Origin of the sequence: Hyphomicrobium sp. DMF-1 (assembly GCF_027886585.1) — a bacterium.
Classification (GTDB): Bacteria; Pseudomonadota; Alphaproteobacteria; order Rhizobiales; family Hyphomicrobiaceae; genus Hyphomicrobium_C; species Hyphomicrobium_C zavarzinii.
The window spans coordinates 3,648,440-3,705,235 of the sequence record NZ_CP115706.1; the positions used below are offsets into that span (position 1 = coordinate 3,648,440).

A 56,796-nucleotide genomic window follows, 5' to 3' on the forward strand; every position below is an offset into this window, starting at 1 on the left:
TGGGCGCGACCTCGTTCTCGCACTCGACCACGGTCCGCTCGGCTATCTTTCCATCGCGGCGCATGGGCACGCGGACGCGCTTTCGCTTCTCGTTGCCCTCGATGGCCGTCCGCTGCTCGTCGATCCCGGCACGTACCTCTATCACTCGGGTGGCGCGTGGCGCGACTGGTTTCGCGGCACCGCGGCCCACAACACCCTTTCCATCGAAGGGGCGGATCAAAGCGAGATTTCAGGCCCTTTCAATTGGGGGCGAAAGGCGGATGCGCGCCTCGATGCGTTCCAAGACGGCGCCACCTGGCAGCTTCGCGCCTCGCACGATGGCTACGTTCCGAAGTTCGGCGTGCGGCACGAGCGCACCGTGGAAGCGGCGAGTGACGGCTTCACGATTCGGGACCGGCTGCTCGGCGCCGAGACGCCGCTTCCGGTCGAGATCGTGTTTCAGCTTGCGGCGGATTGCGCAGCCTCCCGCGACGGGCAGGTGGTGACCGTGACGCCCGCTATCGGCGCGCCCGTTCGCATCGCATTCGAGACGCCGGGCGACATCGTGCTTGCGCGCGGGGCGCCGGAGCGTTCAGGCGGGTGGGTTTCGCCGGCCTTCGGCCTCAAGCATCCGGCTTGGCGCCTCGCGTGGCGAGGACGCATCGGCAGCTCCGGAGCCGTCGTTCGGTTCGTGCTCGCGTAAGGAGCACGCTCAGGGTGCCGCCGCCTCGGTGATTTTAACGTTCCGATAGCGGATCGCGATCGGCTCGGGGCTTTTGGCGCGGTAGATGCCGAACTTGAAGTAAGGCCCGACGTCGTCCGCGTATCCGATCGGAATGTCCTCTGCGAATACCCGCCTTCCATCGACGCGGACCGCGAGGGTTCCATGGCTTGGATCGAAGCGCACGTCGTAAGAAACGGAGATCCATCGCCCGCGCTGAATGTCCGGCACGCGCGCGCGCTCGATACCTTTCGGATTCTTGGTATGGCGGCGCGCGATTTCGGACTGCGTGTAAACAACGAGATCGCGGCCGGTCAACTCAAACGCCAGCGGCGGCGACGACGGTGCGTCTCCCTCGTCCTCCGTCGCGTGCCACTGCCCCGCGACGAGCCAAGCGGATGTGCTTTGCGGTCCGGGCTCGATCAGCATCTCGTAGGAAACACGATAGAGCGCACCGAAGCTCACGGGGCGTTTGTCGAGACTGAGCTCGGCACGCTCGCGATCGGCGCCCAAGATGCGGTCGACGCTCCATCTGTCGCCAGCACGCACTTCGAAACGAAACTCTCCGGCGTGCGGCGCCGTGACGGCGTACGGGCGCTCCTCAGCGGCGTGCCGGCTGGCTGGCCGGCCATCGACATTCATCTCAGCGGCCACGGCCACTTGCATGTGCGCCTGCAGGGCGAGAACGGCGACAAACAAGGCGGCGCGGCGCCGGACTGGCCAATGCTCCGTGTGCCCCGCCGTGCCTCTAGACTGCCAACACGCTTTGTGAACGAATTTCATGTATGCGTGTCTCTCATGACAGTTCTCGTGACAGGCGGCGCCGGCTACATCGGCAGCCATATGGTGCTGGCGCTTCTGGACGCCGGTGAAAAAGTTGTCGTGGTCGATAATCTGTCGACCGGCTTTCGACACGCGGTACGCCCTCCGGCGGTGCTGGTGGAAGGCAACGTGGGAGACCAGGAGCTGGTGTCCCGCGTCGTCCGGGAGCATGGCGTCCGGATCATCATCCATTTCGCCGGCTCCATCGTTGTGCCGGATTCAGTGGCCGATCCGCTCGGCTACTATCTCAACAACACGTCGAACTCGCGCTCGCTTATCGAAGTCGCGGTTAAGACCGGCGTCAAGTCGTTCATCTTCTCTTCCACGGCCGCCGTCTACGGCAACCCCAAGGAGATCCCCGTCAAGGAAGACGCCGAGCTTCGGCCGGTCTCGCCTTACGGCACCTCCAAGCTGATGACGGAATTGATGCTGGCGGACACCGCGTTCGCGCATGACTTCCGCTACGTGGCGCTGCGCTATTTCAACGTCGCGGGCGCCGATCCAGAAGGACGAGCCGGACAATCCACGCCGCGCGCGACGCATCTCATCAAGGTCGCGTGCGAGACCGCGCTCGGCAAGCGTGCTTCGATGGACGTGTTCGGAACGGACTACCCGACGGCCGACGGCACCTGCATCCGCGACTATATCCACGTGACGGATCTCGCAGCCGCGCACATGGCGGCGCTGAGATATCTCGACGCCGGCGGCAAGTCGGACGTGTTCAACTGCGGATACTCATCGGGTTACTCGGTGCTCGAGGTGATCGAAGCGGTGAAGCGCGCCTCCGGCGGCCCGTTCCCGGTGAAGCTCGCCCCGCGCCGCCCCGGTGACGCGGAAGCGATCGTGGCGGATTCCTCGAAGATCCGTAGCAAGCTCGGCTGGCAGCCGAAGCTTGCCAATCTCGATCAGATCGTCGCCCATGCGTTCGCGTGGGAACGCTCGCTCAAGGCCTGAGCTTCACGGCTTCTGCCTCGCCACAACCATCTCTCGCGCGAGCGCTACGGCTTTCCTGCGCTCGCGCGGATAAAGGGCCGCGATCAGGCTTGCGAAGACCAGCGCACCCAGGGCCACGATGAGCGTCAGGGATGCTATGTCCGGTCGCGCAGGGACAAGCGCGATCACGGCCATCATGGCGGCCGTTGCGAGCGCGATCTTCACGACATCGGCGAGCGGCAGCGCAAACCGGTAAAGCGCCCAGCCCCAGGCCATGGTCACGATCAGGCTCAACACTGCACCGATCGCGGCCCCCGCGACCAGCCCCGGCAGGCCCGCCCACAACAGCCCGATGCCTCCCAGAACCAGGGCCGCGACGGCATCGATGGCATCGTTGATCAGTGGAACAACCGGGCGCTCGTGCAGCAGGAACACCTGCTCGCCGCAGTGGACGCGGAAGCTGCGGGCGGCTCCCGCCAGAATTGACGCCGGCAGAATGGCCGCTGTCACCGCCCGATAGGGCTCGCCCACGAACATCGGTACGATCAGGTCCGAGATCATCCAGAGACCCGCGGAGGCCGGTGCGAGCGTCGCCAGCAGCAAGAGCCCGTTGCGGGCGAGCTGGGCCTGTCCCGCCTCATGTCCGCCGTCGCGCGCGCGGGCAAGCGCCAAGGGAAAGCCGGCCGCCGTCACCATCATCGCCGCAACGCTCGCGATACGGAGACCGATTGACCATCCGACCGTGACGAGGCCGACGGCGGCGGCGCCATCGCGCCATTCCACCACGAAGCGCACGCCGTTGTTCGCGAGCCAGACGAGCACGCCTCCGATGACGAGCGGCAGAGCGTAGGCCATGGCTTTCGCGATCACCTCCCGCGCGAAGCGGAGGGGTTCGAGGCCGATCTCGATCCTCAGTAGGACGAGGGCCAGCGAGATGGCCTGCGCCGCAGCGTATCCGGCGAGGACCGAGGCCGCGCTCGGCTCATAGAGCATCACGAGTGCGAGCGCGGCGAAGAAACCGCCGACCGGCCAGCCTATCTGGAGGATGGAATACGACAGGGGATCGCCACAGGCTCGCGCGCGGTCGGAGAGCTGCGCGACGGCGAGCCGTCCGACACTTTGCAGGATTGCGGCCGCGACGAGGCCCCAGGTCCAGACCCCGTCGATGAACGACGGCATAGCCACCACGATAAGAACCGTGATCACCCCGGAGATCGTAAGCACGAACGTCTCCGTATCGAGAAACGCCTTGCCGGGGCTCGGGGCGCCGCCCGCATAGCGCACGGTGTAGTGCGTGAACCAGTTGAGCGTGGTGGCGAGGGATAGCTCCTGGACAGCCGTGATCAAAGCCACGAGACCAAGGTCGGTCGGGCTCAGAAAATGGGTCCATGTCAGGATCGACACGAACTGGAAGACCGGCCCGAGAAACTGGGCCGGCAGATAGAGAAGCGTCTGGCGTAGGAGCATCGTGTCCCATCTGATGCGGGCCTCGTCGCGATGCCACGCGTGCGGCGCCGGGCGAAGCTCGGTCATCCCTACCTTTTAGCGCAGGCTTTGTGGCATTCGGCGCTTCGTCGCTCCGCTCCCTTAACCGCAACCGCTTTTTGGGGGTGGCATCGGCGGTGGCTTCATCGGAGGGTCGCGGCGGATCGTTCAAATACGGGGCGCCATGCGCACGCTCGTTGTTCTCGATGCAAAGCGGCTCGCGCGCTGGCACGGATGGTTAATTTCGCGCCTCGCGGCGGATGCCCGCGTGGAGTTGCATGTCTCGCTCGTGGAGGGGCCGGCGGGAGCGCGGCCGGGCGCGGCGCTGGAGATGCTGCTCTCCGGCGAGCGCCTGCTCGACCGGCGGCGGCTTTCTGCATCCGATCCGATCACCGCCGCCGAGCTTGGCCATCGCGCGACGGCCGGCCCCTTCCCGGCAGGCGACTTCGACGTGGTGCTCGATCTCACCTGGGACGTTGCAAGTATCCCCGCGGCGGGCCGTGTCATCCGGCCGACGTTCGATGGCGATCCTTCGGAAGCGGCGCTGTGGTCGGCTCTGCTCGAACGAAGATCGCCGCTACTCGGCCTCGATCTCGGCGAGGCCAAGCCGCGTCCCGCTGCCCTCCCCGCGGTCGAGCATCCGACGCGTCTTCGTCGCTCGGCGGATCAGGTCCTCTCGCGCCTCATCCAGGTGCTCGCGATTGCCGCTCTCGAAGGCCCGAACGCGCTGCCTCAGGTGCCAGTGCCGTGCGCCGTCAAAGATCACACCGACGCCGGAGCCTTCGCGGCTGCGGACTTCGCGTGGCGCAAAGTCGCCCGCAAGACCGAGCGTGCTCTTTCCAGGCTTCTTGGTACGCGCGAGCGCTGGCGCGTCGGATGGCGCCTCGCGCCTGAGGGGCGCAGCCATCTCGCGGGGCTGGCGCCGGCCGAGGCGTATCGCACGCTTCCGGACGACGGACAGCGTTACTTCGCAGATCCTTTCCCGATGCTGCGCGACGGCCTGCACCATGTCTTCGCCGAGGAGGTGCCGTTTCAAACCGGACGCGGGCTCATTTCGCATTTCACAGTGGATGCGAGCGGCAGGGCAACCGCGCCGCGTCCCGTGCTCGAAACAGGGCATCACCTCTCCTACCCGCAAGTGTTCGCGCATGAGGGGCAGATCTACATGATGCCCGAATGCTCAGCCTCCGGCGCGCTCGACGTCTATCGTGCGGACCCGTTTCCACATCGCTGGGTTCCCGCGTTCCGCTTGCTGGACGAGGAGGTTCACGACGCCACGCTCGCCGTCCACGCGGGGGCTTTCTATCTCTTCGCGTCCACGCGCGACCTTCAAAGCTCGTCCTGGGATGCGCTCAACGTCTACCGCTCTGAAAAACTCGAAGGGCCATGGCAGCCAGTGTCCGTGAACCCAGCGCTGATCGATGCGCGCGAGAGCAGGCCCGCGGGAGCGCTCTACCATCGGGACGGCGCCCTCTGGCGCCCCGCACAGAACTGCAGCGCCAGCTACGGCGGCAGCCTCAGCCTCGCCCGCGTGACCCGTCTCGACGCGGACGGCTTCGCTCAGGAGCTCGCTGCCGACCTTCGCATGGGCGGCCAGCCTGCCGGACATGGTCCGCACACGATCAATTGGGCCGACGGGCTCGAGGTCATCGATTTTCTGGCCTGAGGCGCGCCCGCATTCGTCGCCGGAGGCGGTTTACTCTCCCAAGCGAAGGCCGTTTGACACCGCCATTCGAGAGCACTAACTCTATTTGTCTTCTCAACATCTTCAGTGTGGCAGTTGATCCAATGAGCGAAGCCATCTTCACCGATTGGAGCGCGGATACGGCGCGCCGGTGGGCCAGCGAGCCCTTGCGGCTGAAGCACCGCCTGCACACAGATCCTCTGTTCTCGATGGATACGCTGGCCGAGCTGATCGACAGCTATCCCCGGCAGCATTATTCGCTCGTGCAGGTGGGGACGCCCGGGCAGCGCCGTCTCTGGCGCGAAGGCGAGATCGGCAAGCTTTCCGGTGCGCGCGTGATCGAGAGCATCGGCAACGGACGCATGTGGCTCAACCTGCGCAACGTGAGCGCCGTGGACAAACGCTTCCGCGCGCTGCTCGACCAGCTCTTCGGCGAGATCGCCGAGCGCGTGCCCGGCTTCAGTGCCTTCTCGAGCACGATGGGCATTCTCATCTCATCGCCCAAGGCCGAGGTCTACTATCACATGGATCTGCCGGGCCAATCGCTCTGGCAGATCCACGGCAAGAAGCGCGTCTATGTTTATCCTGCCGAGCCGCCGTTCCGGCGCGACGAGGATCTCGAGAGGATCGCGCTCTACCAGCTCGAAATCGACATTCCGTTCGAACCTTCCTACGATCGCTATGCGCAGGTCTTCGAGATCGAAGGCGGCGAGATGCTGCACTGGCCGCTGAATGCTCCTCACCGCGTCGAGAACCTCGACTGCCTCAACGTGTCGATGACGACCGAGTACTGGACGGAGCCGATCCGCCGTTCGCAGATGATCAACCTCGCAAACGGCATTCTGCGCCACAAGCTGGGCGTCACGCCTCGCAGCCGTTCGATCGAGGGGCCTGGCTTCTGGGCCAAGGCTGCTCTCCAGGCGGGCGTGAAGCGCGCAGGTCTCCTCAAGAAGGCGCGCAAGACGCTGCGGCCCATCGAGTTCGAGCTCGATACCGAGCGCATCGGAGAAATCCGCGATATCGCGCCTGTCGCCCGCTGATTTGGGTCAGGAACGCCTGATGTATTGTGCCGAGATCTGCCCGCCGACAGATCTTCTGACCTTGGCCGGTGCCCTCGGAGCCGAGAGAGCGCAGAGCGCATTTACGTCGCCCTACTGGCTCGGTCCGCTTATCGACACACTCGCGCCCGAGGCTGGGGCCGAAGCATTCGGCGTGGTGGTCCGGCGGCGCGCCGACGATGCCGTCGCCGCCGTTCTGCCGCTCGCCGCGACGCGGGAAAAAGGCTTCAAGACGGTTCGGTTCGCGGATTTCGGCGTGACCGACTATGCCGCGCCCCTCATCGGGGCCGCCTTTCCGAAAGCCGCCACCGATGGCCCGGCTTTCAACGCAGCCATCAAAGCCGCCCTCTCGCGTTACGATCTCGTCCGCTTCGAGCGCCTGTTACCGCAGGTCGCCACGGAAGCCAACCCGCTCGCAACCGACCCGGCCGCCGTTCCCTCCCGCATGAGAGGTCACGTGATCTCGCTCGGGGGCAGCGTGCGCGACCATGTGGCGGCGCTCGGCCGCAAGGTGCGCAAGGAGGTGGAGCGCTGCGAGCGCCACATCGCCTCCGCTGGCGCGCTCAGGCTCAACCGTGCGGCAGGAGGAGCTGAGGTCGCCGCCGCCTTCGAGCGGCTCGAAACCCTTCAGTCCGCGCGTTGGAGCGGCACGGAACGGCGCTATCGCCTCGATCAGCCCGCCTATGGCCGCTTCTACCGGTCCGTGATCGAACGCGGAACCGGCCCCGGCTTCGCGGACGTGTTCACGCTGTTCTCCGGGGACGTTCCGGTGGGAGCCGTGTTCGGAGTTCGGGGGCCGGATCGCTTCATCGTGCTGAGGATCGCGAGTGACGATACGCAGTGGGGGCGTTTCTCGCCTGGCCGGATGACGCTGCTCGCCGTGCTGGAGCATCTTGTCGCGGATGGGCTAAGCACCTTCGACCTCGGCATCGGCGATTATGACTTCAAGCGTCGGCTCGGCGCCGTACCCGCCCCGCTGGCCGACCTGACGGCGCCGCTCTCCTGGACCGGCCTGCCCCTGGCCGCCGGGCTCAGGACAAAAGCGTTTCTGGGCCGGCAGCCCGCCCTCAAGCGCCTGGCGGACCGGGTGCGCGGACGCGTCTGAGGCCGTGGCACGAAGACCCTTTTTCCGAGCCCGGGAGTTCGATAAAAGAAGCCACTGCTTCGTGTCGGCTTGGCCATGCGCGCCTTGCCCGTACCCGTTGCACAAGCCTGCCGGCTTAGCTCAGTGGTAGAGCAGCGGTTTTGTAAACCGTTGGTCGGGAGTTCAAATCTCTCAGCCGGCACCAATTTCGCCTCCTTCCTGACGACTTGACGTTGCTCAAACACCGGGACCCCAGTCCGGGTGCATACTGCGGCCAACCCTGGTGCGTTTGCCGATCTCACGGGATGAGAACGGGCGTTCGAGGGCATTTCGGCGTTCTGCTCGTGGCGGCCCTGCGGCCATTCATCGGGTGGATGCCTGGAGCCGTCAGGAGCAGCAGACGACCCCATGACCATTCCCGCCCGATGCAGCACCTGTCCTGTCCGGTCTGCCGCGCTTTGCGGCAAGATCAGCGACGACGCCGCCAATGCGCTTTCGCGCGTCATGCATCGCGTTCGCATTCCGGCCGGCCGCGTCATCTATGGCGCCGTCGAGCAGCCGAACTCGTTCGCGATCCTCGTCTCCGGAGTCGTGAAGCTCGTCATCACCAAGCCTGACGGCCGTCAGCAGATCGTCGGCCTGCAATTCCCATCGGATTTCGTGGGCCGGCCGTTCGCGGACGGCTCGACGCTTTCAGCGGAGGCCGCGACTACGCTCGAGCTCTGCTGCTGCTCCGGCCGCGCGTTCGAGAACGTGCTGCGCGACTACCCCGAGCTCGAACGGGCGCTTCTCAAGCGCCTTGTTTCGGACCTCGACGGCGCGCGGAACTGGGCGTTCCTGCTCGGGCGGACGACCGCGCAGGAAAAAGTGGCGAGCCTGCTTTACGTCATCGCAGACCGGATGGCCCGCTCCGTCGTGCGCGGCTGCCAGGAGCGCCCGTGCGCGCTCGGTCTGTCTCTGCCGCTCTCCCGGATGGAGATGGCGGAATGCCTGGGCCTGCGCCTCGAAACGGTCTGCCGCCAAATCACGCAACTCAAATCGCGCGGTGTCATCTCGACGATGGGGCGTCGCGCCTTCGACGTGCTCGACATGCATGAGCTCAAGCAGTGCGCCGCCAACGCCACCGCCGTTCTGGACGAAGCGGTGTGAGGGCGCACACAATCCTATGACACCGCTGCGCGGGGCGGACGCGCGGGAGTTCTCTTGGGGGACATACGATCATGCCTATGACGCTGGCGGGCTCCTGTGTTCAAGAGGGGCGGCCGACGCTACGCCCAGCGCTGCTCGCGGAACGGGCCGGAACTCTCTTCGCTGCCGGAATGCTCGGCATCTTGGCGGTCTCAAGCATCCTCTCCGAGGCAGCGGCGCCAAACGAAACGCCAGATGAGCGGGCGGGCGTCTCCTCTCCCACACCCGAGCACGCTGGCTCAGCTACGCGCGAGACGTTCGTCGCGGGCTACGTGGCGCAACCGCTCTATGCGCGCAGCGACGTGCACATGACGCGGCCGGACGGCACGGATCTCACGCTCAAGGCGCTCGGGTGGGATGGCGACGCTCTCCGCTTTCCGATCGATGGCGGCGTGCGTGCGGTCTCCGGCGCCGCGCCGCTCAGCTTCATGGTGGATTTCCTCCATAACAAGGCGGTGGCGCGCCTCGGCAAGGGTGCGCACGGGCGCAAGCTCAAGAACCCGGTGATCGAGGACGTGGACACCGAAGGCACTCTCAAGGGCGGGCCGGCGCCGGGGCGCGTGAAGCTCACGGAGGTGTTCGACCGGCTGGAGTTCACGCACGGGCACAATGTGCTTCTGTTCACGCCCCTGTTGCGCCTCGCCAACATCACGCCGCGTATCCGACCCTACCTCGGCGTCGGAGCGGGCTTTGCGCTTCCCCATGTCGAGGTGTGGTTTCCCCGCGAAGCGCGAGACCGGCGCACCAGCGAGTACCAGTTCGCGGGGCCCGCCGCGCAGGTGGTGGCCGGGTTCGAGATCCGCACCGGGCGCATGGCCTACTTCATCGAGTACAAGTTCAGCTATGCCTGGATTTCGGCGGCGTTGAGCGGCGACGAGTCCTGGCTCAACTTCGACATGCCGGGCGATCTCTTGCGGCAGCTCCAACGGTGGTGGCGGGGTGAGGAGCCTGCCTTCGGCCGCCTCGGCACTACGCTCGCGGCTCACCAGATCGCAGTCGGCGCCGGGTACTGGCTGCAAGGCACCCGCGCCACGCCCTGAGAGACAATGAAAAAAGGCGGCACGCAGATGCGGCCGCCTTCTCCTACTTTCAGACTTTCCGATCCTGCGCGCGTCAGTTCGGCGCGGAGCCGAGCCCGATGGTGATGCGGAGGCCTGTCCTCAACTCCCAGAGGTCGTCGTCCTGAACGTGGGATTCCAAACCGACGATCTTGTTGCTGGTCAGGTGCGCGGTCGGGACGTTGGAGAAGTAATCGGCCTCGGCGAAACCTTCGAGGTTGGCCGTCTGCGAGAGCTTCACCTTCAGACCGATGCCGAGCAGGCCACGGAAGCCCACGCCGGAGTCATTATCGGAAATGGTGGCGGCGAAAATGTCGGGCGTGCCGTTGGAGCTCGACCGGAACTTGCCGTCTGCGTCATAGCCATAGATGCCGGCCCCGACGCGCCCCACCAGGGCGACGTTGGATGTGAGCCAGGTCTCCGGCTCAGCCGAGACGGCCATACCGTAGAGCAGCGCATCCACGCTCGCGCCGCGGCGGAATTCGCAGCAGAGCGTCGTCGTGACGAGCGTGCTGGTGTCTTCCTCGAAGCTGCGGATGAAGGGCGCAAAGGCCCACGTCACGGTCGTCGTGGCGTTGACGACGTCATCATCCTCGAGGCGGAAGCCGACTTCCCAGGTCTCGCGCTCGACCTTGGTGCGCCCTGTCAGGCCACCGCCAGCGCCGAGAAGGGTTCCGTCCACGTTCTTCAGGATGATGTCCGCGAGGGGCGGCGCGATGTTGCGCGCGCTGTCGTCGGCGTTGCCGTAGAGCAGGTAGACTTCGAAGCGATTGAAATCGAAGAGGTACGGCGTGCCGTTCTCGTAGCCGATCTGGCCGCCGACGAAATAGCCGTCATTGGGCGAAACGAAGGTGTCCTGCTCCGGGCCGCCCGACGTCACAACGATACCGTGGCCCGTCACATCCGGTCCGTCCTGATGAAGATAGCCGCCGTCGAAGGACAGCGTATAGCCATTCGGGCCGACCGGGGCCTTGCCCATATCTGCATGAGATGGCTGCGAAATCGCAGACAACCCAGCGGCTGCGACGATCGCTACGGCTACGCGACCTCTCGTCATGCTATCCCCCTCGCTGCGCCGTCGCCGGCCCCCGCTCATGCAAATTCTATAGACGCCCCCAAGTCGGGCGGAGCGTAACGAAAACGACTAATCCCCAGCAATGAGCGATTCTCGACTGATTCGCGACCTCTTCGGGCTTGATTCGCAACACACAAGAGATTTCTTTGCTGCGCTCAACAAAAAAGGCGGAGCCGCGAACGGCCCCGCCGAAGATGCAGTCCAAATATCTGCCGGGCCAAATATCTGCCGGGTTAGATCACGTAGAAATCGGTGTGATCCACGGCGGCCGCACCGCCGGAGATGCCAGATAGGGTCAGCGTAGCAAACTGAACCTTGGCACCAGCGCCGTTGCCGTCGGCGTCGTAGTAGAGCGCCCCCGTGTTGGTGTCGAAGATGATGCGTTGGCTGGACGCGCTCGCCTCGCCCGTGGTGTTGGCAACGAAGGCGGCCGACGACAGCGTGCCTCCGGGCAGTGCGGAGAAGATCCCTGCCCCGTTGTCGAGAAGAATATAGTCCTGGCTGCCGTCCGAAGGGTTTGCGTCGAAGTCGAGAATTGTATCGACATTCGTCGTGCTGTTGAGCGTCGTGTTGAAGATGAAATAGTCGCTTCCCGAGCCACCGACCAAGAGATCGTTGCCGAGCCCGCCGTTCAACTCATCGTTGCCTGAGTTGCCGATCAGAACGTCGTTTCCACCGAAGCCATTGATTTCATCACCGTTGGTTCCGCTGATGAGAATGTTGGCGTTGTTGTCGCCATTGAGCGGGTCCGTATTGGAATTGACGCGATCGATGGTGACCGTCGCGGTGTCCGTCAACGATCCGGCGGTCGCCGTGTAGCTGAACGAGCCGCCGCGCGGGTTGGGGTCCGAGAACGTGACGCTTCCCGATCCATCCGTCACGGTGCCGCCGGAGGCGCTGAACACGTTGGTGAGCGTGATGGATTGGCCTTCCGCGTCGGTATCGTTGTAGAGCAACGCATAGTCCGGGATCACGATCGAGGCGGGGTTACCCGCGATGTTCGTGATGATGGCGTCGTCGCGTGCCACCGGAGCATCATCCACCGGCGTGATGTTGATGAGCACCGACTTGGTATCGGTCAGCGCGCCACCCGCACCCGTGTCTCCCGTGTCGTTCACGTGCAGGCTAAGCGTCGCATTGGCAGGCGGCGTATCCAGGTTGGCCACGTAGTGGATGGACCCTGCCGATCCCGGCCCGGTGTCGATGCCGCCGAGCAGGTTGTTGATCTGCTGCTGGCTGCCGGTGATGGTCACGGTCGAGCTGCCGCTGCCGCTCACCGATGCACCGCTGTTGCCTGCCGTCACGTTGAGAATACCCGCGGTGACAGAGAGCTGGGCGACAATCGACGCGCTACCCGCATCCACATCGAAAACCGACAGGCCCGTGCCATGAAGCGCGAGGCTGGTGTCCTCGATCGCCGCGTAGCTTGCCGCCGTGATGGTCGCGACCGGGGCGTCGTTCACCGGAGTGAGATCGAGGAGAACGGTGTCGCTATCGATCTTGGCTCCGCCCAGGCCGGACGCGCCGCCGTCGTTCGAGGTGACGGTAAGCGTGACGTCGGCCGTGGAGTTCGCAAGCGGCGTGAACGTGACGCCCTGCGCCGGGTTCAGCAAGAAGGCGTTGATGGCCGCCAACGTTCCCGTGAGCGTGAGCGCGCTCGCGCTTCCTCCGACGGTTACGCCGGAAGCCGACGATGCCGTTAGAGCACCGCTCGCGCCCGGGATCGAAAGCGTTACGGTGAGGTTCGATGTTCCGATGTCGGCGTCCGCGAAAGAGATGCCGGAGAGCTTGGTCGGCGTGTCCTCCTGGACCCCGATGGAAGCCGGAACGGTATTGACGGGCGCTTCGTTGGCGTTCTGCACCGTAATCTGCAGCGAGGCCGTGCTGCTGTCTCCATCACGATCGACGATCGTGTAGTTGAAGGTGCCGATGCGGTCGGCCGCGATTCCGGTCGGGGCGGTGAAGTGCCAGGCGCCCGTCGCGAAGTTGAACGTGAGCCTGCCGCCGATCTCGGTCGTGATGTTGCTCAGGAGATTTCCGGCGACCGGCGCGCCTCCTGCGCTCGAGGTGATCTGGGTGCCGTTATAGGAATAGGTGACGCCGTTGATCGCGATCGAGGCGATGCGGCCTGCGCCGTCGGCACCGAAGCCGTCGTTGGTCAGCACGTTGCCCGAGATGTCACCGCCCAGCACGACGCTGAGCAGCGTATCGATCAACTCGTCGAAGTTGCCGACGCTGATCGGCGCGCCCGAACCATCGACATCCACATCCTGCAGACGCGCAGTGTTGATGCCGTCGCCGATACCGATCGTGGTGACGTTGATCGGGTTCGCGCCGTTGACGAACGCGTTCCAGGCGATCGTGGTCGGATCGTTCAGCGAGCCGCCGGTGGATCCGGTCTGCTCGTTCGGATTGCCGTCGCTCAGGAAGAAGACCTGATTGCTCCAGCCTGCGAGCGGCGTGTAGACCGCCATCGTCTGCTGGATGGCCGCGGTGAAGTCCGTGGTGAAGCCAATAGAGCCCGGGGCCGTGCCGCCCGCCAGCGGATTGATGGCGTTCAACTGGGCCTGAAGCGCGGCAAAGGTCGTGAAAGGACCGTACGACGTGGCATCGCCCGCGAACGGGAACAGGTGCACGCGCACATCGCCGCTGGTGCCATCGAAGAGCTGCTGGGCGGCCGTCGCAACGGCCTGCAACATCTGGTTCAACTCGACATTGTCGATGCTGCCGCTGAAATCGAGCACGAAGGCGCAGTTGAAATCCTTGCCCTCACCCTCGACGACGGAGGCCGTGTCGCCGACTGCGACCGGCACGTCGTCGATCACGGTGATCGACGCATTGAGCGGCACGTTGGTATCGCCCACCGGCCCGCCCGCGTCGGAGACGACGACACGTCCGTTGAGATTGATGGCGAGGGTGTTCTCTCCGCCGCCCGCCGGATGATCGACAGGAGCGAGGAGCGTGAAGGTGTAGGCACCGGTTGCGGTGTCGGTGAGCGCGAGCTCGAACACCTTGGTATCGCCGGCACCATACGGACCGCTGCCGCCGTCTCCGTTGGTATAGCCGATCAGGTTGCCGCCGCTGGTCGCGAAGTACACCGGACGGCCGGCGGAGGTGAGGGCGCCATTGGCGACCGTCTGCACGGCGGGATTGCCGCTCAACCCGGCGAACGCGAAGCTCAAAGCTCCGTCGATCCCACCGGTGACCACGGAACCGAAGCTGCCCTGGTGCACGTTGCTCGTCAGGCCGAAGTTTCCGGCCGTGTCGGCATCGAGGTCCGGCGGACCCGAGACTTGATCTTCGATGCCGCCGGGAAGGCCGTGCTCCTCCTCGACGAGGCCGCTCGCAGCACCGCTGATCACCAGCGGCGTGTTCACGTTCACGACGCGGATGATGTGGGTGTCGGAGGCAGTGTCGAGATCGCCATCCGTCATGCTGATCGTGATGTTCACGTTGGCGGTTGCCGAGATGGAGGACGGCGTGAAGGTCCACGTTCCCGTTCCGGCCGGCGTCGGAGCGCCGACCACCAGTGTTCCCGCGGACGTGACGATCGTCTCGCCGTCGAGCAGGGCGTTCACATCGACCACCTGAACGTTGGTGCCGTCGACGTTGACCATGAGCTGGCCCAGGAGCAGGCCGTCGGCACCGGCGGTGAACTGATAGGTTCCGTTTACCGGCGCGCCGTTCTCGTTCACGGTGCTGGCGCCGCCGATATCGACGCTCACGATGTCGTCGACAATGCGGACGTCGATGGAACCCGTGGCCTGCGAGCCGTCCGTATCGGTGACCTCAACCGTAAAGCTCTCGGTGATGCTGTTCTCGCCGAGCCCGGCCGGATGCGCCTCATTGTCGAGCAGCGTATAGGCGTAGCTGACAACGCCGGTCGCCGCATTGAAGCCGGTGATCGAGAGCGTGTTGCCGAGCGGCGTCGTGATGTTGAGCGGGAACGGCCCTGTAAGCGGCACGGACGTGTTGTGCACGCTGATGGCAGCGACACCATCGGGCGCTGTGATCGTGAAGGTACCCGTTTGCGTGAGAGCCGCAGCGTTCGGCGACGAGCCGGCCGACTCGCCCGCGCCACGGCTGGCCGCGAGATCATCCTCGTCCACGACCAGCTCTCCGCCCGCAACGTCGAGGCCGGAGATGGTCACCGGATCGTCGGCGCCGTTGACTGTGATGGTGAGGGTGGCGATCGCGGGGTCACCGTCCGCATCGCGGATGGTATAGGTGAACGTCTCTGTGAGGGACTGGTTGCTGTTTAGCGCGAGCACCGTCGGGTGGTTGCTGTTGACGGTGTAAGAATAATTGCCAGCAGCATCAACCGTGAGATTGCCGTAGCCGCCCGCAACCGTGCTCCCCACGGCGCCGGCCCAGGAGATGGAGCCGAAGCCGTCGGCGCCGAGGGTATCGGCCACGCCATCCGTGCCGTTGCTATCGGTCCCGAGACCGCCGTCGAGCCCGGAAACCACGTTGCCCGTCGCGACGGGACTCGACACGGCGGTCACGGCGTCTGCGTCGTTACGGGCAGCCGGTGCGTCGTCGTGGAACACGAGGGAAGAGCCGATATCAATGCTCGCCCTGGCAAAGTCGCCATCCCTGTCGGTGATGGTTGCGCTGACCGAGATGAAATTGGCGCCGAGGGAAACCGACTGGTTCGGGCCTGTATCCGGCGTATGCGCGATGGCGCGCTGCTGGTCGAGCGTAACATTGCCGGCACTGTCGATGGTGACGGTGAAGGAGATTGCGCCCGCCGAGTTGCCGGCGCGGCCGACGATTGCGCCACCCTCGCTGAAGAGCAGTATGCTGTCGCCGCTGGCCGTATCGACGAGACCCGTGTCGACACCCGGGGTGATGTTGATGAGCGCGTAGGTGATTGCGCCCGCGCCATCGGCGCCGTAGGTGGTGCCGAAATTGGCGGCGACGTTTGTGCTCGCGTCGCTTCCGAGGGCGGTCTCATCGACGGCGAGCAAGGGAATGCTCGCGTTCCTGACCCCGATGGCCGGGGCATCATCCTTGAAAATCAGCGAGCCGCCGATGTCGAGCGTTGCCGTTGCAGCATCGCCATCGCGATCGGTGATCCGTCCGGTCAGCGAAACGAGATTGGCGGCGATCGAGACAGATTCGTCAGGATTCGTGCTGTCCGTGTGCACGATCGCGCGCTGCTGGTCGAGCGTCACGTTCCCAGAGGCGTCCACGGTGACACGGAAGGAGACGTCGCCGGCTGAGCTTCCGACGCGTCCGACGATCGCACCGCTTTCGTTGAACAAGAAGATCGCGTTTCCGGTGGCGGTGTCGATCAAGCCAGAGTTCACGCCCTGGGCGCTCACACCCAGCGCATAGACGAGCGAGCCCGCTCCATCTGCACCAAAAGAACCGATAAAGCTGCCCGCGAAGCTGGCGGTTGCGTTGACCGCAAGATTGCTCTCGTCGACGACGAGGGCGGGCGCACCGGCGTTTCCGACCGAGATGGACGGGGCGTCGTCCTTGAAGATCAGCGAGGCGCCGATGTTGACGGACGCGCTAGCGGAATCCCCGTCGCGATCGGTAATCCGGCTCGTCAGCGTGACCAGGTTGGCGGCGATCGAGACAGCCTCGTCCGGCCCAGCGTTCGCCGTGTGGGCGATGGCGCGCTGCTGGTCGAGCGTGACGTTGCCCGCGCTGTCCACGGTAGCGCGGAAGGAGACGGCGCCCCCCGAGCTGCCGACGCGGCCGACGATCGCGCCGCTTTCGTTGAAGAGCAGGATGGCGTTTCCGGTGGCGGTGTCGATCAAGCCGGAGTTCACGCCCTGGGCGCTCACACCCAGCGCGTAGACAAGCGAGCCTGCGCCATCGGCGCCATACGCGCTCGCGAAGCTGCCGGCAAAGCTCGCCGTGGCGTTGGATGCAAGATTGGTCTCATCGACGATGAGCTTGCCGGTTACACCGACTGCGCGGATCGAGGGTACGTCGTCGATAATGCGGACTGCGAGCGAAGAGTTGGCGGAGCTGCCGTCGCGGTCGGTGAGGACGACGGTAAAGCTCTCGAACAGAGCGTTTTCGCCCGCGCCAGCCGTATGCTGCTCGGCGCCGTTCAGCGTGTAGGAATAGGTAACGACGCCGGTTGCGGAGTTGAAAGACGTGAACCGCAGCGTATTGCCCAGGGGCGAAGAGAACGAGGTGGCAGTGAATACGCCGTTGGTGATGATGGCGCGGCCGCCGACGATCAGATCGTCCAGCCCGTCCGGCGTGGTGATCTTGAAGGTGCCGACCGACGTCAGCGACTCCTTCGTGGTGTCAGAGCCCGTCGGGAGGTCGTCCTCGTCGACGGTGACATCGCCGCCGCTGGCGGCGGGCGTGAGATCGCTGATGGTGACGCCGTCGTTGGCGCCGCGAATGGTGATGGTGACGATCTGCGAGGCCGTTCCGCCGTGACCGTCGTCGACGGTGACGCGGTACTGCTGAACGCGCACATCGTTCGGGCCGAGCGAATCCAGAACGCTGTCGGCGACCCTAAAGGTCCAGCCGATGGAATCGGTGTTCTGGTTGACCGAGCCGATGGTCAGGGCGCCGAGATAGCCGTTGCCGAGCGGCGCGACCTTGGCTGTGTGCGTGTCGAGCTTGTCCACGTCGTTGAAGGTGACGGTGCCGGTGCGGGCGTGCGTCGTCGCGTTCTCACCCGCCGCGCCGTCCGCGATCTCGGTGACAGTGGCCGCCTGGACAGCAGACGTGATCACCGGTGCATCGTTGGTGCCCACGATCTTGATGGTGACCGAGGTGGTTGCCGTGCGGCCCGTGATGTCGGTGAGTGTGACCTTGTAGGTCTGGACCAGGGTCTGGCCAGCCTGCAGATAGTCGATGGCGCCGTCCTGGAGCTTGAAGGTCCAGCCCACCGTGTCGGCAACCTGGTTGACAGGGCCGAGCGTGAAGGTGCCGAGGTAGCCGCTTCCGGCGGGCGTGAAGGAGACCTTGTGGGTGTCGGCAGCCGTGTCCGAGAATTTCAGCGTCGCCTGCTGCGTGTGAACGTAGGTACGCTCCTGAGGATGATTATCCCGCAGCTCTATGACGGTCGCGCATTGCGGCGAGGTGGTAAAGACCGGGATGACCTTTCCGCACAACTCCTCGAACGAAAGAACTTTTGCGACCTTGACTTTCTTCGCCACGGATCACTCCACTACGTCAATCGCGACCTTGGGTTTCTGAGCGGAGTGCGGGCCCAAAGGCGTGAATACTGGGAAAACTCCAATAACAACACTCCGGAATGGCACGCTTTTATAACTCCCGTTAAGCGAATTAAATTGAAACGCTCATTTACCGTTAACTCGGATTATTTCATTTCAAATTTTATTTAAATAATTTTGTTATTCGTCATAAATTTTGGAAAATTTCGCGCGGAAAACTCAAAGCAGAATCAAACAGGGCTGCGGCCTAAGGGCGGTAGACACGCGGGGCGGGTTGCGGTTGGATCGCGCTCTCCTTCACCGTTCGGATGATCATGACCATCTCACCACCTCCCGACGCCAGCCCACCCCCCATCATTTCAAGCGCTGCCGACCTGCTTCTGCGCTACGACGTGCTTTATTGCGATGTATGGGGTGTCGTTCACGACGGCGTTCGCGCCTATGCCGGGGCCACGGAAGCGCTCATGCGCTTCCGGGCGCACGGGGGAACCGTGGTTCTCGTGACCAACGCGCCGGTGCCCACGCATCGTGTGGAGGCGATGCTGGAGGCGCGGCATGTGCCGCCAGACACTTACGACGCGATCGTTTCATCGGGAGAGATCGCGCTCGCGCATATCCGCGAGAAGGGCTACAGGCGCGTCCATTTCATCGGACCACGCGCGCGCGACGCGGCTTTCTTCGAGAAGGCCTCGGTGCCCGATGTGGGACTCGGCGAGGCGGAGGCCGTGGTCTGCACAGGGCTCACTGACGATGTCAACGAAACGGTGGAAAGCTACCGCGATCTGCTCACGGATGCCCGCGCGCACGATCTGCCCTTCGTGTGCGCCAATCCGGATCTGGTGGTGGATGTGGGAGGCCGCCTGTTCCTTTGCGCGGGCGCGCTTGCGGATGCCTACGCGCATATGGGCGGGCGCGTCTATTGGGCGGGTAAGCCCCACGCGACGGCCTACGCAGCAGCCAAGGCCGAGGCGAGCCGGATACGAGGGGCGGAGGTACTTTCAGAGCGCGTGCTGGTCATCGGCGATGCGGTGCGCACCGATCTTGCAGGCGCGCACGGGGCTGGCCTCGACGCCCTGTTCATCGCGGGCGGCATTCACCGGCACGACACCATGGTGGGCGCCGACATCGATCCAGACAAGCTCGCGCGGTTGTTCCCGGCGGGAACGCCGGGCGCCCTCGCAGCGATGGCGGCTCTGGCCTGGTGAGAGCAGCGTGAACGCGCCACCCCATCCAGGTTGCAGATCCTAGATCTTGTGGGACATGCGGCGGCGTTTGGTTTCGAGGTAATGCTCGTTGTGCGCACCCGGCCTCACGATGACGGGAATGCGATCCACGACCTCGATACCGGCATCCTCGAGCGCTTGCACCTTGGTTGGATTGTTGGTCATCAAGCAGATCTTCGAAAATCCGAGATCGAGCAGGATCTCGGCCGCGAGCTCATATTCGCGCGCATCGATCGGCGCGCCGATCTCGATATTCGCGTCCACCGTGTCGAGCCCCTGATCCTGCAGGGCATAGGCCTTGATCTTGTTGAAGAGGCCGATGCCGCGCCCCTCCTGATAAGGCAGGTAGATGAGGATGCCGTTGGGCGTCACTGTGATGCGTCTCAGCGCGGATTCGAGCTGAGCGCGGCAATCGCAGCGAAGCGAGTGGAAGATATCGCCAGTGACACAGCCGGAATGGACGCGAACCAGCGGGATCTCGCCAGCTTCGTCGCCCACGCCCCGGTTGATGAGGGCCATGGCCTGCGAATGCTCGTCCTTGCCCTGATAGGCACGGGCTTCGAGCACGAGTTCGACACCATCGAGCTCGATCGGCAGTTGTGTGCGTGCCGAACGGTCGACGTCGAGTTTCTTGGCTTGGACGCCGCTGGACGGCACCTGGCTCTCCTAAATGCTTTACCTGCTGTTCGCGGGGCTGGCCGCGGCAGGCTTGCCCTGCGGCCGGTGGACATGTTGTAGCACATCGCTCAATTCACAAGATGCGAATTGGACGCGGGGCTGCCAGCCCGTATACCATGGGTTCCTCCCAAACGGACAGAGCGGCTTTTCGATGAGATTTAGCTTTTTTCTCTTAACCGTCATTGCCTGCCTCGCCCCCTTCGCCGCTCACTCCACTCCCTCGCCCCGCCCCTCGCCCAACGACGCCATCGCGGCGGAGATCGAAGCCAAGGTCTCGGCGCTCCTCGGCCGCATGACGCTCGAGGAAAAGATCGGGCAGCTCAATTTCCCTTCTTACGCCTTCCCGCGGGAGCCGCAGCTCACATCGGTCAAGAGCGGACGCATTGGCGGCATGCTCAATGTCGCCCATCCCGATCACGTCCGCGTGTTCGAGGAGGCCGTACAGGCATCGCGCCTCAAAATTCCGCTGCTGTTTGCCATCGACGCGATTCACGCCTTCCATATCGCCTTTCCGACGCCGATCGCCTGGGCGGCGACCTGGCGGCCGGAACTGGCCGAGCGGGCGGCCGAGGCGATCGGCAACGAGACGGCGCAGATCGGCGTCAACATCACATTTGCGCCGATGGTCGACATCTCGCGCGACCCGAGATGGGGGCGCGTGATCGAGGGGGCCGGTGAGGACGCGTTTCTGGCCGCCGCCTTCTCGGCTGCGCGGGTGCGCGGCTACCACAAGGGCGGGCTCGCCACCTCCGCCAAGCATTTCGTCGGCTATGGCGCTCCGGAAGGCGGGCGCGACTACAACGGGGCGCAGATTTCGCTCTCCGAGCTCTTCGACCGTTACATCCCGCCTTTCAAGGCTGCGATCGATGCCGGAACGGAAACAGTGATGGCGTCCTTCAACACCGTGAACGGGGTTCCGGTGACGGCAAACCGTCGCCTCATCACCGGCGTGCTCAAGGAGCGGCTCGGCTTCGACGGGCTCGTGATGTCCGATTTCGCGGCGATCAGCGAGCTGGTCAATCACGGCGTGGCCGGCGATCTCGGCGAGGCGGCCCGCAAGGCGCTGCATGCGGGCATAGACTTCGACATGGAGGGCAAAGCCTACGACAAGCACCTCGCGGAAGGCGTCAAGGCGGGGCTGGTGCCCGTGAGCGAGATCGACGCCGCGGTGCGCCGCGTGCTGCGCGTGAAGTACCGCATGGGGCTGTTCCCGGATTCGCCGGGCGGCGTGCGCAAGGTGCCGCCCGCCATCGGCGAAGCGGGTGTCCGCAAGGCGGCCCGCGACGTGGCGCGGGAGAGCTTCGTTCTGCTCAAGAACGGCGGGGCCACTCTGCCCATCACGCCGCAATCGGGCACCGTGGCGCTGATCGGAGCCGCGGCGACGTCCACGAACGATCATTCCTGGTACGGGCCGGCCGGACTTGAAAAGCCCAAGACGGAGACGCTGCTCGAGGCGCTCGAGGCTCGCGTAGGCAAGACGCAGAAGCTGCTCTTCGCTCCGGCCTTCGCGGATGCATGCGGGCAATCGTTCGCGGACAAGGACAAGGCCCTCGAAACCGCGCGCGCGGCCGATCTCGTCGTTCTGGTGCTGGCGGAAGATTGCGCGATTTCGGGCGAAGGCGTGTCGCGCGTCGATCTGGGGCTCACGGGCGTGCAGGAAGAGATGCTCGACGCGCTCGTCGGTGTGGGCAAGCCGATCGCGCTCGTCGTGGAGACGGGCCGGCCCCTCACGCTCACCGCCGAATCCGAGAAAGTCGCGTCGCTCCTGATCGCGTGGCATCCCGGCACAGAAGGCCGCACGGCGCTCGCGGAAGTTCTTGCCGGAGAGTTCGCGCCGTCGGGCAAGCTGCCGATGACCTTCCCGCGCTCGGTGGGGCAGATCCCGCTCTCGTACAACGAGCTGCCGACCAGCCGCCCCTTCACCGGCGATCGCTTCACGACAGGGTATGTGGATGAGAAGCCGACGCCTCTCTATCCGTTCGGCCACGGGCTCAGCTACACCACCTTCAGCTATTCGGATCTCAGGATCGGCACGCCCGAGATGCGGCGCACCGGCAAGATCGAGGTGAAGGTGGATGTGACGAACACCGGCCTGCGCGCGGGCCAGGAGGTTGTACAGCTCTATACGCGCCAGCTCGTCGCCTCGCGGTCACGTCCGCTGCGCGAGCTCAAGGGCTTCGAGAAAATCGAGCTTGCGCCGGGGCAGCGCAAAACGGTGCGCTTTACGCTCAATGCGTCCGACCTTGCCTATCACGATGACGACGGCAAGCCGGTGATCGAGCCCGGCCCGTTCAACGTGTTCGTGGGCGGCAGCTCCGCAGCCGACCTCAAGGGCGAGTTCCGTATCGTCGCCGACAACTGACGGAGCCGTGCCCGGCTAAGCGACGAGGCGTGCGTGCTCGATCTTGGGGCAGCGGTCCATGACCACGGCGAAGCCGGCCGCAGCCGCCTCGTTCGCCGCCTGCTCGTTGATGACTCCGATCTGCATCCAGACCGCCTTGATGGCGAGGCGATCCTTCTCGCGGATGGCGGCACGCACGATGTCGAGCGCGGCGTCCGAATTGCGGAAAACATCGACGACATCAATTGGGGTTGAGATGGACGCCAGATCCGCCACGACGGGCTGGCCATGGATCTCTTGTCCGGCCAATCCCGGATTGACGGGAACGACGCGATAGCCGTTCGCCAAAAGGTATCTCATCACGCCATAGCTTGGTCGCGCTGGCTTATTGGATGCGCCGACGACGGCAAACGTCTTCGCGGCTTTCAGGATGTCAGCAATCGCGGGATCGCTGGGCGGCGCGTAGGTCATCATTACTTGTAGGGCAGAACGACGTGTCCTGCATCATCGAAGGGGAAGAACGGATTGAAAGCCACTTCCCACAGATGTCCGTCAGGATCGCGGAAATAACCGGAGTGGCCGCCCCAGAACGCCGTCTCGGCCGGTTTTACGATGACGGCTCCGGCCGCTTCGGCTTCAGCGAGGACTTGGACGACCTCATTCTCTGCGCGGACGTTATGCGCCAGCGCTATGCCGGAAAAGCCGGGTGTGGAATCTGGCACCTTCGCGTCTGCGGCGAGGGCCGCGCGACCGAATAGGGCGAGCACCACACCTCCCGCATCGAAGAACGTGACGTTCTCGTTCGAATCCGAAGAGGCCTTGAAGCCCAGCTTTTCGTAGAAGGCGCGCGCACGGGCGATGTCGGCCACGCCGAGCGTCACGAAGGACAAGCGCGGCTCCACCTCAGCACCCTTTCCAGACCGGGGGACGCTTCTCGAGGAAGGCTCCGATGCCCTCCGCAGCGTCCTCAGCCATCATGTTCTCGACCATGACAGACGCCGCATAGGCGTAGGCCTCGGCGAGCGGCTCCTCGATCTGCCGATAGAAGGCCTCCTTGCCGACGGCGACAGTCAGCTTCGACTTGGCCGCGATGATGCGCGCCATCGCGAGCGCCTCGTCCATAACCCGGTCGGCCGGGACCACGCGATTGACGAGGCCGTAGCTCATGGCGTCCTCGGCCGCGAGCATTTCGCCCAAGAGCAGCATCTCCATCGCCCGCTTGCGGGAGATGTTGCGCGAGAGCGCCACCATGGGCGTAGAGCAGAACAAGCCGATGTTGACGCCGGGTGTCGCGAAGGTTGCGCTTGCCGCGGCGACTGCGAGATCGCAGGTGGCGACGAGTTGGCACCCAGCCGCCGTAGCAACGCCCTGTACGGCCGCAATCACGGGCTGCCGATTGCGCACGATCGCCTGCATGAGCGCCGCGCAGGCCAGCATCGTCTCCTGGTAGAAGGCGCGGCCGCCGTCCGCATCCGTGCGATGAGCGGACAGCTCCTTGAGATCATGACCGGCGGAGAAAACCGGACCAGCCGCCGCCAGAACGACGGCGGCTACGTCCCGGTCGCCCGACAGGCGTGCGAGCGCTTCGTCGAGAGCGGCGATCATCTGCCGCGAGAGACTGTTGCGGGAGCGCGGCGCATTGAGCGTGAGCAGCGCAATGCCGGGCTCCGGCCGCGACACGAGCAGCACATCCTCGTCCTCCTTTCGGGGGGCGCCAAGATCTGCCGGCTTCGTGTGCGTGGTCACGGTGTCAACGTCGCTCGATCAGGTCTTGATTATGGCGCAGGGGCTTCGTCGGCGGGACCGCTCTCTCCAGCTTCCTCAGGAATAAGCTCCTCGATGGCCGCAATGTGCTTCTTCACGACCTCGATGTTGGCCGCGTACTTGAGCGGCTGCGCCTGCTTGATCTCCTGCGTGAGATCGTCGACGGCGAGCTTCTTGTCCTCCGGCGGGATCGAAGCGTCAGCTTTGATCTCCTCGAGCTCCTTCTTCATCTTCTCGACCGGATCCGTGTAGGTGCCGGTCGAGCGATCGAGACCATCGAGAATGATAGTGATGTTGGCGCCGACGTCCTCGAAATCCGCAAAGCTCGCAAAGCCGTGCTTCTTCGCAATGTCCTCAAGCTCCTTGGTCAGCGCCGCGTCCGGCGTCTCGCCGCCTTCCGCAAGCTTGCTGGCCAGAGGCGCGAAATCCTTCTGAGCCGCGATGAACGACGTGACCATCTGGTCGGTGAGCTCGAGCTGCTTGAATTCCTGGGCAGCGACGCCCAGGGCTCCGGCTCCCAACACTCCCGCGCTCAAGCCGAGGACGAATGCCAGCGACCTAAGGCGTGAAATGAACATGCTCATGAAGCGTAATCTCCCATTCCCTAACCACATCGCGATCGTTTGCTTCCCCAGCGCGTCGCTCGGGAGCGGACCAAAGCTCACAACTGAGACGGATCTAAGAACACTCCGGCTCTCAGAACCGCCGTCGGGGCTCGATGTTCCGCTTGCGCATTGGGGCCTGGCGGCTTCCATGCACTCGAGGCGCGTCGCGACCCCTGGGCTACACCCGCCATTCTATGGCGGCAAGGAGGGTTAACGGCGCCGCCCCGCCCAATCCGGCGCCTCAAATGCGGTACTTCATTACCTCTAATGTGGTTTTATATTACCTTATTACTTATATTATTGATTTTGCTATATTTTATTATTTCCAAGGATAATTGACGCGATTCGATCTCTCGCGTACATAGCGCGCTTCGCAACGGCGAGACTTTCCATCACGCCGATAACCCCCTATTGGGCAGGAGCGCTTCCCGCCATGAAGACATACGTCGCCAAGCCGGATGAGGTCGACAAGAAGTGGGTCGTCATCGACGCCGACGGTCTCGTCGTCGGCCGTCTGGCCACCCTCATCGCCGTTCGCCTCAAAGGCAAGCATAAGGCCATCTACACGCCGCACGTCGACTGCGGCGACAACGTCATCGTCGTCAACGCGGAGAAGGCCGTCTTTACCGGCAAGAAGCGTGAAGACAAGGTCTACTACCGCCACACCGGCTATCCGGGCGGCATCAAGACCACGACGCCGAAGCGCATCCTCGAAGGCCGCTTCCCCGAGCGCGTGATCGAGCTCGCCGTCGAGCGCATGCTTCGCCGCGGCCCGCTGCAGCGCAAGCTCATGAGAAACCTGAAGATCTACAAGGGCGCGGAGCATCCGCACGCGGCGCAGACGCCGACCACGCTCGACATCGCGAAGCTCAATCGCAAGAACTCGAGGGCCTAATAGCCATGGTACAGGAAACCAAGTCCCTGGACGATCTCGGCGCCCTCAAGGGTGCTGTCGCTGCCGAAGCGCCCGTCCACGTCCAGAAGCTCGATGCGTTCGGCCGCGCCTATGCCACCGGCAAGCGCAAGGACGCCGTCGCCCGCGTCTGGATCAAGCCGGGCCGTGGTCAGATCACGGTCAACAAGAAGGACTTCAAGCAGTATTTCGCACGCCCCGTGCTGCAAATGCTGCTGCAGCAGCCGCTCGCGGCTGCCAACCGCGCCACGCAGTTCGACATCATCGTGACCGTTGCCGGTGGCGGGCTTTCGGGCCAGGCCGGCGCCGTCCGCCACGGCATCTCCAAGGCGCTCACCTATTACGAGCCGGAGCTGCGCGGCGTGCTCAAGAAGGGTGGCTTCCTCACCCGCGACAGCCGCACCGTGGAGCGCAAGAAGTACGGCCGCGTCAAAGCTCGCCGCAGCTTCCAGTTCTCGAAGCGCTAATTCGCCTCACCTACTTACGTATTATAATGACAGCCCGCCTTCCAAAGGCGGGCTGTTTTACTTTCAGGCCACCTTGACTAAAGGCAGACGTCTCACCTAATGCCACTCTGTTCAGGAGAGACTTGGCCGGGGAGCACACGGTGATCGAGTGGTTTCAAGAACACGCGCTCGCGTTGTTCAATATCATCATGATCGACTTAACGCTGGCGGGCGACAACGCCATCGTCGTCGGCATGGCAGCGTCGCGCGTGGCTCCAAATCTCAGAGCCAAAGTCATCTTCTGGGGCATTGCAGGCGCGGTGATCCTGCGCGTGCTGTTCTCTGGCGTTGCTGTCCAGCTTCTTCAAATCATCGGCCTCACGCTCGCGGGCGGCCTGCTGCTGCTCTTCGTGGCCTGGAAGATGTACCGCCAGCTCGTCGATGGAAGCATGCACTCGATCGACGACGTGGAAGCCAAGGTTGCCTCCACCGGAACGCCTCCGAACGAAGTGGGCTTCTGGAGCGCGCTCTGGACTATCATTCTCGCCGACGTCTCGATGTCGCTCGACAACGTGCTCGCGGTCGCGGGCGTGGCGCAGGGCGCGGAAGAGCCGCTGATCCTGCTCGTGATCGGCCTCGGTCTCGCGATCATTCTGATGGCGGTCGCTTCGACGTACATCGCCAAGCTGCTCGCCTCCTATCCGTGGATCGCGTGGATTGGCCTCCTCATCATCGTGTGGGTTGCGCTCGACATGATCTACACCGACAGCCATAAGATCACGTGCGCGGCCTACAACATCGGCTGCTCCGAGACCCTGTGGCAGGCGGTGCTTCACAGGCTCGGCCTGGGACCGGGTGCCGGCGGATGAGCCACTCCAAACCTCGGATTTTCATCGACGGCGAGGCCGGCACCACCGGCCTCGAGATCCGCGAGCGGCTGGCAGCGCTGCCAGCCGTCGAGGTCATCAGCATTGCCGACGACAAGCGCAAGGACGCGGACGCGCGCAAGGCGATGATGGCCGATGCCGATCTCGTGGTGTTGTGCCTGCCCGACGCCGCGGCGATCGAGGCGGTCGCGCTGGCGGACTCGCTCGGCGACAAGGCACCCCGCATCGTGGACGCGTCCACGGCGCATCGCGTGGCCGAGGGATGGGTCTACGGATTTCCCGAGCTCGACCGCGCGCAGTCGGATGCCATTCGCAAAGCGCGCCATGTGGCCAACCCGGGGTGCTATCCCACGGGCGCCATCGCGCTGCTTCGCCCGCTCGTCGATGCCGACATCCTCCCTTCCGATCACCCTGTGACGGTGAACGCCGTCTCGGGCTATTCGGGCGGCGGCAAATCGATGATCGAATCCTACGAGGTCGCCAAGACCGCGCCGGCCTTCGAGCTTTACGCCCTCGGACTCGAGCACAAGCATCTGCCGGAGCTGACACGCTATTCCCGGCTGACCCGGCTTCCGGTGTTCGTGCCCTCGGTCGGGAACTTCCGCCAGGGCATGCTGGTGAGCGTGCCTCTCCACCTCGACACGCTGCCGGGCAAGCCCTCGGCACGCGATCTCGAAAAGGTCCTCGCCGCGCACTATCGGGGGTCGGAGCTGGTGCGGGTAGTGCCTCACGAGGAGATCGCGAAGCTCGGCGGGCGTCTTCACGCGCTCGGTCTCAACAGCACCGACAAGCTGGAGCTCTACGTGTTCGCGCACGAGCGGCACGGGCATGCGCTGCTGGTGGCGCGGCTGGACAACCTCGGCAAGGGTGCGGCCGGCGCGGCCGTGCAGAACATCCGGCTGATGCTCGGAGTTTGAGCACGCCTGCTGTCACCTGCGTAACAGCGCACTCTCGGCGAACGACGTAGCGTCCGGCATCTCCCGCAGGAGGTCTGGCCATGATCTTGCTATTTCTCATCGTGCTCGTCGGCGGCGCATTCGCAATCGCGGTGCTCGCGTCGGATGCCCATTTCGGCAAAACCAACCCGAAGGATGGGTACGACGAAAAGACCCGCAAACGGTTGCCTTGACCGGTCCTCGTCGCTGAGCGCGCCTCGCGTCAGGCTCCCCGCGAGACGACGTGCAGGTGCCGCACAGCAATGACGAGCAAGATGGCCGCACAGGTCTGATGGGCGATGCCGAGGCCCAGCGGCACCGCTTCCAGAAGCGTCCAGATTCCGAGCGCCGCCTGACCGAGCACGCCTGCCGTCAGCAGAGCGGCGGAGACGCGCACCTCCCCGGCTGCGCGAGACGCAAAGCGGCGCCAAGCCTCGAACGCCACGAGCAGCACCACGGCATAGGCCACGAGGCGATGGTTGAACTGGGCCGTCACCGGGTTCTCGAACGGATTGTGATACCAGGGCTCTAGCGTCATCAGGTCGTAGGGGATGAACGCGCCGTTCATGGTGGGCCACGTGTTGTAGACGAGGCCGCCCTTGAGGCTGGCCACGAAGGCGCCGAGCACGACTTGCAGGAAAATGAAGCCCACGATCACCGCCGGCAGCGATGTGGCCGTGACGCGCGAGGAGGCGCGCGCTTCATGCGGCACGGCGTGCTCGAGGGCGAGCCAGACGACGAGCGCGAGAATGAGGAAGGCCACCGTGAGGTGCAGGGCCAGGCGATACTGGCTCACGTCCACGCGATCGACGAGGCCGGACTTCACCATGTACCAGCCAATGACGCCTTGCAGCCCGCCGAGGGCGAGGACGCCTGCGAACTTCGGCAGGTAGCCGGGGCGCAGCGCGCCGAGATACCAGAAGACCGCAAGGGGAAGCGCGAATGCGAGGCCGATGATGCGGCCCAGGAAGCGATGGCTCCACTCCCACCAGTAGATCGCCTTGAAGGCATCGAGCGACATGCCCTTGTTGACAAGGTGGTACTCGGGGATCTCCTTGTACTTGGTGAAGGCTTCCTGCCAGTGAGCATCGGTCAGCGGCGGGATGGCGCCGAGGATGGGCTGCCACTCGGTGATGGAAAGACCGGAATCCGTGAGGCGCGTCGCGCCGCCCACGGTAATCATCGCCAGCACGAGGCCGGCGACGGCGTAAAGCCAATAGCGCACCGCGCGATCCCAGGGGGCCGCGTGTGCTGCCCGCAAAGACTTCCCGTTCGCCGTACCGGTCGCAGCCATGCTCTGTATTTCCTAGAGTTTCGCCGCATGTGTGATAGGGCGAACCCGCCTGCCGATCAATGCGATGATCGGGCGCTCTATGCCGCGCCAGGTCTTTACGTTATGGGACCCGTAGAGATCGAAGAAAAACAGGGGCTTCATGACCCTACGTACGCGAAAGCTGGTCGGCGCCATCGCGCTCGTCGTCTTCCTGGCCTTCTATGCGCTCATGGCGATGATGGCAGCGATCATCCTGCAGGTGAGCGCCAGCAAGGTGGTGGAGCTGATCTACTATCCGGTGGCCGGGCTGCTCTGGCTGCCGCCCGCCATGTGGCTGGTCAAATGGATGCAGCGCCCGGACGCGTAGCGGCGGGGGCAAGATCGGCGGCTCCGCGCGCTCCACGCGCGGCTTTGATGCGCCGGAGAACGGCCCTCGCCCCATCGAACAGCAGGAACGGAACGCCCGTGATCATCGCGCGCACGTAGCGCGCCTCCTGAAAGTCGCCGTTGAGCGACACCCGGGGCAGCCCCGTCATCACCGCCGAATGGCGGGTGCGCAGCACATCCTTATGGGTCGTCACCGCGGTTTCGAGACCGAGGGAACGAACGATCTCGAAATCGCGCGCTCCTGCACTGCCGGCATCGCCGTAGGGAAAGCTGAAATGGCGGCAGGGACGGCCCAGCTCGCGCTCGATGCGCGCTACGCTCTCGGCGATCTCGGCGCGTGCCTCGTCCTCCGGCAGCTTGGCAATGGCGAAGTGGCGCCGGGTGTGCGCGCCGATCGTTACCAGCGGATCGGCACAGAGCGCCCGCAGCTCGTCCCAATCCATGATGAGATCGCGGCAGAGCGTGGCCGGGTCGTAGCCCGCGGCCTCGGCGATCTTGCGCACCGTGGCGCGCAGTTCGCTTTCAGGGCGATTTCTAAGCGGCCAGTAGATCTCGTAGAACGTGCGATCCTTCGCTTCCGGCGTGCCGGCATCGAAGACGCGCAGGGCGCCATCGAGAACGACCTCGATCCGGTCGGTGTTGCGGATAGCCGTCTCCAGCACGAACCACCACAGGTCACCCTCGCCGTCTGCATAGGCGGTCGGCACGTAGATGGCGAAGGGAAGATTGCGCGCCTTGAAGATCGGATAGGCGAAATCGCGATTGTCGCGGTAGCCGTCGTCGAACGTGAAACAGGCGAAAGGCCGCTCGGGCTCGTCCGACTTCATGCGCCGGGCCGCCTCGTCGAGCGAGACGATGTCATAGCCCGCCTTCTCCACCGTCTCGATCGCGGTTTCGAGGAAAGCGGGCGTGACCTTCAGAATGCGGTTCGGCTCGAAGGCTTCCGGCGGCTCGGGGCGAACGTTGTGCAGCGTGAAGATCACGCCCTTGCCACGCGTCATCGGAGCCAGGAGCGCGCCCAGGCCCGAATAATGAAGCGCCGAAAGCGCAGTCTGCATAAGAGCAGTGGTTTTACGGCTCATCGTCGGCTCGCGTCGCGGTTTCCGAAACATCGAGCTAAAGCGAAGTTCGTTCAGATCGTGTTAAATCTGAAACCCGCTGTTACAGCGTAGCGTTAACGAACAGTTGCCGCAGGTCCCGCTTCAGCCCGTGCGTGCGAACCTCTGCTTCTTGCGTGGCAGCTCCTTGGCCTTCTCCATCGTGAAGAGCGCAATGCCCTCCACGTCGAAGCCCAGGAACGTGCCCTCCTCCGCGCTGACGCGCGCCCTCTGCTTCTCGTCTTCGACCAGCGTCACGCCGCAATCGAAGCGGCCCTGGATGGCCTCGAAGAGAGGACGTGCGGCTTCAGTGCGGCTCACGACGACGATGTGCTCGTAGACGTCATCCAGCGCGTCGAGAAGAAAATTGATGGTGTTGCCGTCGAGCGGGTCTCTCTCGGCATCGGGCAAGCCGCGTCCCGAGGGGATCAAGTGCACGTCCGTCTCATGCAGCGAGCGGACGATATCCTCGAAGCGGGCCTTGCCGTCCATCAGCTCGCTGAACCCCGGCCAGGCGGGCTGGCCCAGCGGCTCGGCGATGCCGGTGCCGTCAAAGCTCCAGTCGACCATGACCACGGTCAGTCCTTTGTCGGCCAAACGGCGGCAGAGGCTCGCCGCCTCGCTTGCGAGCGAGAAGACGTCGGATGAACCGACGAGGAGTGTGCGCACGCCAGAGAGCCCGCCTTTGCGCATGGCCTCCAGCGTATCTGCCAAGGTTTCAGACGTGATCATCTCGGGGGCTGCGGTGACCGATGCTGCGGGCGCGGAAGCCTGCGCCATCGCCGGCGCGGGCGTGGGTGCAGGCGCGAGCGGCCTCGTGCGGATGTCGGACTGCGGCGCGGGCGGCACCCGGCGCGGAGGCTGAGGCGGCGTCGGCGGCGAGGACGGGGGCGGCCCTTGATGCGGCGGGTCCGGCAACCTCGGCAGCGGGCGCTCTCTGCGATCGCGCGCGCTCGCCGCGCGACGCTGCGGGACGCGAGCGCCACTCAGAAGACCGCGGGTGATGACGAGCGCGAGGCCGATCAACAGCGTCGCCACGCCGACCAGAAGCGCCGTCGATCCCTTCTTCGGGAACACCGGAATGCTGGACGGGCGGGCGCTCGATACGATCTGCGCTTCCACCGGTACGGCGCGGCTGTCGTCCGCGCGCACGCGGTTGGCCTCGTACTGGGCGCGCAGGCGGTCCAGCTCGGCGCGTTTGGACTTGGCGTCGGCTTCCAGGCTTCTGAGCTTGGCTTCCTCGGGACCGGCGGTGACGATGCGCGTCTTGATCTCGCTGACGTTGCGCTGGATCGCCTCCTCGCGCAAAGCGGCGACCTTGGCTTCCTTACCCATGCCATCGACGATTTTCGCTACCTCGGCGGCGATCTGAGTCTTCAGGCCCTTGAGATCGGCCTGGAGCTGACGCATGCGCGGATGGCCCGGCAGCAGCGTTGCCGAAAGCTCGGAGATCTGGCGCTCGACACGCACGCGGCTCTGTACGAGGTTCTGGATCAGCGGTGACTTCTGCACGTCGGCCAGCGTTTCCGCGCTGCCGAGCTCCTGCATCTCGCGCGCCTGCTTCGCGCGGGCCTCGGCCTCGCTGCGCGCGGCCTTCACCTTCGAAAGCTCGGCGTTAAGCTCCGCGAGCTGCTGCTCGTTCAAGCCGGTGGCCTGCTGACCGCCCTTGAAGATGTTGGCTTCGCCGCGGAACTTCTCGACCGCGGCCTCGGCGACGGCTGCCTCCTCGGCAAGCTTGGCGATCTTGGGCTCAAGCGCCTTCTGGACGTCGTCCGTCTCGCTGATGCTCTGGCGCGCCAGGTTCTCGCGATAGGTCTCGGCGATGCGATTGGCGACGGCGGCGGCCAGCTCCGGATTGTTCGACCAGAAGCGCACGCCTATGAAGCGGCTTTCCTTCGGCGAGTAGACCTCGAGGCGGTTGAAATAGGCGGTAAGCGCGCGATCCTGATCGCTCTCGGAGGCACGCGGGGCACCGATGCCGACAAGGCGCAGCAAAGCGGACAGCATATCGGGCGAGCCGCGCGCGCTGTTGAACTCCGGAAGATCCGCAAGCTTCATGTCGCGCACGATGGTCTCGCCGAGGTCCGTCGACATCAACGCGCGGACGTGCGTGTTGATCGCCTCCTTGTCCATGCGGACGCTGACGCTGTCGTTGGCGCCGGAGCGGGTCGGGTCGGCGAAGGGGTTGTTGGTGCTCTTGGACTCGATCGCGAGTTGCGTCTCCGACACGTAACGCGGAGCAATGAGCGTGAGCACGCCATAAGTTGCAGCGGCCGTGACAACGGCGAGCAAGGCAAGCCGGGGCACGCTCCGAATGGCGGTCTGCCACAGCGAGCGGAGATCTATGTCGTCGGGACGATGGGGGGTATTCGAGGCCATTTCGCTTTCGTCCGCATCTTGCGTTGCTCCGAGGGATACAGGGACGCGCGTTAGAATTTCCTTAAGTTTCCCAAAAAAGGTCAGCTCCTCAGATTTTCTTAACCACGGGTCCTTAACACTGGCCGCCAACAGAGTTTCGTAAAGCGGTTGATCATGGGCGCTGGCGTTACAGCTTGGATCCGATTTCTCTCGTGCGCCGCCGCGCTCGCGCTGGCGGGCTGTGCGCATGATCCCGAGACCGTCATCTCGGCGGCGTTGACGAACATGGAGCGGCAGGGGAGCGCCGTGGTGTTCGGCGACGGGCCGCCGCCGGCCGAAGCCGCGGATCAGGTGACCTGGGGGCCGCCCGCCGTGCATCCGGCCGGATATGGCGCGCCGATGGCGGCGCCCGGCGAGGGTCCCTACCTGCTCGATACCGGCGACCGGCTGCGCGTGTTCGTTTACGGACAGCCCAACCTTTCGCGTGCCTACACCGTGGATCAGGAAGGCCAGATCACCGTGCCGCTCATCGGAGAGGTGCGTGCGCGGGGAAGGACCGCCCGCAATCTCGAAGACGCCATCCGCCAGCGGCTCGCCGTCGAATACGTGCGCGATCCGCAGGTCACCGTCGACATCCTACAGAACCGCCCGTTCTTCATCTACGGCGAGGTGAAGACCGGCGGGCAGTATCCCTACATCTCGGGCATGACGGTCGAGACGGCGATTGCGGTCGCGGGCGGCTACTCCGAACGCGCCAGCACGCGCAGCTTCCGCATCACGCGGCGTATCAACGGGTTCGTCGAGCAGATCGATGCGCCGAACGATTTTCCGGTGCTGCCGGGCGACGTCGTCTACGTGAACGAGCGGTTCTTCTGAGGCTTCCGTGACCGACGCGCCGGCTGAGGCTCCCCTTCGTATTCTGCACGTCATGCGCGCGCCCGTGGGCGGGCTGTTCCGGCATGTGCTCGACCTTGCGGGTGAGCAGGCGCGGCGCGGCCACTACGTCGGCATCGTGGCGGACGGAACGTCGGCGGACAGCCTCACCGTCAAACGCCTCTCGGCCATCGAGCCCAAGTTGCGGCTCGGGCTGTCGCTCATTTCCATGAAACGGCAGCCCGGGATCGGCGATATCTCGGCCGTTCGCTCGGTCGCCAAGATCGCGCGCGCGATGGATCTCGATGTGCTGCATGGACACGGCGCAAAGGGCGGAGCCTACGCGCGTCTCGCAAAGACGTCGCTTTCCGTTCGCGGCCATCGCGTGAAGGCATTCTATACGCCACATGGCGGCAGCCTCCACTACAAGCCCGGCACGGCGGCGGGCAACGTGTTCCGTATTCTGGAACGCATCATGGGAATGATGACCGACGGTCTCATTTTCGAATCCGATTTCGCGCGTGAGGCCTATGCGCGTCTCGCGGGTCAGGGCGGGCCGCCGCGCCGCGTGATCCCGAACGGGCTCAGGCCCGAGGATTTCGACGCGCGTCCGACAAACCCGGATGCCGCGAACTTCCTCTTCATCGGCGAGCTTCGCGCGCTCAAAGGCGTGGACGTGCTGCTCCAGGCGCTGGCCAAGATCATCCCGGCCAACCCCGTGCGGGCCGTGATCGTCGGCGGCGGTCCCGATGCCGTCGAGTTCAAGGCGCTCGCGCATCGGCTGGGGCTCGACGCCCACGTGATCTTCCCTGGCGCCATGCCTGCGCCCGACGCATTTCCGCTCGGCCATTGCCTCGTCGTGCCCTCGCGCGCCGAAAGCTTCCCTTATGTCGTGCTGGAAGCGGGTGCAGTGGGCAAGCCGCTGATTGCGACGCGCGTCGGCGGCATTCCGGAGATCGTCGCGGGCACTGGGATCGAGTTGATCGAGGCGGGCTCCGTCGACGCGCTGGCGCGGGCGCTCACGCAAACGCTCGCGGACCCGAACGGCGCCCTCGCGCGCGGACAGGAATTGCGCGAGATCGTGAAGCGCAAGTTCACTGTTGAAGCGATGACCGATGCGGTGCTCGACTTCTATCGTCAGAGAACGCACTGAATTCAGACAGCCCTGTCGAATCCCTTGCTTTAACGATTTGTTAAGGCTCGGCGCCGCGCAGCGCTGACGCGCGCCAGACCCGTGCGCGGTGGCATGTCCGCTGCACCTCTTGCGTCATCTGCCGGTCCTCGGCCGGCGTCTGTCGCATTGTGAGCCAGTTCCATGCTTTCGCATGTCCCATACACGCCGCCTCTGACCTCCGCCGCGCTTCCTTCGTCTCTTTCCGGGCTCGGGTTGCCGCCGCTACCGCGCAGCAAGAGCACGCTTCTGTCGCCGGTCGTCCTCTCGGGCCTGGTCCGGGTTGCGGACTTCTCGATCGCCGCTCTCAGCGGTCTCGTGATGGCCGTGCTCTATCACGGCGAAGCCGACGTCACGACCGATCTGCTCTACGGCACCATGATCGCGGTGGCCGCGATCGGCACCATCCTGATGCTGGACATCCTCGGCCTCTATTCTCCCCGCTCGCTGGCGACGTTCCATCGCAACATGCCTCGCCTGCTGCTCGGCTGGATCGCGGCGTTCGCGGCCGTGGGCCTCACCGCCTTCTTCCTCAAGGCGGGTGCCGAGCTGTCACGCGGCTGGATGGCGCTGTGGTTCCTCGCAGGCGGCACCGCGCTGACGGTCGAGCGCGCCTCAGCCGGTCTTCTCTTCCGCGCGATGGCGCGTAGCGGACGCCTCCAGCGCCGCGCGGTCGTCTACGGCACGGGCGCACTCACCGACGACATGATCCGTCTGCTCCAACAGGACCACGGCGCGGATATCCGCATCGTCGGCGTGTTCGACGACCGGGCGGACGGCCGGGCGGAGGCGCCTGCCGTCGGCTACAGCCGCATCGGAACACTCGACGATCTCCTCGAGGTCGCCCGCGCGATGAACGTCGATCTCGTGATCGTCGCGCTTCCCGTGGCGGGCGAAAAGCGGCTTCACGACGTGACGAGCCGGCTCTCGGTGCTGCCGGCGGATATCCGGCTCCCCGCGCAGGCTACGCAGATCCGTCTTTCGCCGCGCCTCTATTCCCATGTCGGCCCCGTCGCCATGATCGACCTCTACGACCGGCCGATCGCGGACTGGGGCTTCATCGCCAAATCGCTCTTCGACAAGACCATCGGCCTTCTCTGCCTCGTTGCACTGTCACCCGTGATGGCGGCGGTTGCGCTGGCGGTGAAGCTCGACTCGCGCGGGCCGGTACTGTTCCGGCAGAAGCGCTACGGCTTCAACAACGAGCTGATCGAGGTTCTGAAGTTCCGCTCGATGTACGTGGACAAATGCGACGCGACCGCCTCGCGCCTCGTCACGAAGGGCGATCCGCGCGTGACGCGCGTCGGGCGCTTCATCCGCAAGACGAGCCTCGACGAGCTGCCGCAGCTCTTCAACGTCATCAAGGGCGAGCTTTCGCTTGTCGGGCCGCGCCCGCATGCCGTGTCGGCAAAGGCCGAGGAGCGGCTCTACGACGAGATCGTGGCCAGCTATTTCGCGCGCCACAAGGTGAAGCCCGGCATTACCGGCTGGGCCCAGATCTGCGGCTGGCGCGGCGAGACGGATACGCGCGAGAAAATCGAGAAGCGCGTGGAGCACGATCTCTACTACATCGAGAATTGGTCGGTTCTGTTCGACCTTTACATTCTCGCCATGACGCCGCTCGCGCTGCTCAAATCGGAGAACGCCTACTGAGCGGAGAGCGTGTCGGCCAGCCAGGAGGGCTTGCCCGTGCTCGCGAGCGAGGCGATCTCGTCGCGCGTCCAGCGGTAGGCGCTCTCGAACAGCTCGCCGTGGCGATGCCAATCCAAGAAGCTGATGCCGGGCGAGACCGGCGGGACGAGCGAGACGTCGTCGGCGTTGAGCTCGCGAAGGAAATCGCGCCGGTTGGCCATCAGCGCTCGCATGAGCACGGTCACCAGCCCTGGCGCATCGGGAAGACGATCGCGGCGCAACGGGTTGAGAACCAGCCGCAGGAGCTCGGTGCGCGAGGGCAGGGCTTCGTAGTCGACCTCGAAACGGTCGAGCTCCGGCGGCTTGAAGCTCACGACGACGTTGGGCCCCTCCTTGAGATCGCGCATGATCTTCACCGGCACGTTGTCGAGGAGGCAGCCGTCGACCAGCATGTCACCCTCGGCCGTGTAGACGGGCGGCAGGAGCACGGGGATCGATGCCGAGGCGCGGATCGCACGCCACAGCGGACCTGAGCGGTGGCAGGCGATGCCGAAGCGCGACAGGTTGGTGGATACGGCGAAGAACGGAAGCCACAGATCCTCGATCTCGATGTTGCCGAACAGGCGCTTCAGCTCGGCATCGAAGACGGTGTGATCGAGCAGCGCGTATCGCGGCAGCGTGTAGCGGCGCATGGCGCGGTTGGTGACGAACATCTCGCCCAGCGCCCTGTCGATCTCGTCGGGCTGGCTTTCGATCATGAACGCGGCGGCGAGCGCCGCGCCGGCCGATGTGCCGCCCATGATGTCGAACTTGATGCCGGCTTCGCTCAGACCTTTGAAGACACCCGTATGCGCGGCCGCGAGCGCGCCTCCTCCGGCGGCCACAAAGCCGATCGCGCGCCCCTCGATGAAGCGCACGAGCCGCTCGACGTCCTCGCGGCTGTCGCGCGCGACGTGATGGTGCATGGCGACCGAGCGCGGCGCGAGCCAGCGGGAGGTGCCTGTGATTTTACCGCGTGCCGGGTGCAGCAGGACGAGGCGCGTCGCGTCGGGGGTGACGAAGCGTGCGGCCAGCCGCTCAATGGCGTTCAGCTCCGGATCCGCATCCTTGCAGGCGACGGCGAGAACGAGATCCGCATGGCGGATCGCTTTTTCCGTCCATGGAGTGATTGTGTCGTCGGAGACCATAAGAACGTATTCGTGGCGCGCCTCGAGCGCGTTCAGCCGCGATATCGCCTCCGGCGCTTCGAGCGGTCCCTCGCAGCCCAGAACGGCGCGGGCATTCTCTCCATCCAGCGTCGCGCAGCGCGCTTTGCGCCCGAGGGTCTCGCCGAGCAGGGCGCGGAATGCCGCTTCGATGGGCGCTCCGCCGGCAGGAATGATGCAGATCGTGCGGGGGCGTGGCGGCGCGTGCGTGATGTGGACGGCACTCGACGTGGTCGCTGCGAGCCTCCTGGCGAGCATGGCTGTGAGCGTGCCCCAGATGCCGGGATGAGCACCCACCAGGCTCTCGAACTCACCGCGCGAGAGCGAAAGCACGAGCGTATCGCGCATGGCTGTGACGCTGGCGGTTCTCGTGCCGCCAGTAAGGAAGGCAATCTCTCCGGCAGGCTGGCCTGGACCGATCTCGCTTACGGGCTCGCGAAGCCCTTCGACCGTCACAGCGAGACGCCCTGAGAGAACCACGTAGAGCGCGTCAGCCTGATCGCCCTGGCGCATCAGCACATCGCCGCGGCGCAACGTGCGCAAGGCGCAGCGCGCGCCGAGGGCTTGCCGTTCCGTCTCGGAAAGCCCCGAGAACAGATCGACTTCCGGGATCTCGTGCAAAAAGCCGTCGGCCGGTTTCATGGAGCAGGTCCGCTTCCTGCCCTCCAATATAAGGCGGCAGACGCGGATCCGAACCGGCCTTATCGGCCGGGGCGGTTAACGAGGCATCAGAAAAATCAGTCCGAAGCCCCCGACATCTTGGCGAGGGCGACAAGCAAAAGTCCGAGCGCGGGCAAGAAGACCGCGAGATAGGACAGGACGAGGGCGATTGTGGCTACCATGCCCTCTTATATGGGCAGGTCTTTCGCTCGGATCACCGTGTCAGGGTGTCCGAACGTAAAAATTACGCTGCGGCGGGTTGTCCCTGGAGGCCTTCCGTGGCGGCGGCCAGGGCCTCGCTCATGGCGCGGGCCATCTTGTGCGGGTTGAAACCCCACTTGGCGTTGAGACGCATATTGGCGGCTGCTTCGAGTGCGGTGACGAGAGCAGCTTGGCCATGAACGGCGATGAGATCGCTCACATGGCGCGTGCGGCACGCCGCGAGGAAGCTACGGAAGCGCAGAAGAACGGCCACCTTACGCACCCGGGCGCGAGGGGAGATCTGCCAGAAATCCTGCTCGACTCGGCGCAGGTCGTCGTCCGAAAGCGTCACGGCGGGCAAAAGTAATCCATTGCCGGACGAGAGAATTTTGAGGGCGAGCGCAAGCTCGCGGGCACCGACGCGGGGTACGTCGCTGGTGTCTACGGCACCGTGCTGGTCATGTGTGTTGGTCATGGCATTCAGCTCCGCTTCACGGATTGGCCGGTGCGGCCAAAAACTGTCCAAGGCGACCCATGCAGAAGGATGATGTCTCTTGGACTATGCGATTCGACGAGGAAATCCACTTCGAGACCGAGCAGGCGGCCATTCGGGTTGCGGATATCCGATTTCGAGAACCGGAATTTGCGACCATCATCCGTGCTGATGACGCCAAAGCCGATGCTCTCTTGGAACTTGGTGATCTGACCTTGCATGATACGCTCCATTTCGCCGGTTCGCGGCCGCTCGTGCGGCGCCTTGCAGAACCATGACGGAAATGGACAGCGCTTGCTGTTCCAGGAGGTACATTCCCAATCTTTTCAAGACTGTCAACCAACCGGCTGGCATTTACCAATAGAAAAGGGCCGCCTTTTCGGGCGGCCCACAATTGGTCGCAGGTCATTCAGGGCGTTCGGTGGACTTATGCCCAAGAGGTGCAATTCCCTCCTCGGCTCAAGGGCCACTTCCAGGCTCGGTTTCGAGCTCCAGCCCGGCAAGCGCAATGGGCCGGCGGGGCTGGGGAGGCGTGGCTGCCTCAGTCCTTACGAAAAAAGGCGTCTACCCGCATGCCCGGCTTCAACGCCGTGGCAGTCCCCTGCATCTCGATGGTCACTTCCATGACTTCCACGTCCGTCGGGCGGAGGGGGCCGCGAGGGCCGATCTTGGCCTGACCGAGGCTCGGCGCGATACGCGTCACCTTACCTTCGAACTTCTGGTCCGGAACGGCGATGCTCTTCACGTAGGCGGTCTGGTTGAGCTTGATCTTGCCCACGTCGCCTTCGTCGACCTCGGCCTTCACGCGCACGACGCTCATATCGCCCATGACGACCAGCGGCAGATCCGGAGACGGGGCGACCACCTCACCCTGCTTGGGGTTCACCTGTAGGATGGTGCCGGCGGAAGGAGCACGGATGCGTGTCTTGTCGAGGAGGGCTTCGGCCATTCTCACCTCGGCGCGCGCGGCGCTGACGGCGGATTCGGCGCGGCTCGGCGCGGGCAGGTTCGGCTTCGACTGCGCCTTCACATAAGCGATGCGCTCGCGCTCGAGGCGCTCGTTGGCGTCCTTCAGGCGGCGGCGCGCGTCGCTGACGGCAGCTTCGCTGCCGGTTCCGCTGCGCTTGGCCGAAATCGCATAGTCGAGCTCGATGCGGGCTCCCGTCACGGCACGCTCGGCGGAGTAGATGGCGTCCTCGGCCTTTCTCACATCCTCACGGCCGCTGGCGAAGGCCTTCTCGCGATCCTCGCGGAGCGCTTCGGCTTCCGTCTCGGCGGAGGCGAGCTTGGCGCGGGCCTCGGCATCGTCGAGACGCAGCAGCAGCTCGCCTTCCTCGACCTTGTCGTCGACCTTCACCAGAACCTCCTCGACGCGTCCGAGGTAGGTGGCACCCAGGCGGATGTCACCTGACTTCGGCTCGACGCGGCCGGGCGCGGCGACCTCGTAGTCCTTGGTCACGATCGGCAGCGCCTCGTCGGCAGCCTTGCTGTCACGATACTTGTCGTAAGCGAGATAGCCGCCGGCTCCGGCAAGCCCCAGCAATAGGATGAGATTAATGGGCTTCAACATGGCGCTTGATGTTCCTTAAGCTGCAACGTTCTTTTTCTTGGACGCGGCTCCGTCACCCGGTCCGCCCTTCTTGGGTGGCCGTTCGTCGCCGACAATACGTCCGTCCTCGATGGTGATGATCCGATCTGCGTAGTGGAGCGTGCGGTGGTCGTGGGTCACCGCCATCACGGCACGCGTGGGGTCCTTGGCAACCTCTGTAAGCAGCTCCATCACCGCCTTACCGTTCTCGCTGTCGAGCGCCGCGGTCGGCTCATCCGCCAGCACGACGGAGGGGCGGCCAGCGAGCGAGCGGGCGATGGCAACGCGCTGCTTCTCACCGCCGGAGAGCTTCGAGGGATAGGTGTGCATGCGGTGGCTAAGGCCGACCGACTTCAGCGCTTCCGCTGCCGTCTCCATGGGATCGGCCGAGCGCGCGTCGCGGACATCGAGCGCGACCAGCACGTTCTCGATGGCGGTCAGCGTGGGGAACAGGTTGTAGCTCTGAAACACGAAGCCGACATGCTGACGGCGAATCTCGGCAAGATCTTCCGACGATTGGCCGACCGCCTGATGGCCCGCGAGATGAAGCTCGCCGCTGGTGGCGGAAAGAATGCAGCCGAGGATCGACAGCAGCGTGGTCTTGCCGCTGCCCGAAGGCCCCATCAGCAACGTCAGCTCACCGGGGCGCAGATCCATGCTGACCCCTTTGAGAATGTGAAGCTCGCCGGCGCCGGTGCCGATCGTCTTGACGATGTTGCGAGCCTCAAGAAGCGGGCGAGGCCCGTTCGATGCTCTTGGAGCTTTGGACATTTCAGTGAGGTCTCCCGAAACCGAAGCGCAGTACTCATTATCAAGAGCTTGGCATCATCAGCTCGCCGTGGCTGTTACGCCTGTCACAGGAAGATGCCGATTTTCTTGCCGATATTAAAAAAAGATCCCGCAACGGACGATGAAAAGGCCGACGCTACGCAGCCCCGTACTTCTCTGCAAGTGCACTCGAACCCGAAGACGTCATTCGACACTCCGCAAGCCTCGAACGGGTGAGGCCCGGAGGATCTTCCGATCCTCCGGACCCGCGCCTTGCAGTTCTGCCGCGTGCGGCCCTCATCGGTTGAAGACGCCCGCCGGGTCGATACGCGTCACCTTCCTGATTGCCGTGATCGCCGCGAAGATGCACATGCCGACCGTCAGCGCGAACAGATAGGCCGCTATCTTCGGCGTCATCACGATGGTCAGCGTGGGCACTCTCACCGAGAGCCTGTAGATCGCCAGCATCGCGAGCAGCATGCCGGCCGCATAGCCCAGCACCGCGCTCATGAGAGCCTGGATCAGAATGACGGCGTGAATGTAGCTCGCTGATGCGCCAAGGGCGCGCAGTGTCGCAAACTCGTTCAAGTGATCCTTGGTGCTCGCGTAGAGTGTCTGTGCCACGATCACGACACCGACGATGGCGCCCAGCACCATGCCCGTGATCAGCGCGAGACCGGCGCCCGTGGAGAACATCCAGTAGTTGATGCTGCGACGGGTGAACTCGTCGTGCGTCAGAATCTCGGTGCCCTGCAGGCGCTCGGAGAGCTGCTTGCGCACCGCCTCGATGTCCGCGCCGCTCTCGAGCGTCACGAGCACATAGGTGGATTGAGACGCGCTCGCGCCCGTGAACTTGCGGGCCGTCGAGATCGAGGTGAAGCCGTAGGGCAATGTCGTGAACGAGCGGATGCCCTTGGTCACGGCAGTAACCTGGGCGCGCTGATTGTTGATTTCGGCGTAATCGCCGCGCTCGTTGATACCGAGATCCTTGAAGTAGGAGCGATCGACGGCGATGGCGTTCGGATTGTTGAGATCGGAGATGTCGCCTTCTTCGATGCTCCAGGGACGCGTGCCGCCATTCGCCCAATCGAGGCCAACGAGAATGAATGTCTTTTTGCCGCCTTCGGGTTTGCGCCAGGCGGAGAAGCTCACGATCATGTCCTCGGCCTTGAGCACGCCGGGCGTCGAGAGCGCCGCATATTTCTCATGGCCGATGAGGAGCGAGGGATCGTCGAAGCTCTTCGTTCCGAACGGCACGATCCAGAGATCGGCGGGCGCCTTGTCGAGCACGGTCGCGATCTTGTTCTCGGAACCCTTATAGAGTCCCACCTCGATGGCGACGAGAACGACCGAGAAGACGATGCCGACGAGCGTGACGATCAAGCTCATGCGATCGTGGAAGAGGTTACGATAGGCAATCTTGGGCGCCATCTTGATGACTTTGCCCTGCCCGGCCGGCGCTGAGGCTCCCGCGCCGGCTGTGATCCTCTTCATCATGTCCGTCTCCAATGAGGCAGCAACGGGAGAGTTGTGCGCTGAAGTCGTTGCTACGTCCAGCACCAGAGCACGCCCGATCGAGCTTTTATTCCATTACAACATGACGTGTCAGACCGAATTTTGGTCTGACATAGTCATCGTTTTCGACTAGGTGATTTTACGGTCTCGTCACTCGCCGCAGCCGACGGAAACCGTCGTGCCGATGGCGGGGATGAATTTCTTGCACGATCCGTTGGCATCGGGCGCCTGCTCGGTAGCCGCCGTGACGGTGCTGTCGGTCGCAGGGGCCTCGGCCTTCACGTCCGAAGAAGGCGTGCTCGTCTCATCTTCGACAGGGATGGAGCCCTGGACGAGAGCGGAGCTGCCGGTCACGCGCGGGGCGGCATCGGTCGCGGTATCGTTGTTCTGTGGCTCTGATTTGGCGGCTTCCGCCTTCACGGGCTCGGCCTTGGCGACGCGGGGCGTCGACTTCTCCGGCCGCGCTGCCTGCTGCACCGGGGGCCGCTTCTTGGCCTGCTTCTGATAGCCTGCGCTCCCGCCGCCGCCGTGTGCGGGCGTTGCAGTGAACGAACCGAGCGGGAAGCCGAAGCCAAGCCGGACGCCGCCGCCAGCTTCGGCTGCCGAAGCCAGCAACATGGTCGCCGTGAGAGCGGAGGCAAGTGCGATAAGCTTCGTGGTCATGGCCGTCTCCTCAAATCCATATCGCCGGGATCTCCCAAGCGATGAAATCTGACGAAACAATGCGCTTCGGCGCGGCTGTGCGCTGTTCCTGGCGTGACAAAAGCGCATTTTTCGAAGCGCCTAGCAAAAAAGAAAACCGGCCCTCGCATGACGAGAGCCGGTCTTTCTGTTTCAGGGCTTTGAGAGCTGCGTCTTAGCATCCGACATCCACAGCAACACCGAGCGCGGGGATGTAACGCTTGCAGGTCTCCGGGGCATCGGCCACCGCCGTCTTGCTCGCTGCGCTATCGGTTGCAGCCGGGGCGGTATCGGTCGCGGCAACCGTCGTGTCGGCGGCTTCCGTGCTGGTGGTGGACTGGCTCGCGACGTCAACCTGGGTCAGAGCCGCCGTGCTCGAGGGCGCCGCCACGTAGGTGCTCGGCGTCTTGTTGGTGCTCGTCTCGGCGACGTTCTCATCGGTCTGCTCGTCGCCTTCCGAAGCGGCCTTTGCCTTCTCGGCGGCGGCGATCTGCTGCTGGCGCTTGGCGGCGGCGGCCGCCTGGGCCTTTGCCTGAGCCTGGGCGCGAGCCTTAGCCTGGGCCTGAGCGCGGGCCTTGGCTTGCGCCTGGGCGCGGGCGGCCTGGGCCTGCTTTGCCTTGTTGGCCTGGGCGGCCGAGTGGGCGATCGCGCCGACGGCCAGGATGCCGAGCCCGATGCCGATGCCACGCCCGCCGGCCTGGGCCGCCGGGGTGATCGCCAGGCTGGCGGCCACAGTCGCTGCGATGACGCTAATGGTGAGCTTCTTGGCCATTTTGATCTCCATCCTCTTGTGCCTAGAGCGGATCAGGCTTGATGCCCTCGGCTCTCTCTTGACGCCCAATGTGCCGGATGGAGGCTCCCGGCGCTGTTCCGGGTGTAACAAACGGAGAAAACTTTGCGGACCGGATCAAAATAATTCGCCGCGGAGAGGGCCAGGTCATCCTGCACCCGGTCTCCCACGGCGAATCCAACTTTATTTCAATAACTTATTAGGCGACCGAGGTGGCCAGACCGCCGCCGAGGCGGATGCGGGCCGGTTCCTTCGCGCGCATGCCTTCCGCGAGCGACGCCGCGATCCGCGATACGAAGGACGCGGTACGCTCCAGCACAATGTGGCGCTGCCGGTCGACGGTGACCATGTGATAGCTGTCGTCCAGCACCACGAGATCGACGGGGCCGGCCAGCTCGCGTTGCAGATAGGCTGCGTTGTCGAGCCCCGCGTAATCGTCCTCGCGGGCATGGAGGATGAGCACGGGCTGGTTGATGCCGCCGAGCGTCTTCATCACTTGCTTGGCCAACCGGCGGCGCTCAAGGACGGCGCCGCCCGGCGTCGAGACCTGGGCGACCTTGGAGCCTTCCGCGGCCATTGCGTTGCGGATGAAGTCGCGGACGCGCTTGTCCTTGATGCCGACGTGGAGCGGCACCGGGAAGCGGAAGAGGTTCGCGAACCACTTGTTGTCGATGAGACGGAAAAGCGGGACATACCAGGGGATCTGACGGCCGCTGAGCCAGAGGGTCGGAGAGTAGAGCGCCACGGCGTGGACCTTGTCCGGGTGACGCGCGGCGAGCAGAAGGCTCAAAACTGCGCCAGTCGAGAGACCGCCGACGATGACCGTGTCGCATGTGGCAGAGAGCTCTTCGAGCCCCTTTTCCGCGCTTTCGTACCAATCCTGCCAGGTGGTCGCGAGCAGCTCCGTCTCCGAGCCGCCGTGGCCGGCGAGCGCGGGGCAGAGAACCGTGTAGCCATCGCGGGTCAGGCCATTGGCGACAAAGCGAATTTCGCTGGGAGAGCCGCACAGGCCATGAATCAGGAGCACGCCTACCCGGCCATTCTTGCTTCCCGAATTCGTCTTACTCGTCATCATAGCGCGCCCCAATGTTTTCACCCGACTTGGAATGACCGGACCGTAGACGAGCAAGAACGATGCCGCTGTTCCTGCCGTGACAGGAAAAGCGGTGACGATTGGTGACGCAGGCTTGAAAGTTTTCGACCGGTTGGGCCAAAGCTATGCTTAAGAACGCTTCCTCGCTCTGGCCTTTCGCGGCGCGCGACATGCGGCCTCCGGCCTGACCGCTGCCCCGGGGGCGCTGGAACTGTTCCCATCGTCTTTGCAGCGGTCCGGGCGCGGATAGCGATTGACCGTGCTGCACAGTGCGACTATTGAAATTAGAATTATTCTAAATGATGAGCCGGGATCGCTAGTGTCTCTGCCGTCGGATTTTTCGGCCAGTACGGTCAGAGGGAGGACCCATGCAGGGTAAACGCGAAGTCATCGAGATCCTGAACGAAGCGCTCAAGCTCGAGCTCGGGGCCGTCAACCAATACTGGCTGCACTACCGGATGCTCGAAAACTGGGGCTTCACCAAGCTTGCCAAGAAGGAGCGCGCCGAGTCGATCGAGGAGATGCACCACGCCGACAGGCTGGTTCAGCGCATCATCTTCCTCGAAGGCCTGCCGAACCTGCAGCACGTCGCGCCGCTCATGATCGGCGAGAACCTCAAGGAGGTTCTGGAGTGCGATCTCAAGGGCGAGAAGATCGCTCACGAGACGTACATTCGCGGCCGCGACATCTGCCGGGCCGCCAAGGACTACGTGACGATGGCGCTGTTCGAGGAACTCATCAAGGACGAGGAAGGCCACATCGACTTCATCGAGACCCAGCTCGATCTCATGGACAAGATCGGCAAGGAGAACTACGGGCAGCTCCAGTCGGAGCCCGCCAACGAGGCCGAGGGTCACTAAGACCGCCGTCACATCTCATCCAATCAGCGCGGGCCGCAGCGCCCGCGCTTTTTTGTGTCTGCGGCCTCGAGGCCGAACGGTTTTCCGCGGCGGAACCCGCGCCCCCTGATCGGCGTTGGCTGAACAGGTGAAAACCATGACAGTAACGAAACTTAATACTCATGCTCCTGAAAGCCCCTCCGCGGCGGTGCTGGTGGTCGAGGACGATCCGATCCTCCGCTCGACGCTGGCTTTCGAGGTGAGCGACGCAGGGTTCCGGGTACGGGAAGCCGCCAACGCGGACGAAGCAGAAAAAATTGTGCTCGCGGGCACGCCGATCGATCTCGTGATCACCGACATCGAGATGCCAGGACCGAGAAATGGGCTCGACCTCGCGAAGACGGTTCGCGCCTACAGGCCGCAGATCAAGGTGATCGTGGCGTCCGGCATGGTGCCGCGCACGGGCATCGTGGGCATCGCGGATGCCTTCTTCGGCAAGCCCTATGACGTGAGCCGGATCATCCTGCGCATGGAATCTCTCTTGCGGCTACCGCCAAGATCCACCTCGCGCTAGCTGCCAAGAACACGCCCCGCGACTGCATCGAGCTTGCGCACCAGCGATGCGTCGCGTGCTTCGGGCGCGGTGATGATGGCCACATCGAGCGCACGGTCGGAGCCTATGGGACAGGCCGGATGCTCACGCGGGAAGTTCCTGGCGAGCGTCGCGACGAGCCTCTGAGCCTTCTCGGTGTTGCTTTTCATGATTGCGATGATGGAGGCAACGTCGACGTCGGCGTGATCGTCGTGCCAGCAATCATAATCCGTGACCATGGCCACGGTCGCGTAGCAGATCTCCGCCTCACGGGCGAGCTTGGCCTCCGGCATGTTGGTCATGCCGATGACGTCCATGCCCCAGCTCCGGTAGAGGTTGCTTTCGGCGCGCGTAGAGAATTGCGGTCCTTCCATGACGAGATAGGTGCCGCCGCGCGTGTGCGAGATTTCTTCTGCCTTGGCGGCGGCTTCGATCGCATCCACGAGGAGCGGGCTCACCGGGTCGGCAACCGACACGTGGGCCACCAGTCCCGGTCCGAAGAAGCTCTTCTCGCGCGCAAAGGTGCGGTCGACGAACTGGTCGACGAGCACGAAGTGGCCCGGCGCGAACTCCTCCTTCAGCGATCCGCACGCGGAGATTGAGACCAGATCCGTGACGCCCGCGCGCTTCAGGGCATCGATGTTGGCGCGGAAGTTGATCGCGGACGGCGGGACTGGATGGCCACGGCCATGGCGCGGGAGGAAGCGGATGGGCAGCCCGCCGATCTCGGCGAACAGGATCTCGTCGGAGGGCGCGCCCCACGGCGTCATCACCTTCTCCCAACGGGGGTTCTCGAGCCCGGGCAAGTTGTAAAAGCCGCTGCCGCCAACGATGCCGAGCACCGATTCTGTCATGTGCTGTCCTCTTTCCTCTCCGACGCTCCCGGCCGCGCTGGCGTCGGAGGTCCTTCTAACGCCCGCTGGTCGCACGTTTCTGCGACGCGGCGGTGTCAGATATTCAGACCAGTTACCGAGAAAAGAAAAGGCCCCGCGCAGGGGGCCTTTTCGTCATGTGATCAATCGTGAGGCCGTGGCGGCCCTCGTCAATGAGGGATGCTCGACCAGATCCGGCGCTTGCCGACGTAGAGAAGGCCGGTGGTGACCACGAGGTAGAGCATCACGAGCCAGCCGAGACTCTTTCTCGCGTTGAGCGAGGGATCGGCGGCCCAGGACAGGAAAGCCGCGACATCGCGCGAATTCTGATCCAGCGAGCCGGTGCCGTCCTGGTACGTCACGAAGTTGTCCTTCGCGAGCGGAGCGGGCATGCCGATCTGATGGCCCGGGAAGGCAACGTTATAGGACATGCCTTCGCCGAGTTTCACGTCGGCGGGCGCCTCGTGATATCCGGTCAACAGAGCATAGAGGTAGTCCGCGCCACCCTCCTGATAGCCCGTTGCGATATCGCGGAGCATGGAGAAGGGATGCGCCCACCACGTGCCGGTATACTCGACGTTGCGCGCCCTGGCGATCAGCGAGAGATCCGGCGGCAGCGCGCCATTCTGGGCCGCGCGCGCCTCATTGTCGTTCTTGAAGGGGCCCAAGATCGGATCGAAAGCCTTCGGCTCGCGCTCGAACATCTTGCCTTCGCTGTCCGGGCCGTCCGTGATCTTGTTCGGCCACTCGTTGGCGAGGGCCTTCACGGCGTCCTCCGGGAACTCCGGGCCGCCAGCTTCGAACAGGTTGCGGAAGCGCACCCGCTTCAGGCCGTGGCAGGCAGAGCAGACGTCCTTGTAGATCTGGAAGCCGCGCTGAAGCTGGGCCTTGTCGTACTGCCCGGTGAACCCGCCGAAGCTCCACTCCTGGCGCTCGATGTGGGCGTGCTCGCCACCGGCCGCGTAAGCAGCGGGAGCGACAGCGGCACCGACCAGAAGTGCCAGTGCGGCAAGGGGTCCGTTTTTCATGGCTCGCATCATCGGATGTCCCTCGCTCAGCGCGTCTCTGGAGCTGCGGCCGCGCCCTGGGGCGTTCCGGAGCCTCCCGGCAAGACCGAGGCCGATATGGACTTCGGCAACGCCGTCGGCGTTTCGATCAGACCGAGGATCGGCATCACGATCAGGAAGTGGGCGAAATAGTAGGCTGTGAAGATGCGCGACCAGGTCACGTAAGCGCCTTCAGCGGGCTTTGCTCCGAGGTAGCCCAGAGCCACGGCCGAGATGACCAGAAGCCAGAAGAACCACTTGTAGAGCGGGCGGTACTTGGCCGAGCGGACGCGGCTGGTATCGAGCCACGGCACGAAGAGCAGCACAGCGATGGCGGAGAACATGGCGATGACGCCGCCGAGCTTCGAGGGGATGGCACGCAGGATCGCGTAGAACGGCAGGAAGTACCATTCGGGCACGATGTGCGGCGGGGTCACCAGCGGGTTCGCCTCGATGTAGTTGTCGGCGTGACCCAGGTAGTCGGGCACATAGAAGACGAACCAGCCGAACAGGATGAGGAAGGCGAAGAGGCCGACGGCATCCTTGGCGACCGCGTAGGGGAACATCGGCACGGCGTCCGACTTGGTCTTGATGTCGAGGCCGGTCGGGTTGTTCTGGCCGGCCACGTGCAGCGCCCAGATGTGCAGCACGACAATGCCGAAGAGAACGAACGGCAGCAGGTAATGCAGCGCGAAGAAGCGGTTCAGCGTGGTGCCGGAAACGGAGTAGCCGCCCCACAGCCATTCGACGATGGCGGTACCGACGCCGGGAATGATCTCGTTCAGCGACGAGAACAGGTTGGTGATGACGGTGACGCCCCAGAAGCTCATCTGTCCCCAGGGAAGCGCGTAGCCCATGAAGGCCGTGGCCATCATCACGAGGAAGATCAGCACGCCCAGGATCCAGAGAACCTCGCGCGGCGCCTTGTAGGAGCCGTAGTAGAGGCCGCGGAAGATATGGATGTAGACGGCGATGAAGAACATCGACGCGCCGACCGCGTGGAAGTTGCGAAGCAGCCAGCCGAAGTTCACGTCGCGGCGGATGGCCTCAACGGAGTTGAAGGCTTCATGCGCACTCGGCTGGTAGTGCATGGCGAGCACGATGCCGGTCACGATCTGCGCGACGAGGCAGAACGTGAGGATGCCGCCGAATGTCCAGAGGTAGTTGAGGTTGCGAGGCGTCGGGAAATCAACGAACTGGCCGTGCATCAAGCGTGCGACCGGCAGGCGGTCATCCCACCATTTGCCAAATGCGGATTTCGGCTCGTAGCTAGACGTATGCTCCATCGGGCGCGACCCTCTCAGCCGATCTTGATCTTGTTGTCGGAGACGAACTCGTAGGGCGGCACCTCGAGGTTACGCGGCGCCGGGCCCTTCCGAATGCGACCCGACGTGTCGTAATGCGAACCGTGGCAGGGGCAGAACCAGCCGCCAAAGTCTCCCTTCGAGTCGCCCATGGCCTGACCCTTGGGGATGCAGCCGAGATGGGTGCAGATGCCAATCAGGATCAGCCAGTTCTCCTTGCCCTTCTTGACGCGGTTGGCGTCGAGAGCAGGGGTCGTCTCGGGCAGCATATCGTTGCGGGCCGAGTGGTCCGGCAGGTCGGCCGGGTTCATGGCCTCTGCGGTCTTGATCTCTTCAGGCGTGCGGTTGCGGATGAAGATCGGCTTGCCACGCCACATGGCGGTGATTGCCTGACCTTCCTTCACGGGAGAAAGATCGATTTCGACGGACGCCAAGGCCTGAGCGCCAGCGTCGGGATTCATTTGCGAAATAAACGGCCACAGCGTAATGGCCGCGCCTACCGCTGCGAATGCATTGCCTGCAATGACAAGGAAATCACGGCGATTCGGCTCTTCGACTTCACTTGCCACGTACCCCTCCAATTTCGAGGATGTTCAACCAGCGCGAAGCGCTTTGCGGAGCCGGAGATCGGTTAGTAACACTCAGCAATCTCAGGTCGCGTTCGGCGTTCGAACACCGATTACAGTCGAACGAAACGCCAAACCCTGTGGACTTGAAGCACTAACCGAGGCCTGCCTGTTGCGCAAGAAGCGCGCCGTCCGATCGCAGCGTAAAACTGGATCTTTCAACGGCCCGAGCGACCGCTTTGCCTCAATCGGCTCTTCTTCTTGCACCGTTTGCCAAGCTGCTCAAGACGACTTAACTCGAGCCGCGCGGGTCAAAGTGGCGCACACTTTCAATTACGACAGGATCTCAAATGCGCGTTGCTCTTTATCAGCCCGACATACCGCAAAATACTGGCACCATTCTTCGACTTTCGGCCTGTCTTGGCGTTCCAATTGATCTAATCGGACCCGCCGCGTTTGATTTCAGCGATAGATCATTCCGGAGGGCGGGACTCGACTATTTGGATCACGCCGAAGTCTGTCGTCACGAGAGCTTTGCCGCGTTCGACGCCGCGCTCAGGGTTGCCTCCCCTCCGCCGCGACTCGTTCTGCTCACGACGCACGCCGACGAGACCCACACCGGCTTCCACTTTCACAAAAGCGACGTGCTGCTGCTCGGACGTGAAAGCGCGGGCGTGCCGGACTCCGTTCATCAGCGTGCGGACGCCCGTATCCGCGTCCCGATGCGGAGCGGCCTGCGCTCGCTCAACATCGCCGTCGCCGCCGCGATGGTGCTCGGGGAGGCGCTGAGGCAGACGGACGGGTTCCCGCTGAGCGCGTGAGCGGGCAGTAGGCAGTAGGCAGTAGGCAGTAGGCAGTAGTGAAGGGCGGGATCAGCCCTTGTTCAAGAGCAGCGTGAGTCCGATCAGCGTCTCGCTGAAGAACTGGATCTCCACCATCTGCTTCGTATCTTTCACGATGATGTCCATGTTCGCGGAAAGCTCGGTGCCCTTGGTGCCCTTGACCGTGACGCGGAACCCGCGCGGCGTGACCTCACCGTCCAGCACGCCGTTGACGTTGTACATCTGCTCGGTCCACTCGCCGCTGAGCTTGCCGTTGCTATGCGCGACGGTGCTCTTCACCTCGATCTTTCCGCTCCCGGAAGCGCAGCGGATCGTCTGCTTCAGCGTGTTGGCGTCGCCTTCGATGATGTAGGTGGCGCGGCATTTGACGTCTTCGTTGCGGCCGTCCTTGAAGCGCAGGCGGCCCGCACCGCCCCACCAGCCTTCGAGGCTCGCGAACGGCCCCACGGCTTGAGGCGCCGCGTCGACCGCGGGCGCCGTCGTGACGACGAGCGTCATCGCCAGCGCCGCAAGGCTTCCTCGCGCAAACCCGCGCCTGACCACTGCCCAAACGAGGTTCATGTGTCCTCTCAGAGAACTATCCGGCCGAATCCCTCGTCCAGGTTGCCGAGACGCTTCGCGCTTGCAACAGGCGGCGGTCAGCCGAACACAGAAATCTGACAGCGTGTGTCAGCAAGGCCGCAGCGCTCACGCGGGCGGTTTTCGGCCGGAAGCCGCCAGGAGGGACACAGCCCGGCTCTGTCAGAGGCCGAGCTTCGTCTTCAGGATCTCGTTCACGGCGGCGGGATTGGCCTTTCCGCCCGTGCTCTTCATGACCTGACCGACGAACCAGCCCAGCATGGAGGGCTTGGCCTTGGCCTGCTCCACCTTGTCGGGGTTGGCGGCGATGATCTCGTCCACAGCCTTCTCGATGGCGCCGGTGTCCGTCACCTGCTTCATGCCGCGCTTCTCGACGATCTCGGCGGGATCGCCGCCCTCGGTCCAGAGAATCTCGAACAGATCCTTGGCGATCTTGCCGGAGATGGTGCCGGCGGAGATGAGATCGACGAGGCCGCCGAGTTGCGCGGATGAGACCGGGCTGTGCTCGATGTCCTTGCCTTCCTTGTTCAGGCGGCCGAACAGCTCGTTGATGACCCAGTTCGCTGCGAGCTTGCCGTCGCGGCCCCTGGCGACCGCCTCGAAGTAATCGGCATTGTCACGCTCGGCGACCAGCACACTCGCGTCGTAGGCAGAGAGCCCGTACTCCTTCACGAAGCGGGCGTGCTTCTGGTCCGGCAGCTCCGGCAGATGAGCGGCGAGATCGTCGACGTAGGACTGATCGAACTCGAGCGGCAGCAGGTCGGGATCCGGGAAGTAGCGATAGTCGTGCGCCTCTTCCTTCGAGCGCATGGAGCGCGTCTCGCCCTTGCCGGGGTCGAACAGACGCGTCTCCTGGTCAACGGCGCCACCGTCCTCGATGATGTCGATCTGCCTGCGGGCCTCGACCTCGACGGCCTGGCCGATGAAGCGGATCGAGTTCACGTTCTTGATCTCACAGCGCGTGCCGAGCTTGTCGCCGGGTTTCCTGACCGACACGTTCACGTCGGCGCGAAGGTTGCCCTTCTCCATGTCGCCATCGCAGGTTCCGAGATAGCGCAGGATCGTGCGCAGCTTCGTGACATAGGCCTGCGCTTCCTTCGCGGACCTCAGGTCCGGCTTCGAGACGATCTCCATCAGGGCAACGCCCGAGCGGTTGAGATCGACGTAGGAGTAATCCGGGCTCTGGTCGTGGATCGACTTGCCAGCGTCCTGCTCGAGGTGCAGGCGCTCGATGCCGACGCGCTTCGTCTCGCCGTCGACGTCGATCTCGATCTCACCCTCGCCCACGATCGGCTGCTTGTACTGGCTGATCTGGTAGCCCTGGGGAAGGTCGGGATAGAAGTAGTTCTTGCGGTCGAAAACGCTTTTCAGGTTGATCTCGGCCTTGAGGCCGAGCCCCGTGCGAACGGCCTGTGCGATGCACTCCTCGTTGATGACGGGCAACATGCCGGGCATGGCCGCATCCACCAGGGAGACGTGGCTGTTCGGCTCGGCGCCGAAGGCCGTGGACGATCCGGAGAACAGCTTCGAGGCGGAGGCGACCTGGGCGTGCACCTCCATGCCGATCACGACCTCCCAATCGCCGGTCGCGCCCGCGATCAGGTTGCTCGCTTTGGATTTTCCGCCGCTCTTGGCCGCGTCCCGCATCTTGAATTTCTCCTCTCAGCGCGTCCCGCGGGCGCGCAGGCTATACGCGAGCGCCGCCCAGACCAGGCCGAATACGAATTGAAGCATGAAGATCGCCGCTTCGCCGCCGATGGCATGAATGGCGAAAACCCCGATCTGGCCGCCGATCCAATAGAGCGCGAAACCCGCGAGCGAGGCCGCGAAGGCGGCGACCGGCAGCTTCTGCCACTGATCCGCGCTGCGGCCCATGATCATGGCAACGGTGATCACCGCCGGGTTGGCCGCCGCCAGCAGGATCAACGTCATAGGGTCGAACGAGTTGATCGCAATCATTCCCGCGGCCCGCCGCTGCTCGCTTCCTGCTTGCGCAGCTTCTCTTCCTCGTACTGGACGAACCAGCCAATCATGTTGCGCCACTGAGCGCCGACCATGTCGATCATCTCGGCGGGCAGGCCGCGCTGGCGCGCCTGGGTCTTGACCTTGTCGATCACCTGCTGGATGCGCCAAGGCACACTGGCCTCACTCGGATCCTTCTTGAGCTGCCAAGCACGCTCGACGTAGCCGAAACGCTCTGCGATGAGATCGACCAGCGCGGCGTCGATGCGGTCGATCTCGGAGCGGACCTGACTCATGTCCGCGCATTCCCAGGGTCGCTTCGGATCCATCTCACTTGCCTCCCGGCTTCTTCTTGGCGCCTGAGCTCGGCGCGGCCCACCATCGATCGCCCACAGTGAAGCGTCCCGCCGCATCCTCGATCGCCTGCGCGGCCTGGAACAGCGTCGCCTCGTCGAACGGCTTGCCGATGAGCTGGAGCCCGAGCGGCGTTCCTTCCGAGGAGAGACCGGCCGGCACGGAGAGGCCCGGCAGGCCCGCCATGTTCACCGTTACCGTGAAGATGTCCTCGAGATACATGGCGATGGGATCGCCCGTCTTCTCGCCGAACGCGAAGGCAGGCGAGGGCGTCGTCGGCGTCAGCACGACGTCCACCTTGCTCCAGGCCTCGTCGAAATCGCGCTTGATCAAGGTGCGGATCTTCTGCGCCTTGAGGTAATAGGCGTCATAGTAGCCGGCCGAGAGCACGTAGGTGCCGATGAGGATGCGCCGGCGCACCTCCTTGCCGAAGCCCGCGGCGCGCGTGTTCTCGTACGTGTCGATCACATCCCTGCCGGGCACGCGGAGGCCGTAGCGCACGCCGTCGTAGCGGGCGAGGTTCGACGACGCCTCGGCGGGCGCGACGATGTAATAGGCGGGCAGCGCGTACTTGGTGTGCGGCAGGCTGATCTCGTGAATGGTGGCACCGGCTGCCTTCAGCCATTCGATGCCGTCGCCCCAGAGCTTCTCGATCTCCTTCGACATGCCCTCGACGCGGTATTCCTTCGGCACGCCGACGCGCAGGCCCTTCACGCCCTTGGCAAGGGCCGCCTCGTAGTTCGGCACGGGCGCGTCCACCGAGGTCGTATCCTTGGGATCGTGCCCCGCCATGGAGCCCAGCATGATGGCGGCATCGCGCACGGTCTTGGCGATGGGACCGGCCTGATCGAGCGAGGAGGCGAAGGCCACGATGCCCCAGCGCGAGCAGCGGCCATAGGTGGGCTTTATGCCGACCGTTCCCGTGAGAGCCGCGGGCTGGCGAATGGAGCCGCCGGTATCGGTTGCGGTTGCCGCGAGGCAGAGGTTGGCCGCGACGGCCGCCGACGAGCCGCCCGACGAGCCGCCGGGCACGAGCTTGTCCGTCTTGCCGGTGCGCCGCCAGGGCGAGACCACGGGGCCGAAGGCGCTGGTCTCGTTGGACGAGCCCATGGCGAACTCGTCGTTGTTGAGCTTGCCGAGCATCACGGCGCCGGCATTCCAGAGATTGGCGCCGACGGTCGATTCATAGGTCGGCGTGAAGTCGCCCAGGATCCTGGAGCACGCGGTGGTACGGACGCCGTTGGTGCAAAAGAGATCCTTGTTGCCGAGGGGCAGGCCTTCGAGAGGGCGTGCCTCGCCCTTGGCAAGGCGCGCATCGGCTTCCTTGGCCTGAGCCAGAGCGTGCTCCGGCGTCGCCAGCACGTAGGCGTTCAACGCCGGATTTGCAGCCTCGATGGCCTCGATGTGGGCTTTCGTCAGCTCCGTTGCAGAAAACGATTTGGCCTTGAGGCCATCGCGCGCTTCCGCCAGCGTCAGGTCAGTGAGATCGCTCACAGTCTAGTTCCCTATATTGGCGTCGCAGCGCTTGTAGGTCTCGGGTGCTTCCTCGCGGTTGGAGTGAGACACCTCGAAGCCGTCCTCGTTCTCGTGCTTGGTGAAAACGTAGGTCTCGGGCGTGATAGACGCGCCTTCGCTGCAGATCATGAACGCGAGCCACGAGCTGCCCGGCTCGTGCTCGAACACCTTGGTGAACTCGCAGCCGCCTTCCCAGCTGTGAAAGCCTTCGGCATCGAGCAGCTCGGGCACGGTGCTGACGTTCTTCTCCGTGCCGGACTCGATCTTCCTCAGTTTCGCGCACTGCTCGTCAGTGGCGTACTGGCCAGTGAGAAAAGTAGCGCGATCTTTGGCTTCGGCAGCCGCCGTTGCGAAGACGGCAAGGGCGAGCGTGAGGAACAGTGTGCGGATTTTCATGTGCGGATCAGATCTCATCAGACCGAGCGGCCTCTCTCGGCCTCGGCGCGGGCTTTGTTGATGTGGTAGGAGCGGCGAGAGTAGTAGAGGCTCACGAGCCCGAAGAGG

53 protein-coding genes and 1 tRNA gene (2 of these 54 only partly in view) are annotated in these 56,796 nt (G+C 64.4%); 22 read left to right on the top strand and 32 right to left on the bottom strand.

Going from position 1 to position 56,796, the window contains the following annotated elements:
- Nucleotides 1-682: the 3' end of a heparinase II/III family protein gene (locus PE058_RS16700; protein WP_271028918.1), read on the top strand. 1,256 nt of this gene lie to the left of the window's left edge; only the last 682 of its 1,938 coding nucleotides appear in the window; its start codon lies beyond the left edge, outside the window; it ends in the stop codon at nt 680-682.
- Between the two features lie 9 nt (nt 683-691).
- On the opposite strand, the gene PE058_RS16705 is transcribed toward PE058_RS16700, so the two are convergent.
- Entirely contained in the window at nt 692-1,483 is a 792-nt protein-coding gene (locus PE058_RS16705) for a heparin lyase I family protein (protein WP_271028919.1), read from the bottom strand.
- A 15-nt stretch (nt 1,484-1,498) separates the two neighbouring features.
- On the opposite strand from PE058_RS16705, the gene galE reads away from it, so the two are divergent.
- Nucleotides 1,499-2,476, top strand: a complete 978-nt coding sequence (gene galE, locus PE058_RS16710; protein WP_020085365.1) for a UDP-glucose 4-epimerase GalE — start codon at nt 1,499-1,501, stop codon at nt 2,474-2,476.
- Nucleotides 2,477-2,479: 3 nt separating this feature from the next.
- On the opposite strand, the gene PE058_RS16715 is transcribed toward galE, so the two are convergent.
- Entirely contained in the window at nt 2,480-3,988 is a 1,509-nt protein-coding gene (locus tag PE058_RS16715) for a lipopolysaccharide biosynthesis protein (RefSeq protein WP_271028920.1), read from the bottom strand.
- 136 nt (nt 3,989-4,124) lie between these two features.
- On the opposite strand from PE058_RS16715, the gene PE058_RS16720 reads away from it, so the two are divergent.
- The 6 genes from PE058_RS16720 (at nt 4,125) to PE058_RS16745 (ending at nt 9,994) form a co-directional block, all read left to right on the top strand.
- Nucleotides 4,125-5,606 (top strand): glucosamine inositolphosphorylceramide transferase family protein, encoded by a 1,482-nt coding sequence (locus PE058_RS16720; RefSeq protein ID WP_271028921.1) that lies wholly within the window; start codon nt 4,125-4,127, stop codon nt 5,604-5,606.
- 122 nt (nt 5,607-5,728) lie between these two features.
- Nucleotides 5,729-6,664 carry a hypothetical protein gene (locus PE058_RS16725; protein WP_020085362.1) on the top strand — a complete coding sequence of 312 codons (936 nt, stop codon included), beginning with the start codon at nt 5,729-5,731 and terminating at the stop codon, nt 6,662-6,664.
- A gap of 19 nt (nt 6,665-6,683) precedes the next feature.
- Nucleotides 6,684-7,787: a GNAT family N-acetyltransferase gene (locus tag PE058_RS16730; RefSeq protein WP_020085361.1), complete on the top strand. Its 1,104-nt coding sequence runs from the start codon at nt 6,684-6,686 to the stop codon at nt 7,785-7,787.
- A gap of 109 nt (nt 7,788-7,896) precedes the next feature.
- A tRNA-Thr gene (locus PE058_RS16735) sits at nt 7,897-7,971 on the top strand.
- Between the two features lie 203 nt (nt 7,972-8,174).
- A complete protein-coding gene (locus PE058_RS16740) occupies nt 8,175-8,915 on the top strand; it encodes a Crp/Fnr family transcriptional regulator (RefSeq protein ID WP_020085360.1) in 741 nt (246 codons plus the stop codon).
- A gap of 71 nt (nt 8,916-8,986) precedes the next feature.
- Entirely contained in the window at nt 8,987-9,994 is a 1,008-nt protein-coding gene (locus tag PE058_RS16745) for a lipid A oxidase (protein ID WP_271028922.1), read from the top strand.
- A 73-nt stretch (nt 9,995-10,067) separates the two neighbouring features.
- Here the strand turns inward: PE058_RS16745 and PE058_RS16750 are convergent, their stop codons facing one another.
- Entirely contained in the window at nt 10,068-11,069 is a 1,002-nt protein-coding gene (locus PE058_RS16750; RefSeq protein WP_271028923.1) for a hypothetical protein, read from the bottom strand.
- A gap of 251 nt (nt 11,070-11,320) precedes the next feature.
- The gene (locus PE058_RS16755) at nt 11,321-18,226 is read right to left on the bottom strand and encodes a DUF5801 repeats-in-toxin domain-containing protein (protein ID WP_271028924.1); all 6,906 of its coding nucleotides are present in this window, start codon (nt 18,224-18,226) and stop codon (nt 11,321-11,323) included.
- 332 nt (nt 18,227-18,558) lie between these two features.
- Between PE058_RS16755 and PE058_RS16760 the strand changes: the two genes are divergently transcribed.
- Nucleotides 18,559-19,449, top strand: a complete 891-nt coding sequence (locus PE058_RS16760) for a TIGR01459 family HAD-type hydrolase (RefSeq protein ID WP_271028925.1) — start codon at nt 18,559-18,561, stop codon at nt 19,447-19,449.
- A 39-nt stretch (nt 19,450-19,488) separates the two neighbouring features.
- Here PE058_RS16760 and ribA read toward each other — a convergent pair whose 3' ends face one another.
- The gene (gene ribA / locus PE058_RS16765; RefSeq protein ID WP_271028926.1) at nt 19,489-20,124 is read right to left on the bottom strand and encodes a GTP cyclohydrolase II; all 636 of its coding nucleotides are present in this window, start codon (nt 20,122-20,124) and stop codon (nt 19,489-19,491) included.
- Between the two features lie 172 nt (nt 20,125-20,296).
- Between ribA and PE058_RS16770 the strand changes: the two genes are divergently transcribed.
- A complete protein-coding gene (locus tag PE058_RS16770; RefSeq protein WP_271028927.1) occupies nt 20,297-22,507 on the top strand; it encodes a glycoside hydrolase family 3 N-terminal domain-containing protein in 2,211 nt (736 codons plus the stop codon).
- Between the two features lie 15 nt (nt 22,508-22,522).
- Here the strand turns inward: PE058_RS16770 and PE058_RS16775 are convergent, their stop codons facing one another.
- From PE058_RS16775 to PE058_RS16790, 4 genes are read right to left on the bottom strand one after another with little or no spacing between them, the layout of a single operon-like run.
- Nucleotides 22,523-22,960 carry a CoA-binding protein gene (locus PE058_RS16775; RefSeq protein ID WP_271028928.1) on the bottom strand — a complete coding sequence of 146 codons (438 nt, stop codon included), beginning with the start codon at nt 22,958-22,960 and terminating at the stop codon, nt 22,523-22,525.
- Nucleotides 22,960-23,388, bottom strand: a complete 429-nt coding sequence (locus PE058_RS16780) for a VOC family protein (protein WP_020085352.1) — start codon at nt 23,386-23,388, stop codon at nt 22,960-22,962. The genes PE058_RS16775 and PE058_RS16780 overlap by 1 nt, the downstream gene beginning before the upstream one ends.
- A 1-nt stretch (nt 23,389) precedes the next feature.
- The gene (locus PE058_RS16785; RefSeq protein WP_271028929.1) at nt 23,390-24,232 is read right to left on the bottom strand and encodes an enoyl-CoA hydratase; all 843 of its coding nucleotides are present in this window, start codon (nt 24,230-24,232) and stop codon (nt 23,390-23,392) included.
- A 29-nt stretch (nt 24,233-24,261) separates the two neighbouring features.
- Nucleotides 24,262-24,834: a hypothetical protein gene (locus tag PE058_RS16790; RefSeq protein ID WP_020085350.1), complete on the bottom strand. Its 573-nt coding sequence runs from the start codon at nt 24,832-24,834 to the stop codon at nt 24,262-24,264.
- Between the two features lie 454 nt (nt 24,835-25,288).
- Between PE058_RS16790 and rplM the strand changes: the two genes are divergently transcribed.
- The 5 genes from rplM (at nt 25,289) to PE058_RS16815 (ending at nt 28,230) form a co-directional block, all read left to right on the top strand.
- On the top strand, nt 25,289-25,750 hold the full coding sequence (gene rplM / locus PE058_RS16795; RefSeq protein WP_020085349.1) for a 50S ribosomal protein L13: 462 nt from the start codon (nt 25,289-25,291) through the stop codon (nt 25,748-25,750).
- A 5-nt stretch (nt 25,751-25,755) separates the two neighbouring features.
- A complete protein-coding gene (rpsI, locus tag PE058_RS16800; protein WP_020085348.1) occupies nt 25,756-26,235 on the top strand; it encodes a 30S ribosomal protein S9 in 480 nt (159 codons plus the stop codon).
- A gap of 140 nt (nt 26,236-26,375) precedes the next feature.
- Nucleotides 26,376-27,083, top strand: coding sequence for a YjbE family putative metal transport protein (locus PE058_RS16805; RefSeq protein WP_026867934.1), 708 nt, complete (start codon nt 26,376-26,378; stop codon nt 27,081-27,083).
- On the top strand, nt 27,080-28,018 hold the full coding sequence (gene argC / locus PE058_RS16810) for an N-acetyl-gamma-glutamyl-phosphate reductase (protein WP_271028930.1): 939 nt from the start codon (nt 27,080-27,082) through the stop codon (nt 28,016-28,018). Before PE058_RS16805 ends, argC begins: the two co-directional genes overlap by 4 nt.
- A gap of 80 nt (nt 28,019-28,098) precedes the next feature.
- Nucleotides 28,099-28,230, top strand: coding sequence for a hypothetical protein (locus PE058_RS16815; protein WP_271028931.1), 132 nt, complete (start codon nt 28,099-28,101; stop codon nt 28,228-28,230).
- 29 nt (nt 28,231-28,259) lie between these two features.
- On the opposite strand, the gene PE058_RS16820 is transcribed toward PE058_RS16815, so the two are convergent.
- The gene (locus PE058_RS16820; RefSeq protein WP_020085344.1) at nt 28,260-29,330 is read right to left on the bottom strand and encodes a COX15/CtaA family protein; all 1,071 of its coding nucleotides are present in this window, start codon (nt 29,328-29,330) and stop codon (nt 28,260-28,262) included.
- A 139-nt stretch (nt 29,331-29,469) separates the two neighbouring features.
- Here PE058_RS16820 and PE058_RS16825 point away from each other — a divergent pair, with 139 nt between their 5' ends.
- Entirely contained in the window at nt 29,470-29,676 is a 207-nt protein-coding gene (locus PE058_RS16825; RefSeq protein ID WP_020085343.1) for a DUF2842 domain-containing protein, read from the top strand.
- Here the strand turns inward: PE058_RS16825 and PE058_RS16830 are convergent.
- Entirely contained in the window at nt 29,648-30,778 is a 1,131-nt protein-coding gene (locus tag PE058_RS16830; protein WP_026867933.1) for a polysaccharide deacetylase family protein, read from the bottom strand. The genes PE058_RS16825 and PE058_RS16830 overlap by 29 nt on opposite strands.
- 120 nt (nt 30,779-30,898) lie before the next feature.
- On the bottom strand, nt 30,899-33,172 hold the full coding sequence (locus PE058_RS16835; RefSeq protein ID WP_020085341.1) for a GumC family protein: 2,274 nt from the start codon (nt 33,170-33,172) through the stop codon (nt 30,899-30,901).
- A 153-nt stretch (nt 33,173-33,325) separates the two neighbouring features.
- Here PE058_RS16835 and PE058_RS16840 point away from each other — a divergent pair, with 153 nt between their 5' ends.
- The 3 genes from PE058_RS16840 (at nt 33,326) to PE058_RS16850 (ending at nt 36,848) form a co-directional block, all read left to right on the top strand.
- Nucleotides 33,326-34,027: a polysaccharide biosynthesis/export family protein gene (locus tag PE058_RS16840; protein WP_020085340.1), complete on the top strand. Its 702-nt coding sequence runs from the start codon at nt 33,326-33,328 to the stop codon at nt 34,025-34,027.
- Between the two features lie 7 nt (nt 34,028-34,034).
- Nucleotides 34,035-35,177, top strand: coding sequence for a glycosyltransferase family 4 protein (locus PE058_RS16845; protein ID WP_271028932.1), 1,143 nt, complete (start codon nt 34,035-34,037; stop codon nt 35,175-35,177).
- A 162-nt stretch (nt 35,178-35,339) separates the two neighbouring features.
- Nucleotides 35,340-36,848 carry an undecaprenyl-phosphate glucose phosphotransferase gene (locus tag PE058_RS16850; RefSeq protein ID WP_271028933.1) on the top strand — a complete coding sequence of 503 codons (1,509 nt, stop codon included), beginning with the start codon at nt 35,340-35,342 and terminating at the stop codon, nt 36,846-36,848.
- Here PE058_RS16850 and PE058_RS16855 read toward each other — a convergent pair.
- From PE058_RS16855 to PE058_RS16895, 9 genes are all read right to left on the bottom strand, one after another.
- Nucleotides 36,842-38,674 (bottom strand): patatin-like phospholipase family protein, encoded by a 1,833-nt coding sequence (locus PE058_RS16855; RefSeq protein ID WP_020085337.1) that lies wholly within the window; start codon nt 38,672-38,674, stop codon nt 36,842-36,844. The genes PE058_RS16850 and PE058_RS16855 overlap by 7 nt on opposite strands.
- 262 nt (nt 38,675-38,936) lie before the next feature.
- Nucleotides 38,937-39,368, bottom strand: a complete 432-nt coding sequence (locus tag PE058_RS16860; protein WP_020085335.1) for a hypothetical protein — start codon at nt 39,366-39,368, stop codon at nt 38,937-38,939.
- A gap of 5 nt (nt 39,369-39,373) precedes the next feature.
- The gene (locus tag PE058_RS16865) at nt 39,374-39,607 is read right to left on the bottom strand and encodes a hypothetical protein (RefSeq protein WP_026867932.1); all 234 of its coding nucleotides are present in this window, start codon (nt 39,605-39,607) and stop codon (nt 39,374-39,376) included.
- Between the two features lie 320 nt (nt 39,608-39,927).
- Nucleotides 39,928-40,956, bottom strand: coding sequence for an HlyD family secretion protein (locus PE058_RS16870; RefSeq protein ID WP_020085333.1), 1,029 nt, complete (start codon nt 40,954-40,956; stop codon nt 39,928-39,930).
- A gap of 15 nt (nt 40,957-40,971) precedes the next feature.
- Nucleotides 40,972-41,745, bottom strand: coding sequence for an ABC transporter ATP-binding protein (locus PE058_RS16875; RefSeq protein WP_020085332.1), 774 nt, complete (start codon nt 41,743-41,745; stop codon nt 40,972-40,974).
- A gap of 294 nt (nt 41,746-42,039) precedes the next feature.
- Complete coding sequence (locus tag PE058_RS16880) at nt 42,040-43,239, bottom strand: ABC transporter permease (RefSeq protein ID WP_020085331.1); 1,200 nt, start codon at nt 43,237-43,239, stop codon at nt 42,040-42,042.
- 168 nt (nt 43,240-43,407) lie between these two features.
- Nucleotides 43,408-43,920: a hypothetical protein gene (locus PE058_RS16885; RefSeq protein WP_020085330.1), complete on the bottom strand. Its 513-nt coding sequence runs from the start codon at nt 43,918-43,920 to the stop codon at nt 43,408-43,410.
- A gap of 193 nt (nt 43,921-44,113) precedes the next feature.
- Complete coding sequence (locus tag PE058_RS16890; RefSeq protein WP_271028934.1) at nt 44,114-44,710, bottom strand: hypothetical protein; 597 nt, start codon at nt 44,708-44,710, stop codon at nt 44,114-44,116.
- 217 nt (nt 44,711-44,927) lie between these two features.
- Complete coding sequence (locus PE058_RS16895; RefSeq protein ID WP_271028935.1) at nt 44,928-45,803, bottom strand: alpha/beta hydrolase; 876 nt, start codon at nt 45,801-45,803, stop codon at nt 44,928-44,930.
- A 386-nt stretch (nt 45,804-46,189) separates the two neighbouring features.
- On the opposite strand from PE058_RS16895, the gene bfr reads away from it, so the two are divergent.
- Together bfr and PE058_RS16905 are read left to right on the top strand one after the other, a co-directional pair.
- Nucleotides 46,190-46,681 carry a bacterioferritin gene (gene bfr, locus PE058_RS16900; RefSeq protein ID WP_020085327.1) on the top strand — a complete coding sequence of 164 codons (492 nt, stop codon included), beginning with the start codon at nt 46,190-46,192 and terminating at the stop codon, nt 46,679-46,681.
- 136 nt (nt 46,682-46,817) lie between these two features.
- Nucleotides 46,818-47,234 (top strand): response regulator, encoded by a 417-nt coding sequence (locus tag PE058_RS16905; RefSeq protein ID WP_271028936.1) that lies wholly within the window; start codon nt 46,818-46,820, stop codon nt 47,232-47,234.
- Here PE058_RS16905 and PE058_RS16910 read toward each other — a convergent pair.
- From PE058_RS16910 to petA, 4 genes are all read right to left on the bottom strand, one after another.
- On the bottom strand, nt 47,231-48,106 hold the full coding sequence (locus PE058_RS16910; RefSeq protein ID WP_020085325.1) for an S-methyl-5'-thioadenosine phosphorylase: 876 nt from the start codon (nt 48,104-48,106) through the stop codon (nt 47,231-47,233). The two genes, PE058_RS16905 and PE058_RS16910, sit on opposite strands and share 4 nt — an antisense overlap.
- A gap of 188 nt (nt 48,107-48,294) precedes the next feature.
- The gene (locus PE058_RS16915; protein ID WP_198011150.1) at nt 48,295-49,152 is read right to left on the bottom strand and encodes a cytochrome c1; all 858 of its coding nucleotides are present in this window, start codon (nt 49,150-49,152) and stop codon (nt 48,295-48,297) included.
- 26 nt (nt 49,153-49,178) lie between these two features.
- Nucleotides 49,179-50,456 (bottom strand): cytochrome b, encoded by a 1,278-nt coding sequence (locus tag PE058_RS16920; RefSeq protein WP_020085323.1) that lies wholly within the window; start codon nt 50,454-50,456, stop codon nt 49,179-49,181.
- 14 nt (nt 50,457-50,470) lie between these two features.
- Nucleotides 50,471-51,043: a ubiquinol-cytochrome c reductase iron-sulfur subunit gene (petA, locus tag PE058_RS16925; RefSeq protein ID WP_020085322.1), complete on the bottom strand. Its 573-nt coding sequence runs from the start codon at nt 51,041-51,043 to the stop codon at nt 50,471-50,473.
- A 347-nt stretch (nt 51,044-51,390) separates the two neighbouring features.
- Here petA and PE058_RS16930 point away from each other — a divergent pair, with 347 nt between their 5' ends.
- Nucleotides 51,391-51,861, top strand: a complete 471-nt coding sequence (locus PE058_RS16930) for a tRNA (cytidine(34)-2'-O)-methyltransferase (protein ID WP_271028937.1) — start codon at nt 51,391-51,393, stop codon at nt 51,859-51,861.
- 51 nt (nt 51,862-51,912) lie between these two features.
- On the opposite strand, the gene PE058_RS16935 is transcribed toward PE058_RS16930, so the two are convergent.
- From PE058_RS16935 to PE058_RS16965, 7 genes are all read right to left on the bottom strand, one after another.
- Nucleotides 51,913-52,443 (bottom strand): hypothetical protein, encoded by a 531-nt coding sequence (locus tag PE058_RS16935; protein WP_020085320.1) that lies wholly within the window; start codon nt 52,441-52,443, stop codon nt 51,913-51,915.
- Nucleotides 52,444-52,623: 180 nt separating this feature from the next.
- Entirely contained in the window at nt 52,624-54,108 is a 1,485-nt protein-coding gene (gene gatB, locus PE058_RS16940) for an Asp-tRNA(Asn)/Glu-tRNA(Gln) amidotransferase subunit GatB (RefSeq protein ID WP_020085319.1), read from the bottom strand.
- A 15-nt stretch (nt 54,109-54,123) separates the two neighbouring features.
- Nucleotides 54,124-54,420: a hypothetical protein gene (locus PE058_RS16945; protein ID WP_020085318.1), complete on the bottom strand. Its 297-nt coding sequence runs from the start codon at nt 54,418-54,420 to the stop codon at nt 54,124-54,126.
- Nucleotides 54,417-54,752, bottom strand: coding sequence for a chorismate mutase (locus PE058_RS16950; RefSeq protein ID WP_020085317.1), 336 nt, complete (start codon nt 54,750-54,752; stop codon nt 54,417-54,419). The genes PE058_RS16945 and PE058_RS16950 overlap by 4 nt, the downstream gene beginning before the upstream one ends.
- A gap of 1 nt (nt 54,753) precedes the next feature.
- Entirely contained in the window at nt 54,754-56,271 is a 1,518-nt protein-coding gene (gatA, locus tag PE058_RS16955; protein ID WP_271028938.1) for an Asp-tRNA(Asn)/Glu-tRNA(Gln) amidotransferase subunit GatA, read from the bottom strand.
- A 3-nt stretch (nt 56,272-56,274) separates the two neighbouring features.
- Complete coding sequence (locus PE058_RS16960) at nt 56,275-56,688, bottom strand: hypothetical protein (RefSeq protein ID WP_020085315.1); 414 nt, start codon at nt 56,686-56,688, stop codon at nt 56,275-56,277.
- 17 nt (nt 56,689-56,705) lie between these two features.
- On the bottom strand, nt 56,706-56,796 hold the 3' portion of the coding sequence (locus tag PE058_RS16965; protein WP_020085314.1) for a hypothetical protein. It continues 185 nt past the right edge of the window; only the last 91 of its 276 coding nucleotides appear in the window; the start codon falls outside the window, past its right edge — the gene reads right to left on this strand; it ends in the stop codon at nt 56,706-56,708.

Bases quoted from the DNA above. Each gene is read 5' to 3' on its own strand.
- PE058_RS16915 (WP_198011150.1), bottom strand. From the start codon at position 49,152: ATGAAAAACGGACCCCTTGCCGCACTGGCACTTCTGGTCGGTGCCGCT.
- PE058_RS16770 (WP_271028927.1), top strand. From the start codon at position 20,297: ATGAGATTTAGCTTTTTTCTCTTAACCGTCATTGCCTGCCTCGCCCCC.
- PE058_RS16910 (WP_020085325.1), bottom strand. From the start codon at position 48,106: ATGACAGAATCGGTGCTCGGCATCGTTGGCGGCAGCGGCTTTTACAAC.
- PE058_RS16740 (WP_020085360.1), top strand. From the start codon at position 8,175: ATGACCATTCCCGCCCGATGCAGCACCTGTCCTGTCCGGTCTGCCGCG.
- PE058_RS16705 (WP_271028919.1), bottom strand. From the start codon at position 1,483: ATGAAATTCGTTCACAAAGCGTGTTGGCAGTCTAGAGGCACGGCGGGG.
- bfr (WP_020085327.1), top strand. From the start codon at position 46,190: ATGCAGGGTAAACGCGAAGTCATCGAGATCCTGAACGAAGCGCTCAAG.
- PE058_RS16950 (WP_020085317.1), bottom strand. From the start codon at position 54,752: ATGGATCCGAAGCGACCCTGGGAATGCGCGGACATGAGTCAGGTCCGC.
- PE058_RS16720 (WP_271028921.1), top strand. From the start codon at position 4,125: ATGCGCACGCTCGTTGTTCTCGATGCAAAGCGGCTCGCGCGCTGGCAC.
- galE (WP_020085365.1), top strand. From the start codon at position 1,499: ATGACAGTTCTCGTGACAGGCGGCGCCGGCTACATCGGCAGCCATATG.
- PE058_RS16830 (WP_026867933.1), bottom strand. From the start codon at position 30,778: ATGAGCCGTAAAACCACTGCTCTTATGCAGACTGCGCTTTCGGCGCTT.
- PE058_RS16935 (WP_020085320.1), bottom strand. From the start codon at position 52,443: ATGAACCTCGTTTGGGCAGTGGTCAGGCGCGGGTTTGCGCGAGGAAGC.
- PE058_RS16855 (WP_020085337.1), bottom strand. From the start codon at position 38,674: ATGAAACCGGCCGACGGCTTTTTGCACGAGATCCCGGAAGTCGATCTG.
- PE058_RS16815 (WP_271028931.1), top strand. From the start codon at position 28,099: ATGATCTTGCTATTTCTCATCGTGCTCGTCGGCGGCGCATTCGCAATC.
- PE058_RS16850 (WP_271028933.1), top strand. From the start codon at position 35,340: ATGCTTTCGCATGTCCCATACACGCCGCCTCTGACCTCCGCCGCGCTT.
- PE058_RS16880 (WP_020085331.1), bottom strand. From the start codon at position 43,239: ATGATGAAGAGGATCACAGCCGGCGCGGGAGCCTCAGCGCCGGCCGGG.
- PE058_RS16725 (WP_020085362.1), top strand. From the start codon at position 5,729: ATGAGCGAAGCCATCTTCACCGATTGGAGCGCGGATACGGCGCGCCGG.
- PE058_RS16875 (WP_020085332.1), bottom strand. From the start codon at position 41,745: ATGTCCAAAGCTCCAAGAGCATCGAACGGGCCTCGCCCGCTTCTTGAG.
- PE058_RS16960 (WP_020085315.1), bottom strand. From the start codon at position 56,688: ATGAAAATCCGCACACTGTTCCTCACGCTCGCCCTTGCCGTCTTCGCA.
- PE058_RS16760 (WP_271028925.1), top strand. From the start codon at position 18,559: ATGACCATCTCACCACCTCCCGACGCCAGCCCACCCCCCATCATTTCA.
- PE058_RS16790 (WP_020085350.1), bottom strand. From the start codon at position 24,834: ATGAGCATGTTCATTTCACGCCTTAGGTCGCTGGCATTCGTCCTCGGC.
- PE058_RS16840 (WP_020085340.1), top strand. From the start codon at position 33,326: ATGGGCGCTGGCGTTACAGCTTGGATCCGATTTCTCTCGTGCGCCGCC.
- gatB (WP_020085319.1), bottom strand. From the start codon at position 54,108: ATGCGGGACGCGGCCAAGAGCGGCGGAAAATCCAAAGCGAGCAACCTG.
- PE058_RS16895 (WP_271028935.1), bottom strand. From the start codon at position 45,803: ATGATGACGAGTAAGACGAATTCGGGAAGCAAGAATGGCCGGGTAGGC.
- PE058_RS16920 (WP_020085323.1), bottom strand. From the start codon at position 50,456: ATGGAGCATACGTCTAGCTACGAGCCGAAATCCGCATTTGGCAAATGG.
- PE058_RS16945 (WP_020085318.1), bottom strand. From the start codon at position 54,420: ATGATTGCGATCAACTCGTTCGACCCTATGACGTTGATCCTGCTGGCG.
- PE058_RS16870 (WP_020085333.1), bottom strand. From the start codon at position 40,956: ATGTTGAAGCCCATTAATCTCATCCTATTGCTGGGGCTTGCCGGAGCC.
- PE058_RS16750 (WP_271028923.1), bottom strand. From the start codon at position 11,069: ATGACGAGAGGTCGCGTAGCCGTAGCGATCGTCGCAGCCGCTGGGTTG.
- PE058_RS16865 (WP_026867932.1), bottom strand. From the start codon at position 39,607: ATGCAAGGTCAGATCACCAAGTTCCAAGAGAGCATCGGCTTTGGCGTC.
- argC (WP_271028930.1), top strand. From the start codon at position 27,080: ATGAGCCACTCCAAACCTCGGATTTTCATCGACGGCGAGGCCGGCACC.
- PE058_RS16930 (WP_271028937.1), top strand. From the start codon at position 51,391: ATGCGCGTTGCTCTTTATCAGCCCGACATACCGCAAAATACTGGCACC.
- rplM (WP_020085349.1), top strand. From the start codon at position 25,289: ATGAAGACATACGTCGCCAAGCCGGATGAGGTCGACAAGAAGTGGGTC.
- PE058_RS16745 (WP_271028922.1), top strand. From the start codon at position 8,987: ATGCCTATGACGCTGGCGGGCTCCTGTGTTCAAGAGGGGCGGCCGACG.
- PE058_RS16905 (WP_271028936.1), top strand. From the start codon at position 46,818: ATGACAGTAACGAAACTTAATACTCATGCTCCTGAAAGCCCCTCCGCG.
- PE058_RS16730 (WP_020085361.1), top strand. From the start codon at position 6,684: ATGTATTGTGCCGAGATCTGCCCGCCGACAGATCTTCTGACCTTGGCC.
- PE058_RS16775 (WP_271028928.1), bottom strand. From the start codon at position 22,960: ATGATGACCTACGCGCCGCCCAGCGATCCCGCGATTGCTGACATCCTG.
- PE058_RS16715 (WP_271028920.1), bottom strand. From the start codon at position 3,988: ATGACCGAGCTTCGCCCGGCGCCGCACGCGTGGCATCGCGACGAGGCC.
- PE058_RS16890 (WP_271028934.1), bottom strand. From the start codon at position 44,710: ATGGCCAAGAAGCTCACCATTAGCGTCATCGCAGCGACTGTGGCCGCC.
- PE058_RS16885 (WP_020085330.1), bottom strand. From the start codon at position 43,920: ATGACCACGAAGCTTATCGCACTTGCCTCCGCTCTCACGGCGACCATG.
- PE058_RS16860 (WP_020085335.1), bottom strand. From the start codon at position 39,368: ATGACCAACACACATGACCAGCACGGTGCCGTAGACACCAGCGACGTA.
- PE058_RS16825 (WP_020085343.1), top strand. From the start codon at position 29,470: ATGACCCTACGTACGCGAAAGCTGGTCGGCGCCATCGCGCTCGTCGTC.
- PE058_RS16835 (WP_020085341.1), bottom strand. From the start codon at position 33,172: ATGGCCTCGAATACCCCCCATCGTCCCGACGACATAGATCTCCGCTCG.
- rpsI (WP_020085348.1), top strand. From the start codon at position 25,756: ATGGTACAGGAAACCAAGTCCCTGGACGATCTCGGCGCCCTCAAGGGT.
- PE058_RS16820 (WP_020085344.1), bottom strand. From the start codon at position 29,330: ATGGCTGCGACCGGTACGGCGAACGGGAAGTCTTTGCGGGCAGCACAC.